We start from the raw sequence: 57,671 nt of genomic DNA on the forward strand, positions 1-57,671 counted from the left end.
TGAAAATCAAAAATTGTTTTTGATGCTCGATGCTGTGAGTGCCCACACAGATTGCTTGATTCAAATTGTTAAAGAGCATCACGCTTGTCGCGTTGAGGAGGCGCATATTACGCTCCTCACTTCGAAAGTCAAGCGATTGCTTTCGCTTTTCTTTCGGCGCCCACTTCGCAAGGAAGTTGGCTCATCAGTTCGGCGTGTTCCGCCGTGCTGGTAGGGGCGCATTATAGGGAGCCGCGCAGGGATGACAAGAGGAAAACTGCAAAAAATGGCATTTTTTACAACTTTCAGGTTCAATCGTTGTTTTATTAAACAAAAGCCCCGCATCGGCGGGGCTGTTTCGGGCAAAAAAACCTTAATTCACATCACACAGCTACCTTTTTGACCAGAATTCGCGTGCAAAGCTGCGCACCTTTTCCCAATCGGTAAATTCAATGTCCTTACTGGTGTCTGTACTGCCACCGGTAATCTTCATGATCAGCTGGATGATGCGCGTCTGCCACCAGTTATAGCGGGAATATTGCAGCGCACCGGCAAAGACGCCCAGGGTTTTCGGCTTCCAGGGGGAGAGGCGCAGGAACTTCTTCATATAAGCATTGGTTTGCGGCGTCTGCTTCTCTGGCTTGCGGGCCGTCAGGTTGACACAGAAGAAGGCCGCATTGGCCACCTCCAGCTGCTCCTGATGAGCGTGAATAAAGCTGAACAAGCTGGGGTGGAAGTTGCCATAACGAATGGAGGCGCCGATCAAGACCTTGGCATACTTGCTGAGGTTGCACATCGGCAAGGTATGCAGGTCATGCATCACCACTTCGCATCCCGGCATCTGCTCCAGCATGACATCGACTATTTTGCGGGTTTGGCCATCCCGAGAGGAATAAAGCACCAGAATCTTGTCCATAACAACCTCAACTACGCCAGAATGCAGGAGTAAACAGTACCAGAAGCGTAAAAATTTCCAATCGACCAAACAACATAGCCAACACCAGTACCCACTGGGCCGCCGGCGAGATATTGCCGAAGTTGGCTGATACCTCTCCCAAACCCGGGCCTACGTTGGTGAAAGCCGCAGCCACAGCGGTGAATGCGGTCACTTCGTTCAGTCCCGTCATCAGCAAAAGCAACATGAACATAAAGAAGAGAATAATATAGGTGGCGAAGTAGCCCCACACCGCCTCGACGATGCGCTCGGGCACCGCCCGATTCCCCAGCTTCAAGGTATAGATGGCTCTGGGGTGAACCAGCCGCTTCAACTCGCGCATCCCCTGCATGAACAGGATCATAAAACGCATCACCTTGATGCCTCCGCCCGTACTGCCCGCACAACAGCCGATAAAGGCGGAAAACATCAGCAGCATGGGCAGGAACGAGGGCCAGTCGGCATAGGTAGTGGTGCTGTAGCCGGTGGTGGTACCCAGAGAGACCGCCTGAAACAACCCGTGGTTGAGCGCCTCTTGCCAGGTGGAGTAGTGTCCGTGGGTCAGCAAGGCGACAAAGCAGATCATCACCAAGGTTGCCTGGATAGCCAGGAACACCTTGAGTTCAGAATCGTAAAGGTAGCGCCCGAGCCGCACCGGGCGGTGGGAGAAGACGGTAAAGTGGAGCGCAAAGTTCACGCTGGCCAGCAACAGGAACACCACGGTAATCAGGTTGATGACCGGACTGTTGAAGAAACCGATGCTGGCATCGTGAGTGGAGAAGCCACCGACCGACAGAGTCGAGAAGGAATGGCAGACCGCATCGAACAGCGTCATCCCGGCGAGCCAGTAGGCCAGCGCACAGAGTGCGGTGAGCAGCAGATAGATGAACCAGAGCGCCTTGGCCGTTTCGGCGATGCGCGGCGTCACCTTGGTATCCTTGACAGGCCCGGGGATCTCGGCGCGATAGAGCTGCATACCCCCGATACCCAGCAGTGGCAGAATGGCCACCGCCAGTACGATGATCCCCATCCCCCCCAGCCACTGCAGCAGCTGGCGATAGAACAGAAACGCCTTGGGCAGATTATCGAGCCCGGTCAGTACCGTTGCGCCAGTGGTGGTCAGGCCGGAGAAAGATTCGAAGAAGGCCTCCGAAACCGACATATCCGGCACGTCGCTCATGATGAAGGGCACAGCCCCCACACTGCCCAGCACAGTCCAGAACAGCACCACGATGAGGAAGCCCTCTTTCGAGCGCATCTCCTTCTTGTGATAGCGATTGGGAAACCAGAGCACCACACCGAGCAACAGGGCGATCAGAAAAGAGCTGACGAACTCGGCACCACCACCATCCCGATAGCCAAAGGCCACCAGTGCAGGCAACAGCATGGTCGAGCTGAACAGCGCAACCAGCAGGCCAACAATGCGAATAATGCTCAGAATGTGCATTACAGCTCCCTTTCCCCAATTAAAGAGCGATGGATTCTAGCCATCTAAGGGGCTGAGGGATACCCGCCCATGAGTCCGGTCGGTCAATTCACGGTCCACCTGAGCCCAAACCGATGACTCCCACGCCACCTGCAAGGTGACCTGCTGACCGTAATCCGCCGCCAGCAATTCGCCATTATGGCTGCTGATCAGCGACTCGACAGTCCCCATGTCACCGTAATCGCAGTGAATGAGAGAGGGAGTGCGCGGCACCTTGAGCAAAGTTGGCAATTGCTTGAGAGCGGCACCGACACCGCCCCCATAGGCTTTGACCAATCCACCGGTACCAAGCTGGATGCCGCCGTAGTAACGCACCACCACGGCACAGATTTCACCGATCCCCGACCCCATCAGCTGGGCCAGGATCGGCTTGCCCGCGGTACCGGAAGGTTCGCCATCATCGCTGAAGCCGTAAACCTGGCTATCTTGCGGCGCGCCCGCCACAAAGGCCCAGCAGTGGTGGCGAGCGGCCGGATGTTGGCGCTTGATCTCGTTGACCCACCCCTTGGCCGCCTCGACGGTCGGGGTGTGGGCGATCAGGGTAATGAAGCGACTCTTCTTTATCTCTTCGGTCAACTCCAGCGGGGCAGCCGGAATGGAGTACGCTGCCGCCATCAGAGTCCTGCTTGTCTGGTCATGTTCTCCACCCCGTTGGCGTGCAGCACCACGTTGTCTTCGATGCGGATGCCGCCGAACGGACGCAGCGCCTCCACCTTGTTCCAGTTGACCCTCTTGCCCTGTTCGCCCTGACGCAGCGGCTCCAGCAAACTGTCGATGAAGTAGAGACCCGGCTCGATGGTGAACACCTGACCCACCTCCATCACCCGGGTGCAGCGCAGATAGGGGAACAGCTCGGGCGCCGCCAGATGGGTGCCGCGCTCATCCTGCATGAAACCGCCCGCATCGTGCACCTGCAAACCGAGGAAGTGGCCGAGGCCGTGAGGGAAGAAGACGTTGGTCACCCCGGTGTTGATCATCTCGTCTACCGACATGTCCACCAGCTCGGTCGCTTGCAGCAGGCGCGCCAGCTTGTGGTGCATCTGCAGATGCAGCTCGCTGTAGCGGCGACCCGGTTTGATCTCCTTGATGATTTCCTGCTGCTGCTCGTCGAGGGCTGCAATCAGATCAGCAAACTCGCCTCGCCGCCACGCCCAGGTACGGGTGATGTCGGAGGCATAACCGTGAAAATCGACACCGGCATCGATCAGGAAGGAGTGGCGCTCCGCATCCGGCACCCGCAAGGCGGACAAATGGGTGTAGTGAAGGATGGCCGCGTTGCGGTTGATGGCGACGATATTGCCGTAGGGCGCCTCATTGGCCCCCTGCCCGACCGCCTTCATGTAGGCCAGATTAATCTCGAACTCGCTCGCCCCCGCCATAAAGGAGTCCTTGGCGGCAATATGGCCGCGTACCCCGATCCGGTTCGCCTCGCGCAGACACTCCAGCTCATAGTGGGTCTTGTAGGCGCGGTGATAGTGCAGGTAGTTGAGTACCGCCTCCGGATTGGGTTGGGTCAGACCCAGCAGCTCGGCCACTTCCAGATGGCCGCCAAGGTAGGCCCACTCCTGCTTGTTGGCAGGTAGATGGTCGGCCACCTGTTCCGGCCGGGTCAGGAAACGGATATCGAAGAACTCGACCCAGAAGGCATTGGGCAGATCCGCTACCTTGTGCCAGAAATCCACCGGGCGGTAGAACAGCAGGATTGGTTTGTTCACCCCGTCCACCAGCAGCCAGCAGTGGGGATTGTCCAGCACCGGCAACCAGGCCTTGAAGTGGGGGTTTACCTTGAACGGATAATCCTGATCATCGAGGAAGATGCGGTGAGTCTGGCCGGAGTGGATGGCCAGTCCGCTGAGCCCCTGTTGTTGCAGAATGTCGCGGGTGCGCTGCTGCAAGGTATCGAGGTGCTGGGCAAAAAGTTGGCTGTAGCTGCTCATGGCGTCCTGCTCCGAGGTGAATGTGATTGCAGCATAACATCAAGCGCTTGGCGGCTCGACCCGTCAAGCTGCCGCTTCGTGAGGTAACGCATACGTTACAAACGCGTTTGTTATCAACACAAAACCAATCATTAACAAATCAAAAACAATTCAATACACTGCCGGTAGATACATGAAGTCAGGGATTACTCATGGACAACCTCTGCCTGTGGCAACCGGATCCGCTCGGGATGCAGCAATCCAACCTCTACCGTTTTATGGCGGAGGTGAACCGTTTCCACGGCTTGCAGTTGCAGAATTACCCGCAGCTTTACCAATGGTCGGTGGAGAAGACCACGCGTTTCTGGCCGCTGGTATGGCAGCACTGCGGCGTCAAGGGCGAGCTCGGCAACATAGTGGCGGAAAACCGTCAGGATATGCAGCGCACCCGCTGGTTCCCCGACAGCAGCCTCAACTTCGCCGAAAACCTGCTGCGCCGTCAGGACGAGAGCCCGGCCATCATCTCCCGTATCGAAGGGAGTCCAAGCCGTACTCTTAGCTGGGGTGAACTGAGTGATCAGGTTGCCCGGCTGGCGCAGTGGCTGCGTCATCAGGGGATTGGTCGCGGCGATGTGGTCGCCGCCTACCTGCCCAATATTCCGGAAACCGTGGTTGCCATGCTGGCAACCACCAGCCTAGGGGCGATCTGGACCTCCACCAGCCCCGACTTCGGTGAAGCCAGCGTGGTAGAGCGCTTCGGCCAGACCCGACCACGAGTGCTGTTTGCGGTGGATGGCTATCGCTACAACGGCAAGGCTATCGACATTCAACAGAAAGTCGCCAGCGTGGTGAGCCAGTTAGGCTGCATAGAGCAGACGGTGATGATCCCCCTGCTCGGCAACCCGTTGCAGCTTGGCCACGACTGGCAACAACTGCTGGCAAGCCAGCACGATGCCCAGCTCACCTTCGAGCCGATGGCTTTCAATGACCCGCTCTATATCCTCTACTCCTCTGGCACCACCGGCAAACCCAAGTGCATCGTGCACGGCATCGGCGGCACCCTGCTGCAACATCTGAAAGAGCACCAGCTGCACTGCGATATCAAGCCGGGGGAGCGGATCTTCTACTTCACCACCTGTGGCTGGATGATGTGGAACTGGCTGGTGAGCGCCCTCGCCTCCGGCGCCACCCTGGTGCTCTATGACGGCTCGCCGTTTTACCCGGATGGCAACGTGCTGTGGGATCTCGCCCGCGACGAGCAGGTCAGCTTGTTCGGTACCTCGGCCAAGTATCTCGATGCGCTGCACAAGCAGGGTTACGCCCCCATCAAGACCCACGACTTACCGCACTTGCGGCTGATCTGCAGCACCGGATCTGTGCTGTCGCCGGAGGGGTTCGACTACGTCTACCAGCAGATAAAGCAGGATGTGCAGCTCAGCTCCATCTCCGGCGGCACCGATATCTGCTCCTGCTTCGTCATCGGCAACCCGCTCAGCCCTGTCTATCGCGGCGAGAGTCAGGGGCGCGGCCTCGGTCTCGCGGTGCAGGTATTCAACGAAGCGGGCCAGCCGGTGCAGGGGGAGAAGGGCGAGCTGGTCTGCACCAAGCCGTTCCCGGCTCAGCCCATCTACTTCTGGGGCGACGAAAATGGCGACAAATACCACGCCGCCTACTTCGAACGGTTCGACAACATCTGGTGTCACGGCGACTGGATCGAGCTGACCCCGACCGGCGGCATTCTGTTCTATGGCCGCTCCGACGCCACCCTCAACCCGGGCGGCGTGCGTATCGGCACCAGCGAGATCTACCGCTATGTCGAACAACTCGACGAGGTGGAGGAGAGCATCGTCATCGGCCAGCAGTGGCAGCAGGACGAGCGGGTGGTGCTGTTCGTCAAGCTCAAGGCGGGCTGCAAGCTGGACGAGCCGCTGCGCGAACGGATCCGCCAGCAGATAAAACAGCACTGCACCGCCCGCCACGTGCCCGCCCGCATCCTGCAGGTGGATGCCATCCCCCGCACCAAGTCCGGCAAGATCGTCGAACTGGCGGTGCGGGAAGTGGTACACAACCGACCGGTCAACAATACCCATGCCCTCGCCGATCCCGAGGTGCTGAACCAGTATCGCAACAGGCCGGAACTGGCCAGTTGATAACAAACTCATATTCATCCGAGGCGCCACAAGGCGCCTCTCTTTTGCCCGTTTTGTGATGAGGAGCTTTTACTCGACAACTGTTAAACAAATGTTTTAAATAGGTGTTGAAAATGTCTCCTTTTGGATCAATAGTGAGCCTCGCCCCCTGCTGGGGATTAAGGAGCACCACTCCCCACTGAGTGGGAACAAGGAGACACTCTCATGATCTACCAAGGCGAAACCCTGTCGGTCAGCTACCTCGAAAACGGCATTGCCGAACTGAGGTTTGATGCCCCGGGTTCAGTCAACAAGCTGGATCGCGCTACCCTGCTCTCCCTGAGCGAAGCGATCGCCGCATTACAACAAGAACGTGAACTAAAAGGTCTGATCCTCACCTCCGGCAAAGACGCCTTTATCGTCGGTGCCGACATTACCGAATTCCTGGAACTGTTCGATCTGCCGCAAGAAGATCTGCTCGGCTGGCTGAAAAAGGCCAACGACATCTTCAATGCCATCGAAGATCTGCCGGTTCCGACCCTCTCCGCCATCAAGGGCCACGCCTTGGGCGGCGGCTGCGAGACCATTCTCTCCACCGACTTCCGTCTGGCTGACACCAGCGCCAAGATTGGCCTGCCCGAGACCAAACTCGGCATCATGCCGGGCTTTGGCGGCACCGTCCGTCTGCCGCGGGTGATCGGCGCTGACAACGCGCTCGAGTGGATCACCACCGGCAAGGATTACCGTGCCGATGACGCCCTCAAGGTGGGCGCCATCGATGCCGTGGTCGCCCCCGACGCACTGCAGAGCGCAGCGCTGCAGATGATTAAGGACGCCATCGCGGGCAAGCTGGACTGGCAGAGCCGTCGCGCCGCCAAGAAAGCGCCGCTGCGCCTCTCCAAACTGGAAGCCATGATGAGTTTCACCACCGCCGCCGGCATGGTTGCCGCCGTGGCGGGCAAACACTATCCGGCGCCGATGACTGCGGTGAAAACTGTCGAGACCGCCGCAGGCATGGGCCGTGACGAGGCGCTGGCCGTCGAGGCACAGGGCTTTATCAAGCTGGCTAAAACCGACGTGGCCAAAGCGCTGGTCGGCATCTTCCTGAATGATCAGCACATCAAGGCGCTGGCCAAGAAGGCGGCCAAGCAGGCGAGCAAGGCCACTGGCCATGCTGCCGTACTGGGTGCCGGCATCATGGGGGGCGGCATCGCCTACCAGTCTGCCAGCAAGGGCATTCCGGCGGTGATGAAGGACATCAATGAGAAGGCGCTGGCACTTGGCATGGGCGAAGCCACCAAGCTGCTCAACGGCCAGCTCGAGAAGGGCCGCATCGATGGCATCAAGATGGGCCAGGTGCTCTCCGCCATTACCCCGACCCTCAGCTATGACAACGTCAAAGGCGCGGACGTAGTGGTCGAAGCCGTGGTCGAGAATCCCAAGGTGAAAGCCGCCGTACTGGGCGAAGTGGAAGGGATCATTGGCGAAGACGCCGTGCTCGCCAGCAACACCTCCACCATTCCCATCTCCCTGCTGGCCAAAGGGCTGAAGCGCCCGCAGAACTTCTGCGGCATGCACTTCTTCAACCCGGTGCACCGCATGCCACTGGTGGAGATCATCCGCGGCGAGCAGACCTCCGATGAAACCATCAACCGCGTGGTGGCCTATGCTGCCGCCATGGGCAAGTCCCCGGTCGTGGTCAACGACTGCCCGGGCTTCTTCGTCAACCGGGTACTGTTCCCCTACTTCTTCGGCTTCAACAAGCTGGTCGCCGATGGCGCCGACTTCGCCGCCGTCGACAAGGTAATGGAGAAAGAGTTTGGCTGGCCGATGGGCCCCGCCTACCTGCTGGATGTGGTCGGCATCGACACCGGTCACCATGCCGGTGACGTGATGGCGCAGGGCTTCCCGGCGCGCATGAGCAAGGAAGGTCGCACCGCCATCGACGTGATGTACGAAGTGAACCGCTTCGGTCAGAAGAACGGCAAGGGCTTCTACGCCTACGAGCAGGACAAGAAGGGCAAGCCGAAGAAGGTGGCTGACGCAGCTAGCTACGAGCTGCTGGCCCCCATTGCCAAGCCGAAACAGGATTTCGACAAGGACGCCATCATCGCCCGCATGATGATCCCGATGATCAACGAGGTGGTGCTCTGTCTGGAAGAGGGCATAGTCGCCACGCCAGCCGAAGCCGACATCGCGCTGGTCTACGGTCTGGGCTTCCCTCCCTTCCGCGGCGGCGTGTTCCGCTATCTGGACACCATTGGTCTGGATCGCTACGTGGCCATGGCCGACCAGTATGCCGACTTGGGCCCGCTCTACCGCGTCAGCGACCGCTTACGCGAGATGGCCGCCCAAGGCAAAACCTTCTACTGATTGCGGAAAGGAGATCCATTCATGAAAGACGTAGTCATTGTCGACTGTATCCGGACCCCGATGGGCCGGTCCAAGGGCGGCGCCTTCCGCAACGTGCGTGCAGAAGATCTGTCCGCGCACCTGATGAAATCCATCCTGCTGCGCAACCCCAACCTCGACCCGAACGAGATCGAGGATATCTACTGGGGCTGCGTGCAGCAGACCCTGGAGCAGGGCTTCAACATCGCCCGCAACGCCGCCTTGCTGGCCGGCATTCCGAAGCAGGTGGGGGCGGTCACCGTCAACCGTCTGTGCGGCTCCAGTATGCAGGCGCTGCATGACGCCTCCCGCGCCATTCAGGTAGGTGATGGGGATATCTTCATCATCGGCGGCGTTGAGCACATGGGTCACGTGCCGATGAGCCACGGCGTCGACTTCCACCCGGGCATGGCCAAGTCGGTGGCGAAAGCCTCCGGCATGATGGGACTGACCGCCGAGATGCTCGGCAAGCTGCACGGCATCAGCCGTCAGCAGCAGGACGAGTTTGCCGCCCGCTCCCACCGCCGCGCCCACGCAGCAACCGTGGAAGGGCGTTTTGCCAAGGAGATCGTCGGGCTGGAAGGCCATGACGCCAGCGGCGCCCGCTTCTTCTACGACTATGACGAGGTGATCCGCCCGGAGACCACGGTCGAAACCCTGAGCCAGCTGCGCCCGGTGTTTGATCCGGTCAACGGCACCGTCACCGCCGGTAGCTCCTCGGCCCTGTCCGATGGCGCAGCCGCCATGCTGGTGATGAGCGCGGATCGCGCCAAGGCCCTCGGCCTCACGCCGCGCGCCAAGGTACGTGCCATGGCCATCGCTGGCTGTGACGCCGCCATCATGGGTTACGGCCCGGTGCCGGCCACCCAGAAGGCGCTCAAACGTGCCGGTCTGACTGTCGGTGATATCGACCTGTTCGAGCTGAACGAGGCGTTTGCCGCCCAGTCCCTGCCCTGCGTGAAGGATCTGGGTCTGCAGGATCTGGTGGACGAGAAGGTAAACCTGAACGGTGGCGCCATTGCCCTGGGTCACCCGCTTGGCTGCTCCGGCGCCCGCATCTCCACCACCCTCATCAATCTGATGGAGGAGAAGGATGCCACCCTGGGGGTTGCCACCATGTGTATCGGTCTGGGTCAGGGCATCGCCACCGTGTTTGAACGGGTGTGATAACCAACCGGATCGACGGGATGCACTACTGAGAGTTGTCCCTTTTCGGGGCCAGTCTGACTGGCCCCTTTTCAAGTCTGTGACGATCGCCACACGGGGTGCTCGTCAGTGGTCAGAAGCTGTCTGTTGGCCGTCCCGTTTGGGTCGGCCTTTTTTCGTTTTAATCTTATCAATAGGCTGTTATTGCCTTAAACCTCACATTAGATAGGGGGCTTGCTTGCTTTTTACTCCCCCGACAGGTTCAATCTGCACAAAAAAATGGGTGGATGCACATACATATGTCAATGAGCAAACAACTGCTGATCGTCGATGACGACCAAGAGATCCGCGAGCTGCTCAATGAGTACCTGACCCGGGCGGGCTTTCAGGTATTGACGGCGGCGGAGGGCAACGAGATGCGTCAGCAACTCGCCCAGCACAGCCCGGACCTGATTATTCTGGACATCATGATGCCCGGCGAGGACGGTTTTACCCTCTGCCAGCAGATCCGTCGTGACTCCCAGGTGCCCATCATCATGCTGACCGCCGCCTCCGACGAAGCGGATCGGGTGATCGGCCTCGAACTCGGCGCCGACGACTATATCGCCAAGCCGTTCAGCCCCCGCGAACTGCAGGCCCGCATCAAGGCGCTGCTGCGCCGCGCCGAATTCCGCCAGCCGGAAAAAGAGAAAGAGCCGAGCCGCCGCCTGCGTTTTGCCGAGTGGACCCTCGACACCCTGAGCCACCAGCTGACCCATGACGATGGCAGCCTGCTAGATCTCTCCGGCAGCGATGCCATGCTGCTCGGCATGTTCCTGCAACAGCCCGGCGTGGTGCTGGATCGCGACACCATCTCGGATGCCACCCGCGGTCGCGAAAGTCTGCCGATGGAGCGCGGCATCGACGTGCAGATCAGCCGTCTGCGCCAGAAGCTGGGCGACAACGGCAAGAGCCCGCGCATCATCAAGACCATTCGCGGCAGTGGCTACATGCTGATTGCCGAGGTGCACGAGCTGCCATGAGCAACAAGTGGTCCTGGGGGGCGCTGGTACCCCGCTCCCTGTTGTCACGGATGATCCTGCTGCTGTTGCTGGCCATCCTGCTCTCCCAGACCATTCTGACCGGCATCTGGATGCAACAGATCCAGAAGCGGGAACTGGAGGGGATGCTCAGCACCACCCGCAACCTCGCCATGTCTGCCGCCTCCACCGTCAACTTCTTCAAATCCCTGCCGCTACAGTATCGCCATATCGCGCTGGACCAGCTGCGCAACATGGGGGGCAGCCGCTTCTTCGTCTCGCTCAACGAGGAAGAGATCCACATCAACGCCATCCCCGACAGCGAACGCAAGACACAGGTGCTGGAGGAGGTGCAGGGAGTGCTGACCCGCAAGCTCTCCGACGCCATGGCGATCAAGGTGGATTTCTCCCGGCCCGATGACCTCCACGTCTTCAACAACGACACCCTGCTGGCGGATCTTCCCTCCTCCTGGGCCCGCTACACCCTGTCGCTGGAGCCGCTCAATCCACCGGTACTGGTGACCCAGATCGAGATTGAAAAGGGGGAGTGGCTCTATCTGGCGGCCCTGCTGCCCGCCCCCTACATGACCCTCGACGATACCGTGATGCCGAGCAACCAGGTGCGTTTCATCGCCCTGATGACGGTGTTCCTCTGCTTCTTCACCTTTATGCTGGTGCGCTGGCAGACCCGCCCGCTGCGCCGTCTCGCCAAGGCGGCGGTCAATCTCGGCAAAGATATCGATCAGCCTTCGCTCAAGGAGGAAGGGGCATCGGAAATCGTGGCGGCGACCCGCGCCTTCAACATCATGCAGCACCGCATCCGTCGCTATATCGACGATAGAGAGCGGCTGTTCAGCTCGATTTCCCACGACCTCAAAACCCCCATCACTCGGCTGCGGCTGCGGGTCGAACTGCTCGACGACGAGGTGCAAATCGCCAAGTTCAACAAGGATCTCGACGAACTGGAGCTGATGGTGAAAGGGGCGCTGCAGACGGTCAAAGAGACCGACATTCACGAGAATATCGAGGAGATCGACATCAATGCCCTGCTGGAGCAGATGGCGGAGTCGATGAACCTGCACGACGAGCGGCTGACCATCGAAGGCCACTGCAAGTGGCCCTATCGCGGCAAGCTGCTGGCGCTCAAACGCTGCATCGGCAATCTGGTGGACAACGGCATCAAGTACGGCCAGCGGGTGCGCATCATCATCATGGATGACGAGGAGATGCTGATCCTCTTCATCATGGATGAGGGCCCCGGCCTGCCGGACGACCAGTTCGAGCGTATCTTCGAACCCTATTACCGGCTCAGCACGGATCAGGCTGGCACCGGCCTCGGCCTTGGCATCGCCCGCAACATAGCCCACGCCCACGGCGGCGATCTGGTGCTGGAAAACCGTCCGCAAGGTGGCCTGCAGGCCACGCTCTCCCTACCAAGGCAGTAACCTTATGAAGTGGTTGTCTTTTTCTGTCATCGCCCTGCTCTCTGCTCCCGTTGCCGCCTCCCAGGTGGAAGTGCTGCACTGGTGGACATCCGGCGGCGAAGCGAAAGCGGTCGAAGTGCTCAAATCCGAGTGGACCAAACAGGGCAACCAGTGGAACGACTTTGCAGTGCAGGGCGGCGGCGGCAAGAGCGCCATGACGGTATTGAAGAGCCGGGCATTGGCCGCCAACCCGCCAGAAGCGGCCCACCTCAAGGGCTATGAGCTCAAGGAGTGGGCCGGGCTGGGCTTTTTGCGCGATCTCAGCCCGATGGCCGAACACCTCGGCTGGTACAGCCAGATGCCGCCCATGGTGCGTGCCACCCTCAGCCAGAATGGCGCCCTGATGGCGGTGCCCACCGGCATCCACCGGGTCAACTGGCTGTGGCTCAACCGCAAGATCTTCGAGCGCAACAAGTTGACTCCACCCACCGACTGGGCCCAGTTTGTCACCGTCGCCGACCAGCTTAAAAAACGGGGCATCACCCCGCTCGCCATCGGTAACGAGCCCTGGCAGCTGGCGGTACTGTTTGAAACGGTGGCACTCGGTGAGGGCGGTAAAGAATTCTATCGCAAGGCGTTCCTCGAGCAGGACAGCGCCACCCTGACCGGCCCCGACATGGTGCGGGTGCTGACCCGCTTCCAGCAGCTGCGCGCCTATGTGCCGCAAAAATACGCCGGTCTGAAGTGGCATCAGGCCACCAATCTGCTGGAGAGCGGTGGCGCCGCCATGCAGGTGATGGGGGACTGGGTGAAGGGTGAACTGAGCGCGGGCAACTACCGGCCGGGTGAGGATATCGCCTGTCTGCCGAGCCCGGGCAGCGCCGGACTGTTCAGCTACAATCTCGACTCCATCGCCATGTTCAAACAGCGGGATCCGGCCCAGTTGCAGGCGCAGGGGGATCTGGCCCAACTGCTGATGACGCCGAAATTCCAGGAGGAGTTCAATCGGGTGAAGGGGTCGATCCCGGCGCTGACCAATCCCGACATGAGCAAGTTCGACCGCTGCGCCGTCCGTTCCTATCAGGACTTCCTGCTGGCGGAAAAGCAGGACAACCTGCTGCCCAGCATGGCAGAAGGGATGGCGACGCCGACCAATATGCGGCAGGCGATCCTCGATGTGCTGAGCAACTTCTTCAACGATCCCAAGGCCAACCCGGAGCAGACGGCGCTGCATCTGGAGCGGGCGATGCGCTCGACCCGCTGATCCGGGCACATTGCCAAACGGCAGAAATGACAAAGGCGGAATAGCTCCGCCTTTGTTGTTGAATCGTCATCCGATTCAGGATTGATCGTTCTCGTCCTCATCCTCGTCATAGTAATCGCTGAGCTCGATCCAGAGCCCCAACCCGACCATCACCATGGAGCCGAACCAGGTACCGGTATTCCCGATCGGGCTGCCCATCACTATCATGGCGAAGGACAAGAACCCCATGCCTGCATAGGCCTGTAATCTGCCGTAGGAGACCTGCATATTCACCTCCTTGTTGAATATGGTTCAATTTTTATATTACTCGTCCGGCGCAAGCTGGATAGGGCAGAATAACATTTCGGTTACATATGCTGGTTGATGGGGCGTTTATTTGATTATTTTTTAGCCCTGAGTATCATTGGCAGCCGAATAGGTTGAAGGTTGATAATAGATGAGTGATTTATTCTGCGGCGCGACTCACGAGTTGGACGCAATCGGGCTTCGTTGCCCGGAACCCGTTATGATGGTTCGCAAGAAAGTGCGGCTGATGGCGGATGGCGAGACCCTGCTGGTCAGTGCCGACGATCCTTCAACCACCCGCGACATCCCCAGTTTCTGCCGCTTTATGGATCACACCCTGGTCGCCAGCGAGACAGAGCAGGCCCCCTACCGCTATCTGATCCGCAAGGGTCAATAAGCCCCCGTACCGGAGCACTCCATGACAACCATTACCCGAATCGGCACCACCCAGCGTTGGTCAGACGTGGTCATCCACAATGGCACCCTCTACGTGGTGGAAGTGCCCGTCAGCGAAGAGGCCGACATCCACCAGCAGACCCGCGAAGTGCTTGAGAGCCTGCAACGCCTGCTGGAAGCCAACGGCTCCGGCGTCGACAAGATCCTGATGGCCAATATCTATCTCAAAGACATTCAGGACATCGCTGCCTTCAACGAGCTGTGGGATGCCTGGATCCCGGCTGGCACCGCACCCGTGCGCGCCTGCGTACAAGCCCGCCTCGCCCACGAAGGCTACAAGGTCGAAGTACAGCTGACTGCCGCTGTCTAAGAGGCGCTTATCCCCCTCATCCCCGTCCCTTCTCCCACGAGGGGAGAAGGGAGCAAACAACAAGGCGTCATTGCTCGCCAAAGCGCCAATAGAAAGGCCCCGCCATCACTGGCGGGGCCTTTTCGTTACCGAAACCTGAACGACTTAGGCGGTCGGGGTCAGGGTAATGGTCACGCGACGGTTCTGGGCTTTGCCAGCGGCGGTGCTGTTGGTAGCAACCGGCTGATCTGGGCCCACGCCGGTGGTGGAGATGCGGCTACCTGCTACGCCCTGACCAATCAGCTGGGCGGCAACGGCATCGGCACGATCGCGGGAGAGCTTCATGTTCAGGTCGCGGGAACCTGTGCTGTCTGTGTGACCGACCACGTTCAGGCGGGTCTTGTCGAACTCGGCAACGACCATGGCCACGCCGGAGAGGGTGTTGGCACCGGCCGCTTTCAGCTGGGAGCTGGAGCTGTCGAAGGTGACGTTGTTCGGCATGTTGAGGATCAGCTCATTGCCATTGCGGGTCACACTGACGCCGGTGCCCTGCAGCTTCTCGCGCAGCTTGGCTTCCTGCACGTCCATGTAGTAGCCGATACCGCCACCCAGCGCTGCGCCGGCAGCAACACCGGTCAGGATGCCCTTCTTGCGGTCACCCTTGCTGGAGGAGAGCGCACCTACGGCCGCACCGGCAGCGGCGCCAGCCAGCGCGCCCCAGGCACCTTTGGAGGTCTGGGATTCACCTGTGTAGGGGTTGGTGGTACAGCCGCTCAGGGCAACGGTCAGTGCCAGAGCAGGCACCAGGATCTTGGCTCGCATGAAAAAACCTCTGTGAAAACAATCCGGCACCATGCCGGGGGCCGGATTGTAACGCGCTGGCACGCCATTGTCTGACGCAAGCCTGAATCGACGGCGAGAGTGATGTTTTTTTGGGCGATCGACGGGTTGTCAGCGCGATAACTGACACTCGGCATGGCAAGGACAGCTGACCAGATGATCGTTCACCATCCCCACCGCCTGCATAAAAGCGTAACAGATGGTGCTGCCGACGAAGTTGAAGCCGAGCTTCTTGAGCGCTTTCGACATGGCATCCGACTCCGGCGAAGTCGCCGGAATATCGCCGTTGCCCTGCCGCTGGTTAACGATGGGGGCGCCGCCAACAAAGCCCCACAGGTAGTCGGCGAAGTCGATCCCCTGCTCCTGCAACGCCAGATAAGCGCGGGCGTTTCTGATGATCGACTGCACCTTGAGCCGGTTGCGGATGATGCCGGTGTCCTGCATCAGCCGCTCTACATCCTGCTCGTCGAACCGGGCAATCTGCACCGGATCAAAGTCCGCATAGGCGCGGTAGTAGCTCTCGGTACGCTTGAGGATGGTGATCCACGACAGCCCCGCCTGCTGGCCGTCGAGGCAAAGCTTGGCAAACAGCTCGCGGGCGTCATAGACCGGCCTGCCCCACTGTTTGTCATGGTATTCAATGTATTCCGGGTCTTTGGTCACCCAGGCGCAGCGCAGTTCCATTTCCTCTCCCTCGTTATTTCAGCGGTGTACCCGACCCTGCCCACTCTACAGGCGGCACTGCTCACATCATATACCGGACATCCCGCCCGACCAGCCAGAGCCCAGCACCATCCCGCGAATCCGCTGCAATTTCGCCTATTATCCGACCATGCCAGACGGTATACTCCCTCGGTTCACATTCAGCAAATCTTGCTCTGATTTTCACTTCGCGCGAAAAAAATTATGCAAAAATTCGATGTCAAAACCTTTCAGGGCCTGATCCTGCAGCTGCAGGACTATTGGTCCCGCCAGGGCTGTACCATCATTCAGCCGCTGGATATGGAAGTGGGTGCCGGTACTTCCCACCCCATGACCTGTCTGCGTGCCCTGGGCCCGGAGCCCATCGCCTGCGCCTACGTGCAACCGTCCCGCCGTCCCACTGACGGCCGCTACGGTGAAAACCCGAACCGCCTGCAGCACTACTACCAGTTCCAGGTGATCATCAAGCCTTCCCCCGACAACATTCAGGAACTCTATCTGGGCTCCCTGAAAGAGCTGGGCATGGATCCTGAAATCCACGACATCCGCTTCGTGGAAGACAACTGGGAAAACCCGACTCTGGGTGCCTGGGGTCTGGGTTGGGAAGTGTGGCTGAACGGCATGGAAGTGACCCAGTTCACCTACTTCCAGCAGGTTGGCGGCCTCGAGTGCAAGCCGGTCACCGGCGAGATCACCTACGGTCTCGAGCGTCTGGCCATGTACATTCAGGGCGTAGACAGCGTCTACGATCTGGTCTGGTCTGACGGCCCGCTGGGCAAGACCACCTATGGCGACGTGTTCCACCAGAACGAAGTGGAGCAATCCACCTACAACTTCGAACACGCCGATGTGGAGTTCCTGTTCCACTGCTTCGAGCAGTACGAGAAGGAAGCCCAGAATCTGCTGGCACTGGAAAAACCGCTGCCGCTGCCTGCCTACGAGCGCATCCTGAAAGCCGCTCACTCCTTCAACCTGCTGGATGCCCGCAAGGCCATCTCGGTCACCGAGCGTCAGCGCTACATCCTGCGCATTCGCACCCTGACCAAGGCCGTGGCAGAGGCATACTACGCCTCCCGCGAAGCGCTGGGCTTCCCGATGTGCCAACGTGGCAGCAACGAGAACAAGCAAGGTTAAGGAACGGACATGGCACAACATACATTTCTGGTAGAGATCGGTACTGCTGAGCTGCCGCCCAAAGCCCTGCGCTCCCTGGCCGAAGCCTTTGCCGACAACTTCAAAGCCGAACTGACCAAGGCCGATCTGGCCTTTGGCGACGTCGAGTGGTTTGCTTCACCGCGCCGTCTGGCGCTGAAGGTAAGCGAGCTGGCTGGCGAACAGCCGAGCAAGAGCGTCGAGAAGCGCGGCCCGGCCGTAGCGCAGGCGTTCGATGCGGACGGCAAGCCGACCAAGGCTGCCGAAGGCTGGGCCCGTGGCAACGGCATCACCGTTGAGCAGGCCGAGCGTCTGGTCACCGACAAGGGTGAGTGGCTGGTTCACACCGCCAAGGTCGAAGGCCGTCCGGCCAAAGAATTGCTGGGCGAGCTGGTTAGCCAAGCACTGGCCAAGCTGCCGATCCCGAAAATGATGCGCTGGGGCGACAAGACCATCCAGTTCGTGCGTCCGGTCTTCACCGTGACCCTGCTGCTGGATGGCGAGCTGGTTCCCGCCCACATTCTGGGTATCGACTCTGCCCGCACCCTTCGCGGCCACCGCTTTATGGGCGAGAGCGAGTTCACCATCGACAACGCCAGCCAGTACCCGCAGATCCTGCAGGAGCGCGGCATGGTGATAGCCGACTTTATGGCGCGCAAGGCCAAGATCAAGGCTGACGTCGAAGCGGCCGCTGCCGCCTTCGGTGGCGTAGCCGATCTGGACGACGCCCTGCTGGAAGAAGTGACCGCACTGGTCGAGTGGCCGGTGGTGCTGACCGCTAACTTCGAAGAGAAGTTCCTGGCCGTTCCGGCTGAAGCGCTGGTGCACACCATGAAGGGTGACCAGAAGTACTTCCCGGTCTACGACAAGAACGGCAAGCTGCTGCCGAAGTTCATCTTCGTCACCAACATCGAGTCCAAAGACCCGAGCCAGATCATCAGCGGCAACGAGAAGGTGGTTCGCCCCCGTCTCTCTGACGCCGAGTTCTTCTTCAAGACCGACCTCAAGCAGACCCTGGCCTCCCGCCTGCCGCGCCTTGAAACCGTGCTGTTCCAGCAACAGCTGGGCACCGTCAAGGCCAAGGTCGAGCGCATTGAGAGCGTCGCCGGCTTTATCGCCGAGCGTATTGGCGCCGATGTGGCTCAGGCCAAGCGTGCCGGTCTGCTCTCCAAGTGTGACCTGATGACCAACATGGTCGGCGAGTTCACCGACACCCAGGGTGTCATGGGGATGCACTACGCCCGTCACGATGGCGAAGACGAAGCAGTAGCTGTGGCCCTCAACGAGCAGTACATGCCGCGCTTTGCCGGCGATGCCCTGCCGTCCGGTCTGGTTGCCTGCGCCGTCGCGCTGGCCGACAAGTTCGACACCCTGGCCGGTATCTTCGGCATCGGCATGCTGCCCAAGGGTGACAAGGACCCGTTCGCCCTGCGTCGCGCCGCCATCGGTGCCCTGCGCATCATGACCGAGAAGCAGCTGGATCTGGATCTGGTTGAACTGGTTGAAGAAGCGGTACGCGTCTACGGCGACAAGCTGACCAACAAAACCGTCGTTACCGACGTGGTCGACTTTATGCTGGGCCGCTTCCGCGCCGCCTATCAGGACGAAGGCATCGGTGCCGACGTGGTGCTGGCCGTACTGGCCCGCCGCCCGACCCGTCCGCTCGACTTCGATCGTCGCGTCAAGGCCGTCAGCCACTTCCGCACGCTGGATGCCGCACTGGCACTGGCTGCCGCCAACAAGCGCGTGAGCAACATTCTGGCCAAGGTCGAAGGCGAACTGCCGACTGCCGTTAAACCGGAACTGCTGGTCGATGCCGCCGAGAAGGCTCTGGCCACCCAGGTTGCCGAACTGCAAGCCGAACTGGCCCCGCTGTTCGCCGCCGGTGACTATCAGGCTGCCCTCACCCGTCTGGCCGCCCTGCGCGAGCCGGTCGATACCTTCTTCAACGAGGTGATGGTGATGGCCGACGACGAAGCCCTCAAGGCCAACCGTCTGGCACTGCTGAACAACCTGCGCAACCTGTTCCTGCAAGTCGCGGATATCTCCCTATTGCAGTGATGTTGGTTGAATCAGTGATATAAAAAACGGCGCCGTTAAGGCGCCGTTTTTGTTTGACCGAATATAAACAAAAAAGATAAATTAATATTACTAATAACTTTCCAGAGTCACATATGAGCAAAATCATATTATTCATATTCGCATTATTATCTGCAACATCAGTTGAAAACCATAAAGATAGCACTATAAATATAACTACTACACCATCAGTTGATATAGAAACGGTTTATAAATTAAAAGAATTCGAGGAGTTAAAGATAGAAAATAAAATCATGAAGGAGTTTCATGAGAAAATTTTAGATACTGTTTATTGGTCTCTTGGTTCTGTTTTTGGGATATTAGCATTGCTTCTAGGTTTTGGATGGTGGTCAAACTTCAAACTCCACGAAAAAGATAAAAAAAGTATTCTTGATGAAGTATCAGCACTTATTTCCGAGAGAGAAATAAGTCAAATTAAAAAGATCCATAATGTCCAGGAAAGCATAAACAGTGAAATTAAAAGCGTAGTGATTCAACTCAATTCAAAAATAGATAATCTTCATGTATTACATTCAGAAGTAGATAAAACTACGGATGAACTATATGGACAAATAGAAACGGTCAAAGCGAGCATAGCTGACTGCATTAAACACATTAAAATTAGTCATTTGGGTCATGAAGTATCGCTGCGATTTGTTGAAGAAAGACTCTGGGATACTAGAGGTGTCGGAGATAACGTGTTGCTAACACAATTTCAGTACTTATCTGCTTGTATAGAGCTAAATAAGCTTGTGGAGAATGAAGGGAGAGATATTGGTGGTATTCTAGAACGCATAGCAGCAACCATACAAGAGTCCTTTATTGATAAAAAAAGAAAGGTCTCACAATATCTTCTTGATGTAGCAAAAAATGACCTTAAAGAACTAGATGAAAAACACAACATAAGTATTAATAAAATTTTCACTTTGCTTGAAGAGGCGAGAACAATTGACAATTAATTACAGGGGCACCTGCTCGTAGGTTCGATTAGCCGCTAGGCGTAATCGGACGTTCGCGTAAATCCATTCTCCCACCATAACGGCCAGTCGAATTCCCCCTCCGGCTGGCCGACGCTGTTACACGGCAACAACCGCAACCAAAGCCTCTCGTTCGTCCGATTACGCTGCGCTAATCGAACCTACAGAAAGCGGTGGATTGCGGAGCATGCCGGTCGGTGCCGAACATCGAGAAGCTCAACATTGACCTTGGGTTGGCATTACGCCCCCTCATCCCCAACCCTTCTCCCGCAAGGGGAGAAGGGGGCAACTCGTAGGTTCGATTAGCCGTCAGGCGTAATCGGACGTTCGCGTAAATGGATTCTCCCGCTATCACGGCCAGCCGCACTTCCCCCTACGGCTGGCCGCCCCTGAATCACGGCAACAACCGTAATCAAAGCCTCTCGATCGTCCGATTACGCTGCGCTAATCGAACCTACAGGGGGGTAATGAGCTGTTATCATTTGAGACAGTGCCCAGCGCCGCCACGCCCCGAGAGGAGAGTCATGGATATACCTGCCGCCCCGTCCCCCGCCATCTGCCAGCTGTGTCAGGAGAAAGCCGAGCTCGACTTCGATTTCACCATGGCCTTCCAGCCCATCGTCGATTGCAGCCAGCGCACCATATTCGGCTATGAGGCGCTGGTACGGGGGATCAACAACGAACCGGCGCAGAGCGTGATTGCCCGGGTCAACGATGGCAATCGCTACCGCTTCGACCAGCTGTGCCGCATCAAGGCCATCGCACTGGCCGCCCGGCTCGATATGCGGGGCATGCTGAGCATCAACTTTCTGCCCAATGCGGTCTACCGTCCGGAACGCTGCATCCGCACCACCCTGCAGGCGGCCCGCGAACACCACTTCCCCATCGAGCAGATCATGTTCGAGCTGACCGAGGTGGAGCAGGTGCAGGATAGCCAGCATCTTCGCGGCATCGTCGATCACTATCAGGCCCTCGGCTTCAAGACGGCAATCGATGACTTTGGCGCCGGTTACTCGGGCCTCAACCTGCTGGCCGATTTTCACCCCAACATCGTCAAGCTCGATATGCACCTGCTGCGGGGCATCGACCAGGACCCGACCCGACAAGCCATAGTGCGCCACTGTCTGGCGCTGTTTGCCGAGTTGCAGATCACCCCGCTGGCGGAGGGGATCGAGACCCGCGAAGAGATGGCCTGCCTGCGGGAGATGGGCGTCAGCCTGATGCAAGGCTATCTGTTTGCCCGCCCCGGCTTTGAAAACTTGCCGGAAGTAGATTTCGCCAGCCTGTAAGCCAGTCGGTCTGCACTGCCCCCCTCAACCCACACCCGCCCGAATAAGAAAACGGACACCCGAGGGTGTCCATGTGCATACCCTGTGACCTTGCGCCATGGTCACACAGTCACCCTCCCCGGTTAATGGGTCAGCTGTGGCAACAGTTGCAGCAGGTGAGCCCGTATCGCCAGCGGCGTCTGGCTGACCCAGATCTCCAGCAGGCCATACGCGAGCAACGGCAGCACCAGCAGCAACAGGCAGAGCAGCACCAGCAAACGGCTCGGTGCAAGCCGCTTCACCTTGCTGCCAAGGTGCAGGGCCTCGGCCCGCTTGGGGCAGGCGGCCACGCAGCTCAGGCAGCCGGTGCACTCCAGGTTGCGAACTGCGATAAGCTGGTGCACCGCAATGCGCGATGGACAGGCCCGGCTGCACTTGTCGCAGTCATGACCCAGGCTTCGCAGGCAGCGGGCCGGGTCGCGGCGAATGCGCAGCGGCGTCAGTAGCCCCAGCAGGGCGAGCCAGGCGCCATAGGGGCAAAGGTAGCGGCAGAATCCCTGACGAAAGGTCGCGGTAAGCAGCAACACCCAGCCGAGGCACAGACCCGAGATCAGGGTCAGGTTGAAGAAGAAGGCTCCCATCTTCATGTCCGCCGCCTGATGGTAGGGGCTGGTGAAGTAGCCGGGCAGGGCAGCAGCCGGCACCGCCAGCAGGATGATGAAGAGCAGAAAGCCGAGCACCAGAAATTTCTGGGTGCGCAGGGCAAGATCCAGCCAGCGCGGCGGGCTCCACTCCCCCGGCAGCAACCGGTGGCGCAGGCCATGTAGCCATTCCCCCACCAGCCCGAGCGGACAGAACCAGGCACAGAACGCCCGCCCCAGCAGCAGGGCCGACAGGGAGAGTACCAGTACGGTGACGGTGGCTGCCGGATGGTGGGGATCCACCAACCCCTGCGCGAACCAGGCCCGCAGCCCGAGGCCACCGGCGATGGGCAGGAAGGCATCCACCACGTCCGGGCGCACCAGCCAGGGGCTCATCCCCTGTCCCAACTGCCAGATATGCAGGCTGTATTGCACTGTGACCAGCCCCCAGCAGAGCAGCAGCAGATGGCGAGTGCGCGCCCGCAGCCACTGGCTGTCGAGCGCTTCTAGGGCGGGCAGCGGCCGCCTCTGGTGCCGGAGGGCAAGCACGGCGGTGACCGTCCCCAGTGCGAGCCAGAGCAGGCTGTCGGCCGCCAGCAACCAGACCAGCCCCAGCAGGCCGAGCGCAAGACGCCCCGGCCAGCCGGTGCGCACCTGCCACGCCAACAACACCAGATAAACCATACCGGCCACCATGGTTATCGCTTCAATCACGCTCATGCATCCCCCACTGCCTACATCCGGATCCGGCAGCAAGGATAACTAACATTTGAGTTGATTATTTTGATCTGCATGGGCCGAGGGAGGAGTTATGGCCAATGCCTCCCTCGCAGGCTCTCCCCTCTTTCAACGACACGCTGCCTCATCAGCCAGGCACTAACCGCGGGCACGGTGGAGGTGGTAGTCAACGTGATAGTCGTTGGCATTACGGAACATGATGGAGTAGTTGAGGAACTCTCCGCTCTCGCTGTATGAGAGTGAGGTGAGCCGCAGGATAGGGGCCCCCTGCTCGATATGGAGCAGCTCGGCAGTAGCCCGATCCGCCAGCACGGCGCTGAAGCACTCATAGTTGCCCGCAATCGCGATGCCGCACTCCCGTTCGATGTAGTCGAATTTGGACCCTTCCAGATGGGCGACCGACAGATTGCGAAACAGTCTGACCGGCATATAGCTCTCTTCCAGCAGCAGAGCCCGACCATCCACCGAGCGGATCCGGCTGGAGTAATAGACGGGTTCATTCACCTTCACCCTCAGCTGACTGGCGATGGCCGGTGGCGCAGGCATGGTGCGAAATTCCAACACCTGGCTGGTCAAAGTGCGCCCCTGCTCGCGCATCAGTTCGGTAAACCCGCTCAGCCCTTTGGTCTCATGCTGGACATCCTTTTTTGTCACATAGGTGCCGCTGCCGTGGCGCCGCTCGACCAATCCCCACTCGATCAACATGTCTACCGCTTTGCGAATGGTCATGCGGGAGACGCCATACTGTTCTGCCAGCGCTTTTTCGCCGGGCAACACATCTCCCACCCGGCACTCGGCACCGTTTACCCTGATCCTGAGTCGATCAGCCACCGATTTATAGATCACTGCTAGACATCTCCTGTGGTCACAATGCCAACCATCTTATTCTGAATCAAGTGACTAAATTGCTTAAAAACAATAACTTAACTTTCAACCAAAGCTGCAAGAACATCACGAAACCAAGAGGTACAACAATATCGCAAAAGTTAGACATCTTTGTCTAAATAACTGCATGCGTCAGATCACATTATTCCAAGATATTTCATGAGGTCTCTTTTTATCGTTGCTAATTTGCATCTGGCAACACCGGCAAGGATTCGATTAGCTATTTCAACCAAGGGACAATATATGCTCAGTCAAATTCAACGTTTTGGCGGAGCAATGTTCACTCCTGTACTGCTTTTTCCTTTTGCAGGTATGGTAGTAGGCATTGCAATTATGCTGAAAAACCCGATGTTTGTCGGTGAATCACTGGCAAACCCACAAGGATTATTCTTCCAGATCATCCATATTATTGAAGAGGGTGGCTGGACAGTATTCAGGAATATGCCGCTTATATTTGCGATTGGCCTGCCAATCGGTCTGGCAAATAAGGCACAAGCCAGAGCCTGTCTGGCTGTATTGGTCAGTTTCATGACCTGGAACTATTTTATCAACGCCATGGGCATGACCTGGGGCAGTTATTTCGGGGTCGACTTCAGTCAGGATATAGGGGGTGAAAGTGGCCTCGCCATGGTAGCGGGGATCAAGACCCTGGATACCAGCATCATAGGGGCCATCGTCATCTCCGGCACCGTGACGGCACTGCACAACCGCCTGTTTGATCGCCAACTGCCGGTCTTTCTCGGCATCTTTCAGGGCAGCTCCTTTGTCACCATTGTCGCCTTCTTCGTGATGATCCCCTGTGCCTGGCTGACCCTGCTTGGCTGGCCAAAAGTACAGATGGGCATCGCCTCCCTGCAGAATTTCATGCTGATCTCGGGTCCGGTCGGGGTGTGGGTATACACCTTCCTCGAGCGGATTTTGATCCCGACCGGCCTGCATCACTTTATCTACGGCCCCTTCATCTTCGGCCCAGCGGCAGTAGAGGGGGGCATTCAACTCTACTGGGCGCAGCACATGCTGGAGTTCAGCCAGAGCACTCGCCCGCTGATTGAACAGTTCCCTCAGGGTGGCTTTGCCCTGCATGGCAACTCGAAGATTTTCGGTGCCATGGGGATTGCCCTGGCCATCTATGCCACGGCAGCCAAAGAGAACAAGGCCAAGGTTGCAGGCCTGCTGATCCCGGCCACCCTGACCGCCATTCTGGTCGGCATCACCGAGCCGCTGGAGTTCACCTTCCTCTTCATCTCGCCGCTGCTGTTTGCCATCCACGCCCTGCTGGCAGCCACCATGTCGACTGTGATGTACCTGTTTGGTGTGGTCGGCAACATGGGTGGAGGTCTGCTCGACCAGTTCCTGCCGCAGAACTGGATACCCATGTTCCACAACCATGCGGGAATGATGTTCACCCAGATCGCTATCGGATTGGTCTTTACCGGCATCTGGTTCCTGATATTCCGCGCGCTGATTATCAGGCTCAATCTTAAAACACCGGGCCGGGAAGACAGTGAAATAAAGCTTTATTCCAAGTCAGATTATCAGGCAGCCAAAAACCAGCGTAGCAGTGATAGTGCAACACAAATTATCGAAGCGCTTGGTGGAGTCAAAAATATACGCAGTCTGAATAATTGTGCCACGCGCTTAAGAATATCGCTGGTTAACAGCAAGCTAGCAGATGCAGATGAGGAGTTTATTAAATTGGGAGCCCATGGTGTCGTCCGCCATGGCGATAGTATCCAGGTAATTATCGGTCTGCATGTACCTCAGGTACGTGAAAATATGGAATCGATTATGAACAACAGTCATCAACAATCGTCTTTAGTAATGGAGTCATGATCATGAAAAAATTCTCTGTAGTCATTGCCGGTGGTGGTAGCACTTTTACTCCAGGTATCGTTCTGATGTTGCTGGAAAATCAGCATCGCTTCCCGCTCAAGGAGATCAAATTCTACGACAACGATGGTGCCCGTCAGGAGATCATCGCCGAAGCCTGCAAAATCTTGCTGAAAGAGAAGGCTCCCGAGATCGCCTTCAGCTATGGCACCGACCCCAAAGCAGCGTTTAGCGATGTAGATTTCGTCATGGCCCATATCCGGGTTGGCAAATATCCGATGCGCGAGCTGGACGAGAAGATCCCGCTGCGTCATGGCGTGGTCGGTCAGGAGACCTGCGGCCCGGGCGGTATCGCCTATGGCATGCGCTCCATCGGCGGAGTGCTGGAGCTGGTCGACTATATGGAGCAGTACTCACCCAATGCCTGGATGCTCAACTACTCCAACCCGGCCGCCATCGTCGCCGAAGCGACCCGTCGCCTGCGTCCCAACGCCAAAATTCTCAACATCTGCGACATGCCGATCGGGATCGAGGGGCGCATGGCCCAGATTGCCGGTCTCAAATCCCGCAAAGAGATGCGGGTACGCTACTACGGCCTCAACCACTTTGGCTGGTGGACCCGCATCGAGGATCTGGAAGGCAACGACCTGATGCCGAAGATCAAGGAGCACGTTGCCCGCCACGGCTATGTGCCCAACAGCGCCAGTCATGCCGAAGCCAGCTGGAACGATACCTTCGCCAAGGCAAAGGATGTATGGGCGCTCGACCCGGATACCCTGCCCAACACCTATCTGAAGTACTACCTCTACCCGGACTATGTGGTGGCCCACTCCAACCCGGAACACACTCGCGCCAACGAAGTAATGGAGCACCGCGAGAAGCAGGTCTTTACCGCTTGCACCGAGATCGTCAAGGCAGGCAACTCAGCAGCTGGCGAGCTGGAGATCGATGAACACGCCTCCTATATCGTGGATCTGGCAACCGCCATCGCCTTCAACACTCAGGAGCGGATGCTGCTGATCGTACCCAATCGCGGCGCTATCCCCAACTTTGACCCGGAAGCCATGGTCGAGATCCCCTGCCTGGTCGGCAGCAGTGGGCCAGAGCCGTTGCAGGTGGGCAGCATCCCGCTGTTCCAGCAGGGCATGATGGGCCAACAGGTCGCGGTCGAGAAACTGGTGGTCGAAGCCTGGGTTGAGCACTCTTACCAGAAGCTGTGGCAAGCCATCACCCTCTCCAAGACAGTACCTAGCGCCTCGGTGGCCAAGTCCATTCTCGATGACTTGATAGAGGCCAACAAAGCCTACTGGCCGGAACTGAAATAAACCGCCCATAAACAAAAACCCCCTCGTGACAGAGGGGGTTTTTCGTGTTGGCAACGGGTGCGGATTAACGCAGCGGTTTGACCGAGCGACGGACGATCAGCTCGGGCTGTACCGTCATCGATTCCACTTCCAGCTCCTTGTTGCGGATCCGGCTGACCAGATGCTTCACCGCCAGCTGGCCCAGTTCGGCCTTCGGGTGACGGATGGTGGTCAGCGGCGGGCTGGAGAAGCGCGCCATCTCCACATCGTCGTAGCCGATGATGGAGATATCGTCCGGCACCTTGACTCCGGCTTCCCAGGCAGCGCAAATCGCGCCGATCGCCATGGGATCGTCGAAGGCAAAGACCGCGGTCGGACGAGGCTGCAGGGCCAGGATGCGCTGCATGGCATCGAAGCCGCTCTGGCTCTCGTAATCCCCTTCAAAGACCTGTTCATCTTTGAGGGTCAGACCGTGCTCGCCCAGCGCATCACGTACCCCGTCCAGCCGCTGCTGGGTGGTCGGCTTGGAGAGCTGGCCAGTGATGCAGACGATGTCGCGGTGCCCCAGCTCCAGCAGATGGCGTACGGCCATGCGGGCGCCGATGCGGGCGTTGTCGTTGATGACGTTGGCGAAATCGCACTCCGTCCCCCAATCCAGTACCACCTGCGGCACGTTCTTGTGGATGCGCAGCATGTCGCGCAACGGGGTGTCGATATCGGTCCCCAATACCAGCAGACCATCCACCCGTTTTTCCATCAGCATTCTCAGGTAATGCTGTTGGCGAGGCGGCTGGTTTTCGGTGTTGCAGAGGATCAGGCTGTAGCCCTGTTCGAAGCAGTACGCTTCAACCCCTTGCACCACTTCCGCGAAGAAGGGGTTTACGCTGGTGGTCACCAGCATGCCAATGGTCTTGGTCGAATTTATCTTAAGACTGCGCGCTACCGAGTTGGGCGCGTAGTTGAGTTCTGCCACCGCCTCAATCACTTTCTGGGTCGCGTCTTCGCTGACCCGCCGAGTGTGGTTGAGCACATGTGAGACGGTGGAGATGGATACGCCTGCGCGCGAGGCGACATCCTTGATAGTGGCCATCTCTGTCTCCTGACTGTCAAAGGCGGAACATTAGCAGATTTCCCGAATAAAGGCTTGGTTTTAACGGGCTCTGCCACGGAATTGTCAATGCCGGCTAATTTAGGCGCTCATTTCTGTTTGCGCAAACGATTAATGGTCAAAATGGGAGCACCATCAGAGTAAAATATCACCAGACTAATCCTCTGTGCTTCATCATAATCACCTCTGGTTACCAAGATGTTAAGGCGAAGAATCGATACTAAATTCCAATTCAACACAAATGACAGGTCATTTATTTCAAAATAAGCCCACCCCACCCCCTCTGGTTAGTATCTTTAACAGCTTGTTATTGCCCCGTGAGGAATGATAGAACCATACCTATAGCCGGATGCACGGGATGTCGATCCGGAATGGCACTCGTAAATGAAACAATCCACTGATTAAGGGACGAATCAATGCATAAGTTGAGCAAAATCACAGTTGGCGCAGCGGTTTCTTTGGCTCTGTTTGGATCGATCTCCATCGCCCACGCGGCAGACACCATCAAGATAGGTATCGCAGGCCCGCTCACCGGCCCGGTTGCCCAGTACGGGGACATGCAGTTCACCGGCGGCAAGATGGCGGTCGAGCAAATCAACAAGGCTGGCGGTATCAATGGCAAGCAGATCGAAGCCGTCATCTATGACGATGCCTGTGATCCCAAGCAGGCGGTAGCCATCGCCAACAAGGTGGTGAATGATGGCGTCAAGTTCGTGGTCGGCCACCTCTGCTCCGACAATACCCTGCCCGCCTCCGACATCTATGAAGACGAGGGGATCCTGATGGTCACCCCCGCCTCCACCAACCCCAAGATCACCGAGCGCGGTTACCAGCTGACTCTGCGCACCATCGGTCTGGATAGCGATCAGGGCCCGACTGCCGCCAAGTACATCATCGAGCAGGTCAAACCCCAGCGCGTCGCCGTTATCCACGACAAGAAGCAGTACGGTGAAGGGATCGCCTCCAGCGTCAAAGCAGCACTGGACAAGGCTGGCGTGAAGGTGGTGGCCTATGAAGGGATCACCGCCGGTGACAAGGACTTCTCCGCCCTGATCGCCAAGCTGCAGAAAGAGAACGTCGATTTCGTCTACTACGGCGGCTATCACCCTGAGCTGGGCCTGATCCTGCGTCAGGCTGGCGAGAAGGGGCTGAAAGCCAAGTTCATGGGCCCGGAAGGGGTCGGTAACAAGGATATCTCCGCCATCGGCGGCCCGGCTTCCGAAGGCCTGCTGGTGACCCTGCCGAACAAATACGATCTGGTGCCTGCCAACGCCCCGCTGGTGGCGGCGTTCAAGGCCAAGGGTCAGGACTCCTCCGGCCCGTTCGTCTGGACCACCTATGCCGCGGTGCAGAGCCTGGCTGCCGGTATCGCCAAGGCGGGTGAAGATGACCCGGCCGCCGTTGCCGCCGCCATCAAGGCCGCACCGATCGATACCGTGATGGGCCCCCTGACCTGGGCACCTAACGGTGACCTGAAAGGCTTCGAATTTGGTGTGTTCCAGTGGCACGCTGACGGTACTTCCAGCCAAGTCAAATAATCTGCCGATCGGGGGTGAGTACGCTCACCCCCTCCTCTCTTTGCGGGCAAGTACAGGGAACGCAGTATGTCCGAACACCTCCTTTATCTCGTTCAGCAACTGCTGAACGGATTAACCATAGGCAGCACCTATGCGTTGATCGCCATTGGCTACACCATGGTCTATGGCATCATCGGCATGATCAACTTCGCCCACGGCGAGGTTTACATGATCGGCTCCTATGTCGCTTTCATGGTGATGGCGGGGCTCATGATGATGGGCATCGACAGCACCTTTCTACTGCTGGGGGGCGCCTTCCTGGTCAGTATCATCATCACCGGCACCTATGGCTGGAGCATCGAGCGAGTCGCCTACCGGCCACTGCGCGGTGGCAACCGGCTGATCCCCCTCATCTCCGCCATCGGCATGTCGATCTTCTTGCAGAACATGATGCGCATGGCTCAGGGCTCGCGGGATATCGCCATGCCCAGCCTGATCTCAGGTGGCTGGACCCTGGGGGGTGAGGATGGTTTTCAGGCCAGCCTCTCCTATATGCAGCTGATCATTTTCGTGGTGACTTTCATCACCATGCTGGCGCTGACCCAGTTCATCGGCCGCTCCCGCATGGGCCGCGCCTGCCGCGCCTGTTCGGAAGATATCAAGATGGCCAATCTGCTGGGCATCGACACCCACGTGGTCATCTCCATCACCTTCGTGCTGGGGGCTGCACTGGCCGCCGTGGCCGGGGTGCTGCTCGGCATGTATTACGGCGTCATCAACCCCTACCTCGGCTTTATGGCCGGTCTGAAGGCCTTCACTGCCGCAGTATTGGGCGGTATCGGCAGCATTCCGGGCGCCGTACTGGGCGGCCTGCTGCTGGGGGTGGTTGAAGCGCTCACCGCCGGTTATCTCAGCACCGAGTACAAAGATGTGATGGCGTTTGCCCTGCTCATCTTTGTGCTGCTCTTTATGCCTACTGGCATCTTGGGTCGTCCGGAAGTGGAGAAAGTGTGATGAAACATCAATTGATCCACGCCTGTATCGCCAGCCTGGTGCTGCTGGTGCTCTCCTTCTGGCTGCTCGGCTTCAAGCTGGAGACCGATGGCTCCAGCCTGCAGGTAGTGAGCCGCCTCGATGTGTCGCTGGCCTGGCTACTGGGGGGCGCCACCATTGTTTTCTGGTTCCAGATGCTGCGCGGCCAGATTGCCAAGCTGTTTCAGGCCTCCATCAGCGGCTTCTCGGTCGGCTTCACCAAGCTGGTGCTGCCGAGCCCGGAAGAGGCGCCCAAGCTCTATAACCTCACCGCCGTGCTGGTGCTGCTGTTTGCGGTGAGCTGGCCCTTTATGGCTTCTCGCGGCGCCATCGATCTCGCCACCCTCACCCTGATTTACATCATGCTGGGGCTGGGGCTGAACGTGGTGGTCGGCCTCGCCGGTCTGCTCGATCTCGGCTATGTCGGCTTCTACGCGGTCGGTGCCTACAGCTATGCCCTACTCAACACCTACTTCGGACTGAGCTTCTGGGAGTGCCTGCCCATCGCCGGGCTGATGGCCGCTACCTTCGGCTTCCTGCTCGGTTTCCCGGTGCTGCGGCTGCGGGGGGACTATCTGGCCATCGTCACCCTGGGTTTTGGCGAGATCATCCGCATCCTGCTCAACAACATGACTACCCTGACCGGCGGCCCGAACGGGATCTCCGGCATCCCCAAGCCGACGCTGGGGGGGCTGGAGTTCAACCGCACCGTCAAGGATGGGGGCTTTGATACCTTCCACAACTTCTTCGGCATTACCTACAACGCCAACCACAAGGTGATCTTCCTCTACCTGATGGCGCTGGTGCTGGTGGTGGTGACCCTGTTCGTCATCAACCGCCTGCTGCGCATGCCCCTTGGCCGAGCCTGGGAAGCGCTGCGGGAAGATGAGATCGCCTGCAAATCGCTGGGGCTCAACCCCACCATCATCAAGCTGACCGCCTTCACCATAGGCGCCACCTTCGCAGGCTTCGCGGGGAGTTTCTTTGCCTCGCGGCAGGGCTTTATCAGCCCGGAATCCTTCGTCTTTATCGAGTCGGCCATTGTGCTGGCGATTGTGGTGCTGGGCGGCATGGGCTCCCAGATCGGGGTTGTGCTGGCAGCCATCGTGATGACGGTGCTGCCGGAGCTGGCCCGCGAGTTCAACGAGTACCGCATGCTGATGTTCGGCCTCTTGATGGTGTTCATGATGATCTGGCGACCACAGGGATTGCTGCCGATGACCCGTCCGCATCTGGAGTTGAAGAAATGAGTACTCATCAGAAGTTAATGGAAGTCTCTGATTTGTCGATGCGCTTCGGCGGCCTGCTGGCAGTCAACGGGGTAAAACTGGATATCGACAAGGGCGAGGTGATCTCCATCATCGGCCCCAACGGCGCGGGCAAGACCACCATCTTCAACTGCCTGACCGGCTTCTACTGCCCGAGCGGCGGCATCATCCGCTACAAGGGTGAGGAGATCCAGGGGTTGCCCGGCCACCTCATCGCCCGCAAGGGGATTGTGCGTACCTTTCAGCATGTGCGGCTGTTCAAGGAGATGACAGCGGTGGAGAACCTGCTGGTTGCCCAGCACCAGCACCTCAACACCAGCTTTATCGCCGGTCTGTTCAAGACCCCGGCCTTCCGCCGGGCGGAGCAGGAGGGGCTGGAGCGGGCCGCCTTCTGGCTGGATAAAGTGGGCCTCAAGGATCTTGCCAACCGCGCCGCCGGTAATCTGGCCTACGGTCAGCAGCGCCGCCTCGAGATCGCCCGCTGCATGGCGACCCGTCCCGAGCTGCTGATGCTGGATGAACCTGCTGCCGGCCTCAACCCGAAGGAGACCGACGAGCTGGACGAGCTCATCATGAGCCTGCGGGACGAATTCGGGGTCTCGGTGCTGCTGATCGAACACGATATGAAGCTGGTGATGGGCATCTCCAACCGCATCTTCGTGGTCAGCCAGGGCACCCCGCTGGCCCATGGCAAGCCGGATGAGATCCGTAACAACCCGGCAGTGATCAAGGCCTATCTGGGCGAGTCGTAAGGAAAACAAGATGTTAGAACTTCGCAACGTATCGACCCACTACGGCAAAATTCAGGCGCTGCACGATGTTAGCGTCGAGGTGAAAGAGGGGGAAATCGTCACCCTGATCGGCGCCAACGGCGCGGGCAAGACTACCCTGCTGATGACCCTCTGCGGCGAGCCCAAGCCCAGCAGCGGCTCCATCTGGTTTGAGGGGGAACAGATCAGCTCCCTCACCACCGCCCGCATCATGCGCAAGGATATCGCCGTGGTGCCGGAGGGGCGCCGTATCTTCGCCCGCCTGACGGTGGAGGAGAACCTGCTGATGGGCGCCTTCTTCGTCGACAAGGCCGAGCAGCATGGCCTGCTGGATCAGGTGTTCACCCTGTTCCCGCGCCTGCATGAGCGACTGGAGCAGCGCGCAGGCACCATGTCCGGCGGCGAGCAGCAGATGCTGGCCATCGGCCGCGCCCTGATGAGCAAACCGCGCCTGCTGCTGCTGGATGAACCCTCGCTGGGGCTGGCCCCCATCGTCATTCAGCAGATCTTCGACACCATCGAACAGTTGCGGCAGAAGGGGATGACCATCTTTCTGGTGGAACAGAACGCCAACCAGGCGCTCAAGCTGGCCGACCGCGGCTATGTGCTGGAGAACGGCCACGTGGTGCTGCAAGACACGGGCGCCGCCCTGCTGGCCAACCCGGCGGTGCGGCAGGCTTATCTGGGCGGTTAACCCACTCACCCGCATGCCATATCAACAAGGGAGCCGCTGGCTCCCTTATCTTTTGTGGGGTTAGTTTGCGCCCAAGCTTGCGGTACACTGGCCCGTAATCAACCTATTCGCAGGACATCCCGATGGACCAGTTTGCCCATATCAATGCCCATGATGCCCACCAGAAACTGAGCGCGGGTGAAGCCCGTCTGGTGGATATTCGCGACCCGCAATCCTTTGAAGCGGCCCACGCGGTCGGCGCCTTCCACCTCACCAACGGCACCCTGGTGCGCTTTATGAACGAAGTGGATTTCGATACCCCGGTCATCGTGATGTGCTATCACGGCAACAGCAGTCAGGGGGCCGCCCAATACCTGCTGCAACAGGGTTATGACGAGGTCTACAGTCTGGATGGCGGTTTCGAGGCGTGGCGCCGGGAGTTTCCCATCGAGGCTGGCGAGGCATGATCCAGCTGCTAGTGCTCGACAACGCCCGCATGGCACAAGCGCTGGTGGACTATCTGGCGACCCTGGGGATCTCCTGCGAGCTGACCCAGTCCGAGCTGGGGGTCACCATCTGGTTGGCGGACGAGCTACGCCTTGCCCAAGCCCAGCTGGAGGTGAAGCGCTTTCTGGCCGAGCCGGGCCACCCGCGCTATATGGAAGCCTCCTGGCAATCCGGCCGCGCCGATGCCCGCATCGACTACAGCAAGGGGATGACGGATCCCATCACCGATTTCCTCCATCAGGCGGGGCCACTGACGCTGGTGGTGATCATCGCCTGCCTCGCCATCTACGGCATCGAGGCCATCGGCCTACCCATCTACGATGAACTGGCATTCCACCCGACGCTGGCCCAGTTCACCGACTGGCAGGCGTGGCGCTATTTCACCCCCGCCCTGATCCACTTCTCGGTACTCCATCTGGTGTTCAACTTGCTGTGGTGGTGGTATCTCGGCGGTCAGATCGAGCAGCGCCTTGGCAGCGGCAAGCTGCTGATCCTGCTGCTGGTGGGCGCCGCCCTGCCCAATATCGCCGAGTTCTTCGCCAGCGGCCCGCTGTTTGGCGGCCTCTCCGGCGTGGTCTATGCCCTGCTCGGCTACTGCTGGCTGCGCAGCAAGCTGCAACCGGCCTGTGGCCTGACTCTGCCACCGGCGCTGATGGGCTTTATGCTGTTCTGGATGGTGCTCGGCTTCTTCGACATGCTCGGAACCAGCACCGCCAACATCGCCCACCTGACCGGCCTGCTGGTCGGCCTGCTGCAAGGCTGGCTGGATCGCAACCACCAGCCGACCTGATTATTCAGCAGTTTCAGAAACGAGAAAGCCGCCCCGAAGGGCGGCGTTTGCTTATGGTCTGCGCAGTTACTGCTTGAGCAGGGTGTCGTCAGTCACCTTGACCGCCGCACCGCCACTCATAAAGAAGCTGGCGAACTGGGTCTGGCTCTCGGTGGTGACCGCGCCAGTCGGATCAAAGTTCTCGTCAGGGGCCAGCAGCGAGCTATGGCCCCCTTTCAGGAAGCGCGCAGCATGGTGACCCGCCGGGAGCACGCCGGAACCCTTCAGCTCTTGCAAACCCAGTACCCGGAACAGCGGCTCGGTACCACCCAAAGGCGCGGAGGCGATGCTGTTGGGGATCACCTGATCCGGTAAGCTGAGCGCCCCATCACCAACAATTTCGGTGGCGAACAGCGGGAAGCTCTTGGCGACGCCACTGCCCAGATTGATCGGGTCGGCAGAGTCCAGCACTGACTGGGCGGCAAAGGTATAGCTCTGCAAGGTGCTCGCAGCCCCCGCCTGAGTAGCCGCATCCAGACTGGGCAGGAACTCGTTCACGAAACAGGTCGGCACCGCCGTCTGGCAACCGGGAGCATAAGCCTCAAACCCGGCCTTCAACTCAGGACTGCCCGAGGTGAGCACGCTCATCTTGATGGTCGGCCCGAAGCTCGGCGAGTTGAGCAGCAGCGGGGCGATGCCGCCACCCGGCATCGCAAGACCGCCGGTATCGAACTTGAACAGGGCATCAGCCTGAGCACTGCCGGTGGTCTGGTTGGCTACAGCCAGCAGATTGGCCCCGGTAATGGCACCGAGTGAGTGACCGAGGAAATGCACCTTCAGACCAGCACCACCCAATTGGCCACCCAGCCCCTTGGCATTGGCCAGACCGACAGCCAGGCGAAGGCCAAGCAGATCGGCCACGCTCTGTTTCAGGTTGTCCCGCGCCACCGTCAGATAACCCAAATTCAGATAGGGAGTCGGGTTCTCGGAGGTGGTGACGGTATCCATGCTGCCGCTCAGGGCATAGCCACGCTCACCGTGCAGCGGGTGATCGATCACCACCACAGCAACCACCTTGTTCACTGATGGGTCTAACCCGGCACCTATCTGGCTCAGCGCCAGCGCATAGGCGTTCTCCTTGATGGAGGTGACCCCGTGCTGATAGATGATCACATCGGTGACAGTGCTGAGGTCAGTGGTGGGGGCAAAGATCCGCAGCGGTACAGATTGTACTTCGGTCAGGGTCGGCAGCGGGTTGAAACGACCGATATTGCGCTCGGCATCCAGCGGCTTGCCACCCGAGGTGAGGGTCACCCCGATCAGCTTGCTCGCCTCCCTCAGCAGATCGGCCTGACGGCTCGGATCGGCGATCAGCTCACCCAGCAGTACTGGGTCCACACCCGCCCCGACCAGCCCACCGATCACCTCGGTATCACCCGCTTTCAACGCATTGGCGATGGCATAGAGGCTGTGAATGGCGCCATGCCAAGATTGGGTCTTGGCCTTGTCCCAGGAGCCGGCTATCGCTGGAGTAGAGAGGAAGTAAGGGAGCTTGACGGCACCGGTATACACCTTGGTCACCGCCGCGATGCCGTTCAATGTGGCATTGGCAGCGACAGCGGCAGCAATCGCATCCCGATCATCTTGAGGCAAGAATGGCTCGTTCGCCAGCTGGGTCAGGAAGGATACCCCGCCATTGAGCGCATCAATCGTATAGGTCCCCGGCAGGCTGGTGTTGCCTTTGGCGTCCTGCTTCCACAACGATGCGGCATCCAGGGTCGGGCTCTGCAACACGGTGGCCGCAGCTCCCTTCACAGCCAGCAGCACATCGGCGCCAGATTGGGTGGCAAACCAGTCGGAGAAAATCACCCGATCGCCGGTAATCCCGGTAGCGGCCTTGAACAACGCTTCCTGCAGCGCAATCAGGCTGCTGATGGTCTGCTCCTGCGCGGTTGCACCAGCCGTCGATTTGAAGTTGCTGTAATCACCGCCGGCCTTGAGCGGCGTACCACGACTGTCCTTGAGGGAGTCGGTCGCCACGATCATGTAGTAGGAAGAGGGATTGAGCGGCTTGAGCGGAACCAGATTGAGTTTGCCGCCACCATCACTCACCACAAAGTCAGTGCCATAGGTCAGAGTCTTATTGTTCTTCACTCCAACGGGTCGCTGAGTCACCGGATCCAGTACCAGCTCCAGCAGGTAGAGGGGCGCAACGGCAGAGACATACTCGCTGGCCGCCGGGGCCGGCACAGAGACACCGGTCACGGTCGCCGGTACCAGCTGGACGGGTTGGGTGGTTGACCAGCCATCAAGGGTGGAGAGGGCAGATACCGGGTTCGACAGATCAGCAGTTTCTGTCGAAAACTTCAGGGTACCATCGCTGGCGCGGGGGGCCAGCACACTCGGGCGAAGTCCATTGGCTCCACTCAGGGCATAGTCCAGGGAGCTGGTAGTATCTCCCTTGTTGTCATCTCCACCACATCCGCTCAGCAGAGCGCTGACAACAGCTGCATAAATTAGCTTCTTCTTCATTTTTTATTCTCTTTTTATAGGGTTGTTATCCATCACCAGCCAACGAGGCCATCACGACCGCGACTGCAAGACGTTAACATAAAACCAACAACCAACGAGACTCATGTTGGTCATCTTCTGCTCAGGTTTGTGGCGAGAATCAAGGTTTTACGTCAACAAAGGGGCGCAAGGGTAACAACAGTGAGTGATTAACCAGACCCGACCAGCCAGCGGGCACCATCACGACTAAAAAGCCGCCGCGATCTCGGCAAAGTGAGGGAATTGTCGGTAGAATGTCCGCCAACGCTTAAGGAGGACATCATGATCGACCCGAAGAAACTGGAAGAGATCGCCAAGCAGGTGCACAACTCCCTGCCACCCGGCATTCGCAGCATGGGTGAAGAGGCCGAGAAGAAGATGCGTCAGGTACTGCAAGCGCAGCTGGGCAAGCTGGATCTGGTCAGCCGTGAAGAGTTCGACGTGCAGACCAAGGTGCTGCTGCGTACCCGGGAAAAACTGGCCGCCCTCGAAAGCAAGCTGGCTCAGCTCGAGCAGCAGCTCGGCGCCAAAGGCGAATAACGAAAACCCCAGCTCAGCTGGGGTTTTTGCTTTGTATTGAACCTGTAAAAAGCATCACACCTGAAGCAGATACCAGGCCCGCTTGCCGCGCGCCTTGGCCTCGTACATGGCCCGGTCGGCCACCTCCAATGCCTGTCGGAAGCTCAATGGTTGCTCCTCCCACAGGGCGATGCCGATACTCAGCCCCACCCGCTGCGGGCAACCGGGTTTGGGCACGTAACCATGCATCCGGCAGATCAGGGCATCGGCCAGATGAGCCAGAGCATGGTTTGATACATCACGATGCAGATAAACCACAAACTCGTCACCGCCGTAACGGCCGCACAGGGCAGAGCCCGGCATAATGAGACGCAACCACTCCGCCATCTGCTGCAGTACCTGATCACCACAAGCGTGGCCCAACTGGTCATTGATCCCCTTGAAGTCATCCAGATCGATAAAGAGCAGTGCCCCCGTCCCTTGTGGCGGCTGTAGAGCGAACGCCTTGCCAAATCCCTGCCGGTTGAGCAGGCCGGTGAGCGCATCGCAGTTGGCACGCTCTGCCAGCCGCTGCTCATAAGCCTTGCGCTGGGTGATATCGATATGGGAGCCCATGATCCGCAATGGCCTGCCCTCATCATCCCACTCCACTACGCGACCACGATCCCACAGCCAGGTGATCTCCCCGGCCGGGCTGATGGTGCGGTATTCAGCTTCGTAGAAGGGCGTTTTCCTCTCAAGGTGGGCAAAGTAGCTGCCCATGGCATGGGCGCGATCGTCGGGATGGAGCTTGGCGCTCCACTGATCGAAATGAGGGGCCATATCGCCAGCCTGAAAGTTCTGCAGATTGAAGACCCGCAGTTCGCCGGTGGGAATGGTGCCCTGCCAGAGACAGATGCCGGTGCCATCGAGGGCGGCATTGAGCTTCTCCTGCAACAGGCCGTTTTCATGCTGCAAAGCGGCGATCTCTGCCTGCAAACGGGCAAACGCATCACCACCGGAGGAGGGTTCCGGCATGGCGGCCAGCTCAGTCGCGCAGGGTGCCTCCCGATCATACCCGGGTTGCCCCCTTGCCTCTTTGCTTAACACTGCGCCTCCTTGTGCTTGCTCTATGGATGCTCTTGTCAATCCAAACAAAGATGCCACCAGCCAAGCCAGATTAGTAGCCATTCATAGCCAAAATATTGAAAAATAATGGGATAACGCCGCGATAATCCAACCATTCGGTACGATCAGGTACTGCGGCAGCCACAAAAACAAAAGCCCCCGGCAAAACCGGGGGCTGCGTCATCCAAGCGGGGATCCCGTCAGATAAATTCGTAGGCGTCACCGAAGATGCGCTCCGGCTCGGCGCCGAGGATCTTGAACTCCTCACGCGCGGCCCCCGCCATCTCGAAGCGACCGGCGACATAGATGTCGTAGTCGTGGAGGCTGACGAAGTCATCCATGATCGCCTTGTGCACCAGTCCGCTCTTGCCGGTCCAGTCAGCATCCGGCTCCTGCACCACCGGGATAAAGGTGAGCGGCGCATAGTCACGCTCCCACTGCTGCATCTGCTCCAGTTCGTAGAGCCAGTGAGCCTGACGTACCCCCCAGTAGAAGAACACCGGGCGCTTGCTGCCTGTGTCGATCAGATATTCCAGAATGGAGCGGGCGTAAGAGAAGCCGGTGCCGCCCGCCATCAGGATCAGCGGACGGGGAGACTCATCGCGCAGGAACGCCTTGCCAGCCGGCAATTCGACCTCGATCTCCCCCTGCTCGCGCATGCGGGCCAGCACCTGACCGGCATAGGCGTTCTCGGGAGTGGCACCAATTTGCAGCTCCAGCACGCCCGGGCGGGTCGGCGAGTTGGCGATGGAGAAGGGGCGCTTGTCCGAATCGCTCATCACCACCAGCAGATACTGGCCCGGCTTGAAGCTGATCGCTTGCTGCGGCGCCAGGGCCACATGCCAGATGGTGTCGACATATTCGCGCAGTTCCTCTACGCGGCATTTGATACGTTGCATTCTTGTCCTTGTGGCGGGCTCGCTCGGCCCGCTTCGCTCATTGTTTCACTATGGAGTGACGACCAGCAGCCCTGGCCCCGTCAGTCGAGAATACTCAAATCAGTGCGGATCGCATCACTTTTTGCAGCAAAGCTCTCATGTTTGCCTCATCCGAGGATATTGAGCTCATCCCAGATGGCATCGACCTTCTGCTTCACCGCCTCATCCTGCACTATGGGTTGACCCCACTCCCGATTGGTCTCGCCCGGCCACTTGTTGGTGGCATCCAGCCCCATCTTGGAGCCGAGGCCGGAGATCGGCGAGGCGAAGTCCAGATAGTCGATCGGGGTGTGCTCGATCAAGGTGGTGTCCCGTGCCGGGTCCATCCGGGTGGTGATGGCCCAGATCACATCCTTCCAGTCGCGAGCGTTGACGTCATCGTCACACACCACCACGAACTTGGTGTACATGAACTGGCGCAGGAATGACCAGACTCCCAGCATCACCCGCTTGGCATGGCCCGGGTAGCGTTTCTTGATGGTCACCACCGCCATCCGGTAGGAGCACCCCTCCGGCGGCAGATAGAAGTCCACAATCTCGGGGAACTGCTTCTGCAGCAGCGGCACGAACACCTCGTTCAGCGCCAGACCCAGCACCGCCGGTTCATCAGGCGGACGGCCGGTGTAGGTACTGTGATAGATGGCATCGCGCCGCTTGGTGATGTGGGTGATGGTGAAGACCGGGAACTCGTCCACCTCGTTGTAGTAACCGGTGTGGTCGCCATAGGGCCCTTCCGGCGCCATTTCGCCCGGTTCCAGATAGCCTTCCAGCACGATTTCTGCGCTGGCGGGCACCTCCAGATCGCAGCTGATGGCCTTGATCACCTCGGTACGACTGCCACGTAGCAGACCGGCAAAGGCATATTCGGAGAGAGTATCCGGCACCGGCGTCACCGCGCCGAGAATGGTCGCGGGATCGGCGCCAAGTGCCACCACCACCGGGAATCGCTCACCGGGATGGGACTCCTGCCACTCGCGAAAATCGATGGCACCGCCACGATGATCCAGCCAGCGCATGATCAGCTTGTTTTTGGCGATCTTCTGCTGGCGATAGATGCCGAGGTTCTGGCGCTTCTTGTAGGGGCCACGGGTGATGGTGAGGCCCCAGGTGACCAGCGGTGCCACATCGCCGGGCCAGCAGTGCTGGATCGGGATCTGGTCGAGATCGACCGCATCTCCCTCCTGCACCACCTGCTGGCAGGGGGCGGAAGAGAGCCGCTTGGTCGGCATGTTGAGCACCTGCTTGAAGATCGGCAGCTTCTCCATCAGCTCCTTGAATCCCTTGGGCGGCTCGGGCTCCTTGAGATAGGAGAGCCAGACCCCGACCTGACGCAGGGCGCCCACATCGGGCTGCCCCATGCCCATGGCAACCCGATCCGGGGTACCGAACAGGTTGGTCAGCACCGGCATGGTGTAGCCTTTGGGATTTTCGAACAGCAGAGCCGGGCCACCCGCACGCAGGGTGCGATCGCTGATCTCGGTCATCTCCAGATAGGGATCTATCTCGCGGGTGATGCGCTTGAGTTGTCCGTTTTGTTCCAGCTGCGCGATGAAATCACGCAAATCCTTGTATTTCATGCAAGTTCCCAACCGGGTTCAGGAGGTCACGCATTATAACCCTGGCTGCCCATCGGGTGTACCCGAATCGGGCAGCAGACTCGGTGCAATGGGTGGCATGTCACGCTGGCCGAGGCGTCTGGCCAGCGCAGAGAGCAGCTGGGGCTCGTCCACCTCCATCAACAGACCGGCCACCAGCGCCCCGTATTGACGGTTGGAGAGTTCCGCCAGCAGGTATTTCTGGGCCTGCGGCGGCAAGGGGGAGAGCGCGCTCAGATGCCGCAGGGCGGCCCCCTTCAATCCCTCGTTGCCACTGGCGGCAATCAGCAGATCGCTGGCAGCGCTGCCGTGATGGAAGCGGTTGATGGTAGAGAGAGCACGCAGCGCATCCTGATCTGCCGGCCGCCGCCACAGCATGCTATAGAGCGCCGGTTCGCCGGTGCGCTGCAACAGATGGAACAACAGATGATTGTCGGGCAGATAGATATTCTGGCTGGCCAGCGCTTGCACCTCCCGCATCCAGATCGGTTGCGGCAAGGTGTCGAGGGCCAGCAACAGAGCTTGCTGCTGCATGGCGAGATCGGGGTTACTGCTGTAGTAGATGGACTTTAGCTGGAAGCTGCCCTGGGCAAGCTGCTGCCGATAGTGCTGCACCAGTGATTGCAATTGCCACTCCCCCAGCAACTGACGGGCACGCGCGGCAAAATCATAAACCGGTTGCTGCACCAGAAAACCGTCGACCTGCTGCTCCATGAGCCACTCGGGGGCCTTGTCGGCCTGTGCCTCGACCCAGCGTTGCAACGCGGGGGACGCAGGAGCGGTAACCGGAATATCCCGCAGCAGCTGCAACAGCAGGAACTCCCGCCGCTCGCGGCTCAGGGTCGCCAGCAGAGAGTCTATGGCTGCAAATTGCCCCTCCTGCAGACGGCCCGCCAGATAGCGCTGGTGCGTCTGCAACGTCTCGGCTGTCACCGCGACCGGAGCACTCTGCACATAGACTGGCATTGCACTCAGCAACCCCAGCAATAACCAGAAAACAGGCTTCATGACGTCTCCATCCATGTGACATCGGGATCTCATACTACTAGGGCGACCGGAAAACAGATAAACAAAAACCGCGACCAAGGCCGCGGTTTCGTCATTTTCTGACCGGACTTACTTCTGCTGGCGCCGCATGGCGTCGAAGAACTCGTCGTTGGTCTTGGTCATCGCCAGCTTGTCGATGAGGAATTCGATACCGTCGATCTCGCCCATCGGGTGGACAATCTTGCGCAGGATCCACATCTTCTGCAGCTCGTCACCGGAGGTGAGCAGCTCTTCTTTACGAGTACCTGAGCGGGTGATGTCGATGGCCGGGTAGACGCGCTTCTCGGCAATCTTGCGCGAGAGATGCAGTTCCATGTTGCCGGTACCCTTGAACTCTTCGTAGATAACCTCGTCCATTTTGGAACCGGTATCGATCAGCGCGGTGGCGATGATGGTCAGGCTGCCGCCCTCTTCAACATTACGCGCGGCGCCGAAGAAGCGCTTGGGACGGTGCAGGGCGTTGGCATCCACACCACCGGTCAGTACCTTGCCGGATGACGGGATGACGGTGTTGTAGGCACGGGCCAGACGGGTGATGGAGTCCAGCAGGATCACCACGTCTTTCTTGTGTTCGACCAGGCGCTTGGCCTTCTCGATCACCATTTCGGCAACCTGAACGTGACGGGAAGCAGGTTCGTCAAAGGTGGATGCGATCACTTCACCTTTCACCATCCGCTGCATCTCGGTCACTTCTTCCGGACGCTCGTCGATCAGCAGAACGATCAGTTCACAGTCCGGGTGGTTGTAGGCGATGCTCTGGGCGATGTTCTGCAGCAGCATGGTCTTACCGGCCTTGGGCGGCGCCACGATCAGGCCACGCTGGCCTTTACCGATGGGGGAAGCCAGATCCAGTACACGGGCGGTGATATCTTCGGTAGAGCCATTACCCCGTTCCATACGCAGACGTTCGTTGGCATGCAGGGGGGTAAGGTTTTCAAACAGGATCTTGTTGCGGGAGTTTTCCGGACGGTCGTAGTTGACCTCATTGACCTTGAGCAGTGCGAAGTAGCGTTCGCCCTCTTTCGGTGGCCGGATCTTGCCGGAAATGGTATCGCCGGTACGCAGGTTGAAACGGCGGATCTGGCTCGGGGAGACGTAGATATCGTCAGGGCCTGCCAGATAGGAGCCGTCTGCACTGCGCAGGAAGCCGAAACCATCGGTCAGGATTTCCAGCACACCGTCGCCAAAGATATCTTCACCACCCTTGGCGTGCGCCTTGAGGATTGCAAAAATAATATCTTTCTTGTGCGCCCGAGCCAGATTTTCCAACCCCATGGATTCGCCAAGCTTGACCAGCTCGGACACAGGAGTGTTCTTTAATTCAGTCAGATTCATAGTGGTGAAAGTCTGTAAGCAAGGATTGAAATGAGGAGACAGTCTGCTGGATTGATGCTGATCGGATTTGATTGCCAGGCTGTGGTTAGCAAAGAGTCAGGCAAAAAGGTTAGCAAACGAGCGATAAACTAGCACCAATCGGGATGAGCGTCTAGGTGATAAAACACAAGGAGCGCATTATTGCAATGCGCTCCTCTTTAATTATTACAGGTTGCCGTCCAGGAACTCTTTCAGCTGAGTCTTGGACAGTGCACCGACCTTGGTCGCTGCCACTTCGCCATTCTTGAACAGCAAGAGGGTCGGGATACCACGAATGCCGTACTTCGGCGGAGTATCAGAGTTATGGTCGATGTTCAGTTTGGCTACGGTCACGCGACCTTCGTACTCTTGGGCAACTTCTTCCAGGATCGGGGCAATCATCTTGCACGGACCACACCACTCGGCCCAGAAGTCGACCAGAACGGCGCCATCGGCTTTGATTACATCTGCCTCGAAGCTGGCATCGCTCAGCTGAACAATCTTGTCACTCATCTCCAACTCCAGTCAGTAATTAAGGCTTTATTGACATATCAACAAAGGCAATAGTTGCCCTATTTGAAATGATCCTGTTTATTATTGCAAGCCTAACCTGATAACCTACCGCCATGAGCAAAACACACTTAACGACCGACAAATTCGCCCAAATGGGCCTCGAACCCGAAGTTCTGGCTGGTCTGGAATCAAAGGGATTTCACTATTGCACGCCCATCCAGGCACTGTCTCTGCCACTGCTGGTAGAAGGTCATGACCTCGCCGGTCAGGCCCAGACAGGCACCGGCAAGACTATTGCCTTCCTGGCCGCGACATTCAACTATTTGCTGACTCACCCGCTGACCAAGCCCCGTCTGGTTAACCAACCCAGAGCCATCATCATGGCACCCACCCGGGAACTGGCAGTACAGATCTATAACGATGCCGACAGCATCGCCGCCTCTACCGGCCTGAAACTCGGCCTCGCCTACGGCGGCGAAGGTTACGACAAGCAGCTGGCCGTGCTGGAGCAGGGCGTCGACATCCTGATCGGCACTACTGGCCGCATCATCGACTACTTCAAGTCCAAGGTCATCGACCTGAGCAACATTCAGGTCGTGGTACTGGACGAAGCGGATCGCATGTTCGATCTGGGCTTCATCAAGGACATCCGCTTCCTGTTCCGCCGCATGCCGCCCGCGACCGAGCGCCTTAGCATGCTGTTCTCCGCCACACTCTCCCTGCGCGTGCAGGAGTTGGCCTACGAACACATGAACCACCCGGAACATGTGCAGGTCGAGCCGGAGCAGATGACCGGTGTGCGGATCAAGGAGGAGCTGTTCTACCCCTCCAATGAAGACAAGATGTTGCTGCTGCTCTCCCTGATGGAAGAGGAGTGGCCGGAAAAAGCCATCGTCTTCGCCAACACCAAGCATGTCTGTGAAGACGTCCATGCCTGGCTGGAGAATGACGGCCACCGCGTCGGTCTGCTGACCGGTGATGTGCCGCAGAAGAAACGGATGAAGATCCTCGAGGATTTCACCAAGGGTGCGCTCGATATTCTGGTCGCCACCGACGTGGCCGCCCGTGGTCTGCACATCCCTGACGTGACCCACGTCTTCAACTATGACCTGCCCGACGACGCCGAAGACTATGTACACCGTATCGGTCGTACCGGTCGTGCCGGCAAGAGCGGTCACTCCATCAGCCTGGCCTGTGAAGACTATGCCTTCAACCTGCCGGCCATCGAGGAGTACATCCACCACGCCATTCCGGTCAGCAAATATGATCGCGAAGCGCTGCTGGATGACGTGACCCCGCCGAAACGGGTGTTCCGCAACCGTCAGCCGGTGAACCGCAACATGCGGGATCGTCAGGGCGGTGGCAACAGCAACAACCGTCGTCGTCCGCCGCGCAAGAGCTAAGGACAGGCCCGTTGCACAACTCGCCTCTCTATGCCGCTATCGACCTCGGCTCCAACAGCTTTCATATGCTGGTGGTGCGCGAGGTCGCCGGTGCCCTGCGCACCGTCGCCAAGGTCAAGCGCAAGGTTCGCCTCGCAGCCGGGCTCGATCCGGAATTTCGTCTCAGCCGTGCCGCCATGGAGCGGGGCTGGGACTGTTTGCGTCTCTTCTCCGAACAGTTGCAGGACATTCCGGCCGACAATATCCGGGTGGTGGGCACCGCAACCTTACGACTTGCCACCAACGTCGATGAGTTCCTCAGCGAAGCGGAACGGGTACTCAACCACAGCATCGAGATCATCTCGGGCGAGGAAGAGGCCAAGACCATCTATGAAGGGGTCTCCTGGACCTCTGCCGGGGAAGGCAACCGGCTGGTGATCGACATCGGCGGTGCCAGTACCGAACTGGTGATCGGCGAACATAGCGAAGCAAAACTGCTCAACAGCCTGCACATGGGCTGCGTCACCTGGCTCAACAATCACTTCGGTGATGGCGAGCTCTCCGAAGCCCGTTTCGAGCAGGCGATTGCCGCCGCCAAGGCGGTGCTGGAGAAGGTGGCGGATGATTACCGAGCCCTTGGCTGGCGCACCTGCGTTGGCGCCTCCGGCACGGTACAGGCGCTGCAAGAGATCATGCTGGCGCAAGGGAAGAGCGAGCGGGTCACCCTGCCGAAACTGCAGGAGCTGATGGGTCAGGCCATCGCCTGCGGCAAGCTCGACCGGCTGCAGCTGGAAGGGCTGGCGGCCGAGCGGCTGACAGTGTTCCCCTCCGGCCTCGCCATCCTGATTGCCATCTTCGAAACCCTCGATATCGAGAGCATGACCCTCGCGGGTGGCGCCCTGCGTGAAGGACTGATCTACGGTCTGCTTGGCAACAATCACGACTGTGATGCCCGGGATCGTACCGCCGACAGCCTGATCAGCCGCTATCAGCTGGATAAAGAGCACGCCGAACGGGTGCGCGATACCGCCGTCGAGGCGTTCAACCTGCTGCAACCGGCCTGGCGACTCTCCAAACGCTACGGCCGCCCAATCTTGCGTTATGCTGCCCTGCTGCACGAGATCGGCCTCTGTATCGAGTACAAGAAGGCGCCGCAACACGCCGCCTACATCATCGACAACATCGACATGCCGGGCTTTACCCCTGCGCAAAAGAAGCTGTTGTCGGCCCTGCTGTTCAACCAGCGGGACGAATTCAAGCTGGAACCACTGGAGAAACAGGGTGCAGTCACCGGTCGTCAGGCGATCCGGCTGGCCCGTATCCTGCGCATCGCGCTGATCCTCTGCATGCGCCGCACCCAGGGCACAGTGCCCAGCTTCACCCTGCAGGCAGAAGAGGAGTCACTGACCCTGACCCTGCCCAAGGGCTGGATGGATGAACACTACCTGCGTGCCAGCGAGCTGCGCCTCGAGGTAGAGCGCCAGCAGAAAATGGGCTGGCCCACCCGCCTGCTGGAAGCCTGATTGGGCCACGCCCAATCAGTGCCCCGGCGTTCCGACAATCTCTTTCGCAGCCAACACTGGTGCTACTCAGGCCTGCACCTTGATGTTATTGGGCTGACGGGCAGATCCCGCCCTTGCGTCTGGGCCCAGCCTCCCCTTCATGACCAACGTTCGACTAGAGTTGGGGTGTCTTCATAACCAACCGGAATGGACGCCATGAAATCCTTGACTCTGATCGGACTGACCACCCTGCTCACCGCCTGCGGCGGTGGTGGCGACAGCAATAGCCAACCACAACCAGCCCAGCTCTCGCTGGCCTTCTCCGACGCCCCGGTGGATGCGGTCAGCAAGGTCTGCATCGCCGTCGCCAACATCAGCATCCACCCCGTCGCCGGCAACGAACAGATCTGGACCACCGCCAGTTTTCTCACCTCGGCCCAGGACGATGGCTGCACCCCGAGCGGCGAGACGATACCGCTCGACAGTGCAGACCGGCCGCAGTTCACCTACATCGACCTGCTGAGTTATCAAGGATCCGCCAGTCGCCCCCTGCTGTCCGGTCAGAGCGTGATGCCCGGTGACTACAGCCAGATGAGGTTGCGGATACTGGATGGACGGGAGGTCAGCAACCAATTTCTGAATGGCACCCCCTACTCCTACGTCAAACGGGATGATGGGGGGATCAAGCCGCTGGAAGTGCCAAGCAGCGAGCTCAAGCTGGATGCCTTCACCATCGCAGCAAACGGCCTCAGCGCCTTCACCACCGAGTTCGACCTGCGCCAGGCCATGGTGCTGCCCGGCCACGAGCAGTACTACAAGCTCAAGCCCAGAGGGGTGCGGCTGGTGAATAACACCCAGGTCACCATCGTCAGGGGCACGGTAGCAGCTGGCTTGTGTGGCGGCCTGCTGACCGACAAGGCTTTCGTCTACTTCTACCAACCCAGAAGTGACGACAACTACCCCGACATGGCGGACAGCGACAACGGCTTCTATGCCAGCGCGCCCGTGTTGCCGCAAAGCGGTGGCGGCTTTGGTTACGAGTTGGGATTTGTTAATCTCGGTAGCTACGATCTGGCGCTGGTCTGCAATGGCCACGAGGACGATCCGGCGCTGGCTGGCGACCCGCTGCAACTGGAACAGGTGCAGAAAGCCCAGGCGGTGGTGGCGCCCGCCACCATCATCAATTTCCAGTAACCGGCGACAAGAGGGCAACCCGCACATGAACACCTACCAACCCATCAGTTGCGATCTCTACGACTGGCTGGAGATCGCCGCCAGCTGGCAGTTGCCGGTCGCGCTGACCAGTCGGGACGGACGTCAGTGGGCGGATCGGATCCGCACCATAGAGGCCCGCGATGGAGTAGAGTATCTCCAGCTGCACAGCGGCGAGCAACTCAGTCTGGCGGATCTGGCGACCATGAGATTCAGCTGGCAGGGAGAGGAGAAGCTGATCCGCTTCGCTCCACCAGCCCAGTCAGACGGCCAATAGATGGCAAGAGGGCCAACCCCATCGGGTTGGCCCTCTTCTTTTACCCCTCGCGTGCGGCGTTATCCCGCCAGCGCCGCCATCACATAGACATCGAAGCGGTTGCTCTTGGTCTCGATAGCCATGCTGGGTTTGTGCTCATTGAGCCAGCCAGCATAGTCCGGTCGCTTCACCACTACCCGCTTTTGTGCCATCTTCAGCGCCGCCGGCAGCAGGGCATCGGCGTCAAGATCCGGCCCCACCAGCGACTGAAACACCCGCATCTCTTTTTTCACCAGCGCCGACTTCTGTTTGTGGGGGAACATGGGGTCGAGGTAGATGACGTCAGGCCGCTCGGTTAGCCCTAGCAAGGTCTCCACCGCCGGGCCGTGCAGCAACTGCATCCGCTCGCGCACCCAGGGGCCAATCTCCGGGTCTTCGGCGGCTCGAGCCAGACCATCCTGCAGCAGGGCGGCTACCACAGGGCTGCGTTCGATCAGGGTCACCTTGCAACCAAGAGAAGCCAGAACGAAGGCATCACGCCCCAGTCCGGCAGTGGCATCCACTACGGTCGGTGTGGCGCCGGCCTTGAGCCCCACTGCCTTGGCGATGGACTGGCCACGACCGCCGCCAAATTTGCGGCGATGGGCGACGGCCCCTTCGACGAAATCCACATAGACGGCCCCCAGCTTGGGCTCATCCAGCTTGCGCAACTCCAGCCGCTCCGGGGTAAACACCAGAGCAAACAGGGGAAGGTCGATTTGGCCAAGCTGGCTGGCCAGCGCGTCTGCCTGCGCGGCCTTGGCGGGGTCTTCGAGGAGGATTTGCATGGTCTCTGGATGCGTTCTAAGTTCAGTGAAGCGAGTGTACCACAACCCCCCTCATATCCCGGAGAATCCCATGCAGCTGCTGATAGCCCTGTTGCTTGCCGCCCAGAGCAGCACCAGTCTCAAGGTATGCGGTGTAGACTGGCCCCCCTTCTCCTACGCCGAACAGGGCAAACTGATGGAAGGGATATCGGTGGAGATCCATCAGGAAGCAACCAGACGCCTCGGAATGACCCTAACCCTGCTCGAACTGCCGTGGGGGCGCTGCGAACAGTATGTGAGTACCCAACTGGCTGATGGCATCCTCGACAATGCCCCCCTCCCCGACTGCTACCACTCTGATCTTGCTACCGCCTTCTATCCGCTGGCCGCCTATGTGCGCAGTGACAGTCCGCTACAGAACTTCTCGTGGGAGATGGCCAAGGGGCTGAAAGTAGGGATGGTCAGGGGCTATGACTATACCGACAAGATCAGGAACTTCACCGGATGGGACCCCATCAAGGCCCATTCAGACAAGCAGTTGCTGCTGTTGCTTGAGAAGAGCCGGGTTGACCTCATCATCCTCGACTACTTCTCGGCCCCCATCCTCTCCAGGGAGCAGGACGTCAAGATCCGCCCCCTCACCCCCTTTATCGACTCGACACCGCTCTACCTCTGTTTTGGCAAGCAGAAAGCAGACCTGTTGCCTGCCTACAACAAGGCGCTGCAACAGATGCTGGATGAAGGGGTACTGGATCGCATCTATCTGCGCTATCTCGGCGAGAATTACCGGACACTGCAAACGAAGCAGGCAGAGATGACATCGAAGGAGTAAACCCCCTAACTGATCTGCAGAAACATCCCCTTGTCATTGAGCTGCAGATATTCGGTGAGATCGTCATAGGCCAGCGGGCGGCTGAGCAGATAACCCTGGGTGAAGGCACATCCCTTCTGACAGAGGAAGTTGAGTTGCTCGCGGGTTTCTACCCCCTCAATCACCACCTGCATACCGAGGTTGTGCACTATGTTGATGATGCCGTCCAGCAGCATCCGATCCTGCTCGTTGAAGGGGATATGGCGCACAAAAGAGCGGTCGATCTTGACCAGATCCACCGGGAAAGAGCGCAGATAGTTGAGGGCCGAGTAGCCGGTACCGAAATCATCGATAGCCAGCTTGCAACCCGCCTCGCGCAGGGCATCGATCCGCACCCTGTGCTGATCACTGCTCTCCATCAGCAGAGATTCGGTGATTTCGATGACGATGTCGGCAGGATCGAGCCCGAAGTGCTGGATCACCTTGAGCCACTCGCTCGCCTCAGGGTCGATAGTCTGGAACTCCATGGTGGAGCGGTTAATCGACATCTGCAGATCAGGGAAGCCGGACTGCTGCAACCGAGCCAGATCCCGGCATGATTGCCACAACACCAGCGCACCCAGCCCCTGAATCAACCCCGCCTCTTCCGCCAGCGGGATAAACTCGGCTGGCGACACCTGTCCCCACTGGGGGTGATACCAGCGCACCAGCGCCTCAAGCTTGGCGACCCGACCGCTGCGGTTGTCCCAGATCGGCTGGTAGGCCATGGTTAACTGCTCCAGCTTGATCGCCTCCGCCAGATCCTGTTGCATCTGGTGGCGCTGACGCACCTCTTCCCGCATTGAGGAGCAGTAGGTACCGATCAACCGCCCCTGCCGCTTGGCGGCAAACAACGCTTGTTCGGCGTTTCGCAGCAGCTCGTCACTCTCGCTACCATCGACGGGGCAGAGGGTCATCCCCACGGTTGCCGTAACATAGAGATGCTGGTTGGCCAGCATAAAGGGACGGGTAAAGCTACCGATAACCTGCTTGGCAAACACCTCGGCCTGACGACGGGTGACGATGCCTGGCACCAGAAAGGCGAACTCGTCACCACCGATGCGGGCCACCAGGTCCTCGGTGCGCACCCGGCTCACCAGCCGGTCCGACACCTCCCGCAACAGGGCGTCACCGGCATGGTGATCCATGCTGTTGTTGACCGCCTTGAAGTTGTTGAGGTCGAGCACCATGAGCGCAAAGCGCTCGCCCCGCTCGCAGAAGCGGCTGAGACAGCGACTGAACAGCCAGCGGTTGGGCAGGCTGGTGAGGTTGTCATAGTTGGCCTGCGCGGCGATCTTCTGCTCGGCCAGTTTGGTTTGGGAGAGGTCGCTGAAGATGGCGATGTACTGGCTGATCCTGCCCCCTTCCCGCAGGGTGCTAATCATCAACTGCTGTGGATAGAGCTTGCCATTCTTGCGCTTGTTCCACACCTCACCACGCCATACCCCCACCCGCTCCAGCGCATGGTACATGTCGGCATAGAAGGTCTGATCGTGCAGCCCCGACTTGAGCAGGCTGGGGCGCTGGCCTCGCACCTCGTCACTGCTGTAGCCGGTGATCTGCTCGAAGGCCGGATTGACCGAGATGATGCGGCTATCGGCATCACAGACCAGGATCGCCTCGGAGAGATTGTCATAGACCCGGTGGGAGAGCTTGAGCTGCTCCGCATGGCGCTTGAGAGGATCGATATTCTCCAGCAGCACCATCAGGTAGTCCGGCTGCTGCTGCTTGTCACGGATCAGGGTGACGGTTACCCGCCCCCACAGGATCTGCCCCCCCTTGCAGAAGTAGCGCTTCTCCCGGGTGAAACTGCTGCGCTCGCCACGGCGGATCTCTTCGTAGCAAACGAGGCTGCCCTGCCAATCCTCGGGATGGTTGATGTCGGAGATGGATCGCTGCAGCAACTCGTCGAGGGGATAGCCAAGCATCTGCTCGATGGCCGGGTTGGCCCAGAGGATACGGCCAGCCAGATCCAGCTTACCGATCCCCACCGGAGCCTGGAACAGCATGCTCTGCAATGCATGGGACGGTTCAGGCAGAGGGGGGGGCAGCTGTCGTTGCAGCATCAGCGCCAGCTCACGACCCGCCAACGGAGCCAGCAACCGGAGTAACCCAATCACCTTGCTCATATTGGCCTGCGGCTGACGATAAAGCAGGGCGCAGATACCTATGGTCTCGCCATCTGCATTCCTGAGGACAATCCCGGCATAGGCCTGAGGTTGCCACTCCTGTGCAAGGGGAACGTTGGCAAAGAGCTGAAGCAGACGATCGCTGAACCAGGCTTCCCCCTCCTGCCAGGTAATGGCATCGGGAGAGTCAGTCAGTGGCAGCGTCAGGGCATCGGTGTCAAGGGAGGAGGGATAGGCGGTCTGAACCGTCAGGTGGGTAGCATTTGATTCCCTACTGGCGATCAGGACGACATCAGCCATCACAGCAGCGGCGATTTCACTCACAAAGGTATCGAAATATCCCTGGCCGCTCGAATGAGCCAGACTGGAGATGATTTGATAGACGGAATCGAGTGCTCGCCTCATGGCAAGTGGCTTTCTCTCCTTGAAGGTTAGAACACGACTCTACTGAAGAGCCGTGGGCAGTGCAAATATGCAATCAGCAAGATATTAAAAAGCCTTGAAAAAAGGGACCAAAAGGTCCCTTTTTGTCGCAGAAATCACGACTCGATCCCACTATGCCGCAAAACAGTGTACCTGCTTGAAGCTCACACAGGCGGCGGGTCAGGAATCTCAGGCAGCGATCCCGCTGTGTCGCAGCAGTGCATCCACCTTGGGCTCACGGCCACGGAAGGCTCGGAACAGCTCCATCGGCTCCTTCGAGCCCCCCTTCTCCAGAATATTCTTCAGGAAGGATTGGCCGGTGGCCGGGTTGAAGATCCCCTCCTCCTCGAAGCGGGAGAAGGCATCGGCAGAGAGCACCTCGGCCCACTTGTAGCTGTAGTAGCCCGCCGCATAGCCGCCCGCGAAGATGTGGGAGAAGCTGTGCTGGAAGCGGTTGAACGCCGGTGGCGTCATCACTGCTACCTGACTGCGTACCTCGTCCAGCAGCGCCGGGAGCTGTGCCGGATTGGCCGGGTCAAACTCCTGATGGAGACGGAAGTCGAACAGGGCGAACTCCAGCTGGCGCAACATCTGCATCGCCGCCTGGAAGTTGCGGGCGGTCAGCATCTTCTCCAGCAGATCGGCAGGCAACGGCTCGCCGGTCTCGTAGTGGCCGGAGATAAAGGCCAGCGCCTCGGACTCCCAGCACCAGTTCTCGAGGAACTGGCTCGGCAGCTCCACCGCATCCCAGGCCACGCCGTTGATACCGGCCACGCCGGCCACGTCGATGCGGGTCAGCATGTGGTGAATGCCGTGGCCAAACTCATGGAACAGGGTGACCACTTCGTTGTGGGTGAACAGCGCAGGCTTGCCATCCACCGGGCCGTTGAAGTTGCAGGTCAGGTAGGCCACCGGTTTTTGCAGCGAGCCATCCTGACGGTAGCGACGACCCAGACAGACATCCATCCAGGCCCCGCCCTGCTTGTGCTCGCGGGCGTAGAGGTCGAGATAGAAGCTGCCGCGCAGCTCGTCGTCGGCATCGAAGATGTCGTAGAAGCGCACGTCCGGGTGCCAGGTGTCGATGCCGAGGCGCTCGCGCACCTTCATGCCGAACACCCGCTTCACCACTTCGAACAGCCCCTTCACCACCTTGCTGGCGGGGAAGTAGGGGCGCAGCTGCTCGTCGGAGATGGAGAATTTGTGCTGCTTGAGCTTCTCGGCGTAGTAGGCGAGATCCCAGGCTGCCAGCTCGCTCTGACCATGCTGCTCGGCGGCGAAGGTGCGGATCTCCTCCAGCTCAGCCTTGCCTTGTGGCAGGGATTTGGCCGCCAGATCGGTGAGGAAGCTCACCACCTGTTCGGTCTTGTCCGCCATCTTGGTGGCCAAGGAGAGCTCGGCATAGTTGGCAAAGCCCAGCAACTGAGCCAGTTCGCGGCGCAGGGTGAGCAGCTCGCTCATGATGGCGGAGTTGTCCCACTTGCCCGCATTGGGGCCCTGATCGGAAGCGCGAGTGGTGAAGGCTTCGTACATCTCGGCGCGCAGCTCGCGGTTGTCGGCATACATCATCACCGGCAGGTAGGAAGGGATATCCAGAGTGAACAGCCACCCCTCTTTGCCTTTAAGTTCAGCCATCTGACGGGCAGCGGCACGCACACTGTCGGGCAGACCGGCCAATTCGGCTTCATCGGCCACCAGCTTGTGCCAGCCCTGGGTGGCATCCAGCACGTTGTTGCTGAAACGGGAGGCCAGCTCGGAGAGGCGGGCCTGAATCTCGCCGTAACGCTGCTGCGCCTCGGCAGGCAGACCGATGCCGGAGAGGCGGAAGTCACGCAGGGTATTCTGGATCTCCTTGCGCTGGGCGCCGCTCAGCAGCGGGAAATCATCGCTCTGGGAGAGGGCCAGATAGGCCTGATAGAGCCCTTCATGCTGACCGACATAGGTCTGGAATTCGGAGAGCAACGGCAGGCAGGCGTCATGGGCCTCGCGCAGCGCTTCGCTGTTGAGTACGGAGTTGAGGTGGCTGACCGGTGACCAGATCCGTGACAGGCGGTCATTTACCTCTTCCAGCGGGGCAATCAGGCTATCCCAGGTATGGGGATCACGCTGGGCCAGCACATCGCTGATCTTCTGCTTGCAATCAGCAATCGCCTGAATCACGGCAGGCTGCACCTGCTCCGGCTTGATCTGGCTGAAAGGGGGCAGCGAATCCATTGTCAGCAAAGGGTTATTCATCCCGGTTACCTCTTGTTTGGTCTTGAACAGACCGCTTTAGCAGCTCTGTATGGCTTTCTAACATGTGGCCAAGCCACGCAATAATCAAGCGGGAATCCACCTCTCGGCACTGTTTTCCCCTCTTTGTGAGCTCAAACACCTCTCTGCCAGATACTGGACGGCAACAGCATGAATAATCGGTACTTTTTTGCTCTTTTTGCGGCTTTTTCAACTCTCGAACCACAAGGGAGCAGACCAAATCCAATCGACAAAAGAGTAGGTTACAGCGGCCTATCACCGGCCCTTTCCATGCTTGGAAAATAACCAATCAACAAGTTAATAACCAAAACAAATCATACACATACGTTGATTAATTTATTTTTAAGTGCATATCATAAGCAGCCTGTTACTCAGGTCACTTGATTCTCTGTGCTGCACAGAAATCGGGTGAAAAAGGCAAAGTGACCCGAAAGGGCGCGACGCAAAGCCACCGGTCTAAGGGAAAACACCTATGACAGCGGGGCTGCCCCCGGGAGCGTTCGGCCATAGCTGTACGCTCCGTTTGTACTGTATGGAGATATCAAGATGAACAAATTGAAGTTATCCCTGCTGGGCTGTCTGCTCGGCATGGGCGCCCCCATGGCATATGCCGCCAGTGCCGGTCAGGCGATGGTCAACCCCCAGTCCGGCGTAGTAGTCGGCTATTGGCACAACTGGTGTGACGGCTCGGGCTACAAGGGCGGTATCGCCCCCTGCGTCAAGCTCGATCAGGTCAACCCGCAATATAACGTGGTCGATGTCTCCTTCATGAAGGTCTATAGCAGCGATCCCATCCCCACTTTCAAACTCGACCCGGCCATCGGCATGAGCGAAAGCCAGTTTATCGAGCAGATCGCCGAGCTGAACCGTCAGGGCCGTGCCGTGCTGCTGGCGCTGGGCGGTGCCGATGCACACATCGAGCTGCGCAAGGGTCAGGAGCAGGCCTTTGCCGACGAGATCATCCGTCTGGTGGAGACCTATGGCTTCGACGGGCTGGATATCGACCTGGAACAGGCCGCCATCACTGCCGCCGACAACCAGACCGTGATCCCGGCGGCCCTGCGTCTGGTCAAGGATCACTACCGCGCCCAGGGGAAAAACTTCCTCATCACCATGGCGCCGGAGTTCCCCTATCTGACCCAGACTGGCGCCTACATCCCCTATATCCGCAATCTGGAAGGGTACTACGACTGGATCAACCCCCAGTTCTACAACCAGGGTGGCGACGGTATCTACATCGATGGCATCGGCTGGATTGCCCAGAACAACGATGCCCTGAAAGAAGAGTTCATCTACTACATGGCGGATTCGCTGAGCAACGGTACCCGCGGCTTCTACAAGATCCCCCATGACAAGCTGGTGTTCGGTATTCCGACCAACATTGACGCCGCAGCCACTGGCTATGTGCAGGATCCGCAGAAGCTCTACAACGCCTTCAACCGCCTGAAGAGCGAGGGGCAACCGCTGCGTGGCGTGATGACCTGGTCCATCAACTGGGACATGGGCCGCAACGCCGCCGGTCAGTCCTACAACGAATCCTTCATAAAGAGCTACGGCCCCTTCATCCACGATCAGGAGATCACGCCGCCGGTCGACAACGGCAAGCCGGTGTTCAGCGGCCTGAGCGATACCCGCATCAAGCAGGGTACCGCCTTTGATCCGCTGGCCGGGGTCAGCGCCAACGACAAGGAAGATGGCGACCTGACTGGCCAGATCCAGGTGGAAGGATCGGTAGACAGCCAGCGCATCGGCCTCTACCCCCTCACCTACAAGGTGAGCGATCGCGACAACAACGTCACCGAGCAGGTACGCACCATCGAGGTCTACAGCATGAAGCCGGTGTTCAGCGGTGTCACCGACACCACGCTGGAACTGGGTACCGCTTTCGATCCGATGACCGGCGTCAGCGCCCATGATGAAGAAGATGGCGACCTGACCGCCCAAATCAAGGTCAGCGGCAACGTCGACAGCAGCAAGGTCGGCCGCTACACCCTCACCTATCAGGTGAGCGACAGCGCCGGTCAGCAGGTAACCCAGCAGCGCAACGTGACCGTCAGGGAGCAGGGCGCCGTCTGTGAAAACAGTTGGGATGCCAAGAAGGTCTACGTGGGCGGCGACATCGTCAGCCACAACGGCAAGAACTGGCTGGCTGGCTGGTGGACCCAGAACGAAGAGCCGGGCACCACGGGTGACTGGGGCGTCTGGCGCGTACAGGGCGACAGCGACTGCGGCGGCACAACGCCACCCGCCGAAGGCAGCAGCGACTTCACCGTCAGCGCCATGGCGAGCGAGTACACCATAGTCAACGGTCAGGTCAGCATCCGTTTCAACGTGACCACCGCCAACCCGGTACAGATCACCGCGACTCTGGAGCAGAGCGGCCACAGCCACGGTACCACCAGCAGCCAGGTGAACGGCACCAGCACCCTGGTGCTGCAGGGCAGCAATGTGACCGACGGTA

The 57,671-nt window shown here is 59.1% G+C and carries 48 protein-coding genes and 1 riboswitch (1 of these 49 running past the window's edge); of the genes, 28 read left to right on the forward strand and 20 right to left on the reverse strand.

What is annotated here, in order from left to right:
- Positions 1 to 370 precede the first annotated feature (370 nt).
- The 4 genes from hemG to pepQ are packed head-to-tail and all read right to left on the reverse strand — an operon-like array spanning position 371 to position 4,336.
- Entirely contained in the window at positions 371 to 895 is a 525-nt protein-coding gene (hemG, locus tag G5380_RS19090; RefSeq protein ID WP_005339483.1) for a menaquinone-dependent protoporphyrinogen IX dehydrogenase, read from the reverse strand.
- A 7-nt stretch (positions 896 to 902) separates the two neighbouring features.
- Positions 903 to 2,360, reverse strand: coding sequence for a TrkH family potassium uptake protein (locus G5380_RS19095; RefSeq protein ID WP_421353021.1), 1,458 nt, complete (start codon positions 2,358 to 2,360; stop codon positions 903 to 905).
- Between the two features lie 36 nt (positions 2,361 to 2,396).
- Positions 2,397 to 3,014, reverse strand: coding sequence for a YigZ family protein (locus G5380_RS19100; RefSeq protein WP_043825947.1), 618 nt, complete (start codon positions 3,012 to 3,014; stop codon positions 2,397 to 2,399).
- On the reverse strand, positions 3,014 to 4,336 hold the full coding sequence (gene pepQ / locus G5380_RS19105) for a Xaa-Pro dipeptidase (protein WP_216952401.1): 1,323 nt from the start codon (positions 4,334 to 4,336) through the stop codon (positions 3,014 to 3,016). The genes G5380_RS19100 and pepQ overlap by 1 nt, the downstream gene beginning before the upstream one ends.
- Before the next feature lie 191 nt (positions 4,337 to 4,527).
- On the opposite strand from pepQ, the gene G5380_RS19110 reads away from it, so the two are divergent.
- The 6 genes from G5380_RS19110 to G5380_RS19135 all read left to right on the forward strand — a co-directional run bounded on the left by G5380_RS19110 (position 4,528) and on the right by G5380_RS19135 (position 13,688).
- Complete coding sequence (locus G5380_RS19110; RefSeq protein WP_421353022.1) at positions 4,528 to 6,465, forward strand: acetoacetate--CoA ligase; 1,938 nt, start codon at positions 4,528 to 4,530, stop codon at positions 6,463 to 6,465.
- Between the two features lie 204 nt (positions 6,466 to 6,669).
- Positions 6,670 to 8,817, forward strand: a complete 2,148-nt coding sequence (gene fadB, locus G5380_RS19115) for a fatty acid oxidation complex subunit alpha FadB (RefSeq protein ID WP_421353023.1) — start codon at positions 6,670 to 6,672, stop codon at positions 8,815 to 8,817.
- Positions 8,818 to 8,838: 21 nt separating this feature from the next.
- Positions 8,839 to 10,002 carry an acetyl-CoA C-acyltransferase FadA gene (gene fadA / locus G5380_RS19120; RefSeq protein ID WP_005342451.1) on the forward strand — a complete coding sequence of 388 codons (1,164 nt, stop codon included), beginning with the start codon at positions 8,839 to 8,841 and terminating at the stop codon, positions 10,000 to 10,002.
- A 278-nt stretch (positions 10,003 to 10,280) separates the two neighbouring features.
- The gene (locus G5380_RS19125) at positions 10,281 to 11,003 is read left to right on the forward strand and encodes a response regulator (RefSeq protein WP_005339475.1); all 723 of its coding nucleotides are present in this window, start codon (positions 10,281 to 10,283) and stop codon (positions 11,001 to 11,003) included.
- Entirely contained in the window at positions 11,000 to 12,445 is a 1,446-nt protein-coding gene (locus G5380_RS19130) for an ATP-binding protein (RefSeq protein WP_005339474.1), read from the forward strand. Before G5380_RS19125 ends, G5380_RS19130 begins: the two co-directional genes overlap by 4 nt.
- 4 nt (positions 12,446 to 12,449) lie before the next feature.
- The gene (locus G5380_RS19135; protein ID WP_064339027.1) at positions 12,450 to 13,688 is read left to right on the forward strand and encodes an ABC transporter substrate-binding protein; all 1,239 of its coding nucleotides are present in this window, start codon (positions 12,450 to 12,452) and stop codon (positions 13,686 to 13,688) included.
- A 75-nt stretch (positions 13,689 to 13,763) separates the two neighbouring features.
- On the opposite strand, the gene G5380_RS19140 is transcribed toward G5380_RS19135, so the two are convergent.
- Entirely contained in the window at positions 13,764 to 13,955 is a 192-nt protein-coding gene (locus tag G5380_RS19140) for a hypothetical protein (protein ID WP_005339471.1), read from the reverse strand.
- Positions 13,956 to 14,124: 169 nt separating this feature from the next.
- Between G5380_RS19140 and tusA the strand changes: the two genes are divergently transcribed.
- Together tusA and G5380_RS19150 are read left to right on the forward strand one after the other, a co-directional pair.
- The gene (gene tusA, locus G5380_RS19145) at positions 14,125 to 14,370 is read left to right on the forward strand and encodes a sulfurtransferase TusA (RefSeq protein WP_005339470.1); all 246 of its coding nucleotides are present in this window, start codon (positions 14,125 to 14,127) and stop codon (positions 14,368 to 14,370) included.
- Between the two features lie 21 nt (positions 14,371 to 14,391).
- Positions 14,392 to 14,739, forward strand: a complete 348-nt coding sequence (locus G5380_RS19150) for a RidA family protein (RefSeq protein ID WP_201991043.1) — start codon at positions 14,392 to 14,394, stop codon at positions 14,737 to 14,739.
- Positions 14,740 to 14,883: 144 nt separating this feature from the next.
- Here G5380_RS19150 and G5380_RS19155 read toward each other — a convergent pair whose 3' ends face one another.
- Both G5380_RS19155 and G5380_RS19160 read right to left on the reverse strand, forming a co-directional pair.
- Entirely contained in the window at positions 14,884 to 15,540 is a 657-nt protein-coding gene (locus G5380_RS19155; RefSeq protein WP_005339468.1) for an OmpA family lipoprotein, read from the reverse strand.
- Between the two features lie 129 nt (positions 15,541 to 15,669).
- Positions 15,670 to 16,242 carry a DNA-3-methyladenine glycosylase I gene (locus tag G5380_RS19160; protein ID WP_139494348.1) on the reverse strand — a complete coding sequence of 191 codons (573 nt, stop codon included), beginning with the start codon at positions 16,240 to 16,242 and terminating at the stop codon, positions 15,670 to 15,672.
- A gap of 222 nt (positions 16,243 to 16,464) precedes the next feature.
- On the opposite strand from G5380_RS19160, the gene glyQ reads away from it, so the two are divergent.
- From glyQ to G5380_RS19180, 4 genes are all read left to right on the forward strand, one after another.
- On the forward strand, positions 16,465 to 17,394 hold the full coding sequence (gene glyQ, locus G5380_RS19165) for a glycine--tRNA ligase subunit alpha (RefSeq protein WP_010672400.1): 930 nt from the start codon (positions 16,465 to 16,467) through the stop codon (positions 17,392 to 17,394).
- A 9-nt stretch (positions 17,395 to 17,403) separates the two neighbouring features.
- Entirely contained in the window at positions 17,404 to 19,473 is a 2,070-nt protein-coding gene (glyS, locus tag G5380_RS19170) for a glycine--tRNA ligase subunit beta (RefSeq protein WP_421353024.1), read from the forward strand.
- 113 nt (positions 19,474 to 19,586) lie between these two features.
- A complete protein-coding gene (locus G5380_RS19175) occupies positions 19,587 to 20,450 on the forward strand; it encodes a hypothetical protein (protein WP_227341652.1) in 864 nt (287 codons plus the stop codon).
- A 542-nt stretch (positions 20,451 to 20,992) separates the two neighbouring features.
- Positions 20,993 to 21,757, forward strand: a complete 765-nt coding sequence (locus G5380_RS19180) for an EAL domain-containing protein (RefSeq protein ID WP_227341653.1) — start codon at positions 20,993 to 20,995, stop codon at positions 21,755 to 21,757.
- A 122-nt stretch (positions 21,758 to 21,879) separates the two neighbouring features.
- On the opposite strand, the gene G5380_RS19185 is transcribed toward G5380_RS19180, so the two are convergent.
- Positions 21,880 to 23,097 (reverse strand): 4Fe-4S binding protein, encoded by a 1,218-nt coding sequence (locus tag G5380_RS19185; protein ID WP_421353025.1) that lies wholly within the window; start codon positions 23,095 to 23,097, stop codon positions 21,880 to 21,882.
- A gap of 156 nt (positions 23,098 to 23,253) precedes the next feature.
- Positions 23,254 to 23,961, reverse strand: coding sequence for a GntR family transcriptional regulator (locus tag G5380_RS19190; protein WP_227341655.1), 708 nt, complete (start codon positions 23,959 to 23,961; stop codon positions 23,254 to 23,256).
- Between the two features lie 282 nt (positions 23,962 to 24,243).
- Between G5380_RS19190 and G5380_RS19195 the strand changes: the two genes are divergently transcribed.
- A complete protein-coding gene (locus tag G5380_RS19195) occupies positions 24,244 to 25,833 on the forward strand; it encodes an alpha-glucoside-specific PTS transporter subunit IIBC (protein WP_227343141.1) in 1,590 nt (529 codons plus the stop codon).
- Positions 25,830 to 27,155, forward strand: coding sequence for a 6-phospho-alpha-glucosidase (locus G5380_RS19200; protein WP_227341656.1), 1,326 nt, complete (start codon positions 25,830 to 25,832; stop codon positions 27,153 to 27,155). The genes G5380_RS19195 and G5380_RS19200 overlap by 4 nt, the downstream gene beginning before the upstream one ends.
- Positions 27,156 to 27,219: 64 nt before the next feature.
- Here G5380_RS19200 and G5380_RS19205 read toward each other — a convergent pair whose 3' ends face one another.
- A complete protein-coding gene (locus G5380_RS19205; protein WP_005355925.1) occupies positions 27,220 to 28,224 on the reverse strand; it encodes a substrate-binding domain-containing protein in 1,005 nt (334 codons plus the stop codon).
- Positions 28,225 to 28,658: 434 nt separating this feature from the next.
- On the opposite strand from G5380_RS19205, the gene G5380_RS19210 reads away from it, so the two are divergent.
- The 7 genes from G5380_RS19210 (at position 28,659) to glpG (ending at position 34,799) form a co-directional block, all read left to right on the forward strand.
- Complete coding sequence (locus G5380_RS19210) at positions 28,659 to 29,780, forward strand: branched-chain amino acid ABC transporter substrate-binding protein (protein ID WP_227341657.1); 1,122 nt, start codon at positions 28,659 to 28,661, stop codon at positions 29,778 to 29,780.
- Positions 29,781 to 29,846: 66 nt separating this feature from the next.
- Positions 29,847 to 30,773, forward strand: a complete 927-nt coding sequence (gene livH, locus G5380_RS19215; RefSeq protein WP_005339439.1) for a high-affinity branched-chain amino acid ABC transporter permease LivH — start codon at positions 29,847 to 29,849, stop codon at positions 30,771 to 30,773.
- The gene (locus G5380_RS19220; RefSeq protein ID WP_216952426.1) at positions 30,773 to 32,041 is read left to right on the forward strand and encodes a high-affinity branched-chain amino acid ABC transporter permease LivM; all 1,269 of its coding nucleotides are present in this window, start codon (positions 30,773 to 30,775) and stop codon (positions 32,039 to 32,041) included. Before livH ends, G5380_RS19220 begins: the two co-directional genes overlap by 1 nt.
- Positions 32,038 to 32,811 carry a high-affinity branched-chain amino acid ABC transporter ATP-binding protein LivG gene (livG, locus tag G5380_RS19225; protein ID WP_219296971.1) on the forward strand — a complete coding sequence of 258 codons (774 nt, stop codon included), beginning with the start codon at positions 32,038 to 32,040 and terminating at the stop codon, positions 32,809 to 32,811. The genes G5380_RS19220 and livG overlap by 4 nt, the downstream gene beginning before the upstream one ends.
- A gap of 10 nt (positions 32,812 to 32,821) precedes the next feature.
- A complete protein-coding gene (locus G5380_RS19230; RefSeq protein WP_005339433.1) occupies positions 32,822 to 33,523 on the forward strand; it encodes an ABC transporter ATP-binding protein in 702 nt (233 codons plus the stop codon).
- A gap of 122 nt (positions 33,524 to 33,645) precedes the next feature.
- On the forward strand, positions 33,646 to 33,969 hold the full coding sequence (gene glpE / locus G5380_RS19235; protein WP_005355913.1) for a thiosulfate sulfurtransferase GlpE: 324 nt from the start codon (positions 33,646 to 33,648) through the stop codon (positions 33,967 to 33,969).
- Positions 33,966 to 34,799: a rhomboid family intramembrane serine protease GlpG gene (glpG, locus tag G5380_RS19240; protein ID WP_265774920.1), complete on the forward strand. Its 834-nt coding sequence runs from the start codon at positions 33,966 to 33,968 to the stop codon at positions 34,797 to 34,799. The genes glpE and glpG overlap by 4 nt, the downstream gene beginning before the upstream one ends.
- Before the next feature lie 66 nt (positions 34,800 to 34,865).
- Here the strand turns inward: glpG and G5380_RS19245 are convergent, their stop codons facing one another.
- Positions 34,866 to 37,310, reverse strand: a complete 2,445-nt coding sequence (locus G5380_RS19245) for a VolA/Pla-1 family phospholipase (RefSeq protein WP_421353026.1) — start codon at positions 37,308 to 37,310, stop codon at positions 34,866 to 34,868.
- Positions 37,311 to 37,610: 300 nt separating this feature from the next.
- On the opposite strand from G5380_RS19245, the gene ubiK reads away from it, so the two are divergent.
- Entirely contained in the window at positions 37,611 to 37,868 is a 258-nt protein-coding gene (gene ubiK, locus G5380_RS19250; RefSeq protein WP_005339429.1) for a ubiquinone biosynthesis accessory factor UbiK, read from the forward strand.
- 54 nt (positions 37,869 to 37,922) lie between these two features.
- On the opposite strand, the gene G5380_RS19255 is transcribed toward ubiK, so the two are convergent.
- From G5380_RS19255 to trxA, 6 genes are all read right to left on the reverse strand, one after another.
- Entirely contained in the window at positions 37,923 to 38,936 is a 1,014-nt protein-coding gene (locus G5380_RS19255) for a sensor domain-containing diguanylate cyclase (RefSeq protein WP_227341660.1), read from the reverse strand.
- A gap of 218 nt (positions 38,937 to 39,154) precedes the next feature.
- Entirely contained in the window at positions 39,155 to 39,853 is a 699-nt protein-coding gene (fre, locus tag G5380_RS19260; RefSeq protein WP_058053186.1) for an NAD(P)H-flavin reductase, read from the reverse strand.
- A gap of 146 nt (positions 39,854 to 39,999) precedes the next feature.
- Positions 40,000 to 41,469 (reverse strand): 4-hydroxy-3-polyprenylbenzoate decarboxylase, encoded by a 1,470-nt coding sequence (gene ubiD, locus G5380_RS19265; protein WP_421249954.1) that lies wholly within the window; start codon positions 41,467 to 41,469, stop codon positions 40,000 to 40,002.
- 33 nt (positions 41,470 to 41,502) lie between these two features.
- Positions 41,503 to 42,495, reverse strand: coding sequence for a hypothetical protein (locus G5380_RS19270; RefSeq protein ID WP_421353027.1), 993 nt, complete (start codon positions 42,493 to 42,495; stop codon positions 41,503 to 41,505).
- A gap of 108 nt (positions 42,496 to 42,603) precedes the next feature.
- The gene (rho, locus tag G5380_RS19275; protein WP_005339417.1) at positions 42,604 to 43,869 is read right to left on the reverse strand and encodes a transcription termination factor Rho; all 1,266 of its coding nucleotides are present in this window, start codon (positions 43,867 to 43,869) and stop codon (positions 42,604 to 42,606) included.
- A gap of 204 nt (positions 43,870 to 44,073) precedes the next feature.
- The gene (gene trxA / locus G5380_RS19280) at positions 44,074 to 44,400 is read right to left on the reverse strand and encodes a thioredoxin TrxA (protein WP_005339416.1); all 327 of its coding nucleotides are present in this window, start codon (positions 44,398 to 44,400) and stop codon (positions 44,074 to 44,076) included.
- A 113-nt stretch (positions 44,401 to 44,513) separates the two neighbouring features.
- Between trxA and rhlB the strand changes: the two genes are divergently transcribed.
- The 4 genes from rhlB (at position 44,514) to G5380_RS19300 (ending at position 48,773) form a co-directional block, all read left to right on the forward strand.
- Positions 44,514 to 45,803: an ATP-dependent RNA helicase RhlB gene (gene rhlB / locus G5380_RS19285; protein ID WP_005339414.1), complete on the forward strand. Its 1,290-nt coding sequence runs from the start codon at positions 44,514 to 44,516 to the stop codon at positions 45,801 to 45,803.
- A gap of 11 nt (positions 45,804 to 45,814) precedes the next feature.
- Positions 45,815 to 47,305 (forward strand): guanosine-5'-triphosphate,3'-diphosphate diphosphatase, encoded by a 1,491-nt coding sequence (gene gppA / locus G5380_RS19290; protein WP_421210052.1) that lies wholly within the window; start codon positions 45,815 to 45,817, stop codon positions 47,303 to 47,305.
- 195 nt (positions 47,306 to 47,500) lie between these two features.
- Complete coding sequence (locus tag G5380_RS19295) at positions 47,501 to 48,478, forward strand: DUF4382 domain-containing protein (protein WP_266135501.1); 978 nt, start codon at positions 47,501 to 47,503, stop codon at positions 48,476 to 48,478.
- 25 nt (positions 48,479 to 48,503) lie between these two features.
- Positions 48,504 to 48,773 (forward strand): Rho-binding antiterminator, encoded by a 270-nt coding sequence (locus tag G5380_RS19300; protein WP_266135500.1) that lies wholly within the window; start codon positions 48,504 to 48,506, stop codon positions 48,771 to 48,773.
- Positions 48,774 to 48,832: 59 nt separating this feature from the next.
- On the opposite strand, the gene G5380_RS19305 is transcribed toward G5380_RS19300, so the two are convergent.
- Complete coding sequence (locus tag G5380_RS19305; RefSeq protein WP_216952437.1) at positions 48,833 to 49,579, reverse strand: class I SAM-dependent methyltransferase; 747 nt, start codon at positions 49,577 to 49,579, stop codon at positions 48,833 to 48,835.
- Between the two features lie 70 nt (positions 49,580 to 49,649).
- Here G5380_RS19305 and G5380_RS19310 point away from each other — a divergent pair, with 70 nt between their 5' ends.
- Positions 49,650 to 50,390, forward strand: a complete 741-nt coding sequence (locus G5380_RS19310; RefSeq protein ID WP_421210054.1) for a substrate-binding periplasmic protein — start codon at positions 49,650 to 49,652, stop codon at positions 50,388 to 50,390.
- A gap of 5 nt (positions 50,391 to 50,395) precedes the next feature.
- Here the strand turns inward: G5380_RS19310 and G5380_RS19315 are convergent, their stop codons facing one another.
- Positions 50,396 to 52,942, reverse strand: coding sequence for a putative bifunctional diguanylate cyclase/phosphodiesterase (locus G5380_RS19315; protein ID WP_216952439.1), 2,547 nt, complete (start codon positions 52,940 to 52,942; stop codon positions 50,396 to 50,398).
- Between the two features lie 207 nt (positions 52,943 to 53,149).
- The gene (gene prlC / locus G5380_RS19320; protein WP_259584446.1) at positions 53,150 to 55,192 is read right to left on the reverse strand and encodes an oligopeptidase A; all 2,043 of its coding nucleotides are present in this window, start codon (positions 55,190 to 55,192) and stop codon (positions 53,150 to 53,152) included.
- A gap of 424 nt (positions 55,193 to 55,616) precedes the next feature.
- A riboswitch (cyclic di-GMP riboswitch) is annotated at positions 55,617 to 55,702 on the forward strand.
- 54 nt (positions 55,703 to 55,756) lie between these two features.
- Between prlC and G5380_RS19325 the strand changes: the two genes are divergently transcribed.
- Positions 55,757 to 57,671: the 5' portion of an immunoglobulin-like domain-containing protein gene (locus G5380_RS19325; protein ID WP_421353028.1), read on the forward strand. Its footprint extends 275 nt past the window's final position; only the first 1,915 of its 2,190 coding nucleotides appear in the window; its start codon is at positions 55,757 to 55,759; the stop codon falls past the right edge of the window.

This window comes from Aeromonas sp. 604443, from assembly GCF_049170315.1.
Classification (GTDB): domain Bacteria; phylum Pseudomonadota; class Gammaproteobacteria; order Enterobacterales; family Aeromonadaceae; genus Aeromonas; species Aeromonas veronii_A.

What these genes read in the sequence shown, in the direction of transcription:
- hemG (WP_005339483.1), bottom strand. Translation starts at nt 895, where the DNA reads ATGGACAAGATTCTGGTGCTTTATTCCTCTCGGGATGGCCAAACCCGC.
- G5380_RS19095 (WP_421353021.1), bottom strand. Translation starts at nt 2,360, where the DNA reads ATGCACATTCTGAGCATTATTCGCATTGTTGGCCTGCTGGTTGCGCTG.
- G5380_RS19100 (WP_043825947.1), bottom strand. Translation starts at nt 3,014, where the DNA reads ATGGCGGCAGCGTACTCCATTCCGGCTGCCCCGCTGGAGTTGACCGAA.
- pepQ (WP_216952401.1), bottom strand. Translation starts at nt 4,336, where the DNA reads ATGAGCAGCTACAGCCAACTTTTTGCCCAGCACCTCGATACCTTGCAG.
- G5380_RS19110 (WP_421353022.1), top strand. Translation starts at nt 4,528, where the DNA reads ATGGACAACCTCTGCCTGTGGCAACCGGATCCGCTCGGGATGCAGCAA.
- fadB (WP_421353023.1), top strand. Translation starts at nt 6,670, where the DNA reads ATGATCTACCAAGGCGAAACCCTGTCGGTCAGCTACCTCGAAAACGGC.
- fadA (WP_005342451.1), top strand. Translation starts at nt 8,839, where the DNA reads ATGAAAGACGTAGTCATTGTCGACTGTATCCGGACCCCGATGGGCCGG.
- G5380_RS19125 (WP_005339475.1), top strand. Translation starts at nt 10,281, where the DNA reads ATGTCAATGAGCAAACAACTGCTGATCGTCGATGACGACCAAGAGATC.
- G5380_RS19130 (WP_005339474.1), top strand. Translation starts at nt 11,000, where the DNA reads ATGAGCAACAAGTGGTCCTGGGGGGCGCTGGTACCCCGCTCCCTGTTG.
- G5380_RS19135 (WP_064339027.1), top strand. Translation starts at nt 12,450, where the DNA reads ATGAAGTGGTTGTCTTTTTCTGTCATCGCCCTGCTCTCTGCTCCCGTT.
- G5380_RS19140 (WP_005339471.1), bottom strand. Translation starts at nt 13,955, where the DNA reads ATGCAGGTCTCCTACGGCAGATTACAGGCCTATGCAGGCATGGGGTTC.
- tusA (WP_005339470.1), top strand. Translation starts at nt 14,125, where the DNA reads ATGAGTGATTTATTCTGCGGCGCGACTCACGAGTTGGACGCAATCGGG.
- G5380_RS19150 (WP_201991043.1), top strand. Translation starts at nt 14,392, where the DNA reads ATGACAACCATTACCCGAATCGGCACCACCCAGCGTTGGTCAGACGTG.
- G5380_RS19155 (WP_005339468.1), bottom strand. Translation starts at nt 15,540, where the DNA reads ATGCGAGCCAAGATCCTGGTGCCTGCTCTGGCACTGACCGTTGCCCTG.
- G5380_RS19160 (WP_139494348.1), bottom strand. Translation starts at nt 16,242, where the DNA reads ATGGAACTGCGCTGCGCCTGGGTGACCAAAGACCCGGAATACATTGAA.
- glyQ (WP_010672400.1), top strand. Translation starts at nt 16,465, where the DNA reads ATGCAAAAATTCGATGTCAAAACCTTTCAGGGCCTGATCCTGCAGCTG.
- glyS (WP_421353024.1), top strand. Translation starts at nt 17,404, where the DNA reads ATGGCACAACATACATTTCTGGTAGAGATCGGTACTGCTGAGCTGCCG.
- G5380_RS19175 (WP_227341652.1), top strand. Translation starts at nt 19,587, where the DNA reads ATGAGCAAAATCATATTATTCATATTCGCATTATTATCTGCAACATCA.
- G5380_RS19180 (WP_227341653.1), top strand. Translation starts at nt 20,993, where the DNA reads ATGGATATACCTGCCGCCCCGTCCCCCGCCATCTGCCAGCTGTGTCAG.
- G5380_RS19185 (WP_421353025.1), bottom strand. Translation starts at nt 23,097, where the DNA reads ATGAGCGTGATTGAAGCGATAACCATGGTGGCCGGTATGGTTTATCTG.
- G5380_RS19195 (WP_227343141.1), top strand. Translation starts at nt 24,244, where the DNA reads ATGCTCAGTCAAATTCAACGTTTTGGCGGAGCAATGTTCACTCCTGTA.
- G5380_RS19200 (WP_227341656.1), top strand. Translation starts at nt 25,830, where the DNA reads ATGATCATGAAAAAATTCTCTGTAGTCATTGCCGGTGGTGGTAGCACT.
- G5380_RS19205 (WP_005355925.1), bottom strand. Translation starts at nt 28,224, where the DNA reads ATGGCCACTATCAAGGATGTCGCCTCGCGCGCAGGCGTATCCATCTCC.
- G5380_RS19210 (WP_227341657.1), top strand. Translation starts at nt 28,659, where the DNA reads ATGCATAAGTTGAGCAAAATCACAGTTGGCGCAGCGGTTTCTTTGGCT.
- livH (WP_005339439.1), top strand. Translation starts at nt 29,847, where the DNA reads ATGTCCGAACACCTCCTTTATCTCGTTCAGCAACTGCTGAACGGATTA.
- G5380_RS19220 (WP_216952426.1), top strand. Translation starts at nt 30,773, where the DNA reads ATGAAACATCAATTGATCCACGCCTGTATCGCCAGCCTGGTGCTGCTG.
- livG (WP_219296971.1), top strand. Translation starts at nt 32,038, where the DNA reads ATGAGTACTCATCAGAAGTTAATGGAAGTCTCTGATTTGTCGATGCGC.
- G5380_RS19230 (WP_005339433.1), top strand. Translation starts at nt 32,822, where the DNA reads ATGTTAGAACTTCGCAACGTATCGACCCACTACGGCAAAATTCAGGCG.
- glpE (WP_005355913.1), top strand. Translation starts at nt 33,646, where the DNA reads ATGGACCAGTTTGCCCATATCAATGCCCATGATGCCCACCAGAAACTG.
- glpG (WP_265774920.1), top strand. Translation starts at nt 33,966, where the DNA reads ATGATCCAGCTGCTAGTGCTCGACAACGCCCGCATGGCACAAGCGCTG.
- G5380_RS19245 (WP_421353026.1), bottom strand. Translation starts at nt 37,310, where the DNA reads ATGAAGAAGAAGCTAATTTATGCAGCTGTTGTCAGCGCTCTGCTGAGC.
- ubiK (WP_005339429.1), top strand. Translation starts at nt 37,611, where the DNA reads ATGATCGACCCGAAGAAACTGGAAGAGATCGCCAAGCAGGTGCACAAC.
- fre (WP_058053186.1), bottom strand. Translation starts at nt 39,853, where the DNA reads ATGCAACGTATCAAATGCCGCGTAGAGGAACTGCGCGAATATGTCGAC.
- ubiD (WP_421249954.1), bottom strand. Translation starts at nt 41,469, where the DNA reads ATGAAATACAAGGATTTGCGTGATTTCATCGCGCAGCTGGAACAAAAC.
- G5380_RS19270 (WP_421353027.1), bottom strand. Translation starts at nt 42,495, where the DNA reads ATGAAGCCTGTTTTCTGGTTATTGCTGGGGTTGCTGAGTGCAATGCCA.
- rho (WP_005339417.1), bottom strand. Translation starts at nt 43,869, where the DNA reads ATGAATCTGACTGAATTAAAGAACACTCCTGTGTCCGAGCTGGTCAAG.
- trxA (WP_005339416.1), bottom strand. Translation starts at nt 44,400, where the DNA reads ATGAGTGACAAGATTGTTCAGCTGAGCGATGCCAGCTTCGAGGCAGAT.
- rhlB (WP_005339414.1), top strand. Translation starts at nt 44,514, where the DNA reads ATGAGCAAAACACACTTAACGACCGACAAATTCGCCCAAATGGGCCTC.
- G5380_RS19295 (WP_266135501.1), top strand. Translation starts at nt 47,501, where the DNA reads ATGAAATCCTTGACTCTGATCGGACTGACCACCCTGCTCACCGCCTGC.
- G5380_RS19300 (WP_266135500.1), top strand. Translation starts at nt 48,504, where the DNA reads ATGAACACCTACCAACCCATCAGTTGCGATCTCTACGACTGGCTGGAG.
- G5380_RS19305 (WP_216952437.1), bottom strand. Translation starts at nt 49,579, where the DNA reads ATGCAAATCCTCCTCGAAGACCCCGCCAAGGCCGCGCAGGCAGACGCG.
- G5380_RS19310 (WP_421210054.1), top strand. Translation starts at nt 49,650, where the DNA reads ATGCAGCTGCTGATAGCCCTGTTGCTTGCCGCCCAGAGCAGCACCAGT.
- G5380_RS19315 (WP_216952439.1), bottom strand. Translation starts at nt 52,942, where the DNA reads ATGAGGCGAGCACTCGATTCCGTCTATCAAATCATCTCCAGTCTGGCT.
- prlC (WP_259584446.1), bottom strand. Translation starts at nt 55,192, where the DNA reads ATGAATAACCCTTTGCTGACAATGGATTCGCTGCCCCCTTTCAGCCAG.